Consider the following 57,671-nt stretch of genomic DNA (forward strand, 5'->3'; position numbering starts at 1 on the left):
ACCCACCCCATACAAATGATGGAGTGGAGTACCAAATAATTTGGCACTGACATTCATCGGCACACTGTTGAGTTCTCAAAGAACACGCACACACCATCACTTCCGAGATTATCTCTCGGTCGCTCCGGGGCAACTGTTCCAGCCTAACCCATCGCAGTGACCCGGTCAAAACCGGGAAACTCACAACCGGAAGGCGGTCGAAGCCAAGACAGTATCACTGTCTAAAACTTCTGGATTCGCCAGGCGCCTTCGTCCAACCTCGTTTGCTCTCACCCGGGGGGGCGGAGTCGGTGTCCGTGTCGCTCTGACTCGACAAAAGTTACGTGATCGACCGCGCTCCCGCAAATCGCCTGGTCACAGCGATGACGGCGCGGAAAGTGCGTGGTCGGCGGCGACGAGAGGGGCACCCTGGACGGGAATGGTGGTGCGCGTCACCATGAACGCGTGTCGCGGAGCCGGCCCGGCACGCCCCGCGGACAGGAGAACCATGACCGACTGGCATCGCGTCAGCCCCGTTGCGCACGGCATCTGGAGCATCACCGAGCCCGGCCACGTCACGATGTGGCTGATCGCCGGTTCGGAGCGGGCCCTACTGCTCGACACCGGAATGGGCTTCGTCCCCCTCCGACCGGTGATCGAACAGCTCACGCCGGCTCCGGTCGTCGTCGTCAACTCGCACCATCACTTCGACCATGTCGGCGGCAATCACGAGTTCGACGACGTCCGCATCCATTCCTCCGGCCTCCCCGCGCTGGCGACGCCTCCCGATCGAGCCGACCTCGATGCCTATCTGGACCACAACGACCGCGTCGTTCGTGCCGCCGCATCGGTGCGCGATGTCGACCACGACTACCTGCACCTGTTCGACGTGGACAGTGAGCCGGCCGCACTCCCCCGCGGATTGGACCGGTCGGCGTGGACGGTCCGGCCGCCCCGACCGTCGGGCACCGTCACCGACGACGAGACCATCGACCTGGGTGATCGCACGGTTCGGATCCTGCACACCCCCGGCCACACACCGGACAGCATCTGCCTGCACGACGACCGCACCGGAGTGCTGTTCGGAGGGGACACGGTCAACTCGGGACCGATCTACGCGCACGAGCCGGATTCGGACCTGGCCGACTTCGCCGCGAGCACCGCACGCCTCGCTGCGATGAAGGACGAGGTCTCACTGGTCGCGATGAATCACTTCGGGCGGGTGATCGCGCCGCCCTATGTCCTGCAATCCGTGGCCGACGCGTTCGCTCGACTCGCGCATGACCGCGCCGGGGCGCGGCAGACCCGGGACGTGCAGGACAACCCCGTGGACGAAATGGTCCACGACCACTTCTCGATCCTGCTGCCCGCTGCCGCTCCCGGACTCTAACCAGGTAAACCTTGTCGTCCCTCGAGACCGGGTAATAGGCTTCGAGAGCTGCGACAACCGTGCACGCCGACCGCATCACGACACGCGAACCGGCACGTGAAGCCACAGGCACGAGGAACCACGGTGGACCGCTCGCTCGGTTGACGAACCGGACCCGCTTCGGCAGGCCCTTCACCGAAGGGAGCGTCAGCCATGTCCGCACTCACCCGTTCCGCCGGCCGCCTTTGTGCGGTCGCGGCCGCGATCCTCCTCGGGCTCGGTGCGCCCTACTCCAGCGCCGCGGCGGCCGGCCTCCCCGCCCCGACGGCGGCTCCGAGCGGGGGCTACTGGTACTTCCACTACCTCGCCGAACGCTGCGAGGCCGGGTCGATGCAGGCGTGTGACAGCCTCACGACCCAGACCACGCTCAAGGCGTCCGAGACAATGTGGCAGACCTACAACCGGTACGGCCGGTCCTGCGGCGGGCGCACGGAGCCCAACCCGTACCAGGCTCCGCGGACCAGCTGTGTCCAGCAGTTCCCCGAGGGCGCCTGACCACGGCCGTTGACGAAGCGGGACTACTTCACGTCGTCGAGGGACTCGTCCTTGGTCTCGCGCATCACCAGCAGCGCCACGAAGGTCAGTGCGGCAACGACGAGCAGGTAGATGCCGACCCAGCCGACGCCGTAGGTGGTGGCCAGCCACGTGGCGATAAACGGCGCGACCGCCGCACCGAGGATGCTGGAGGTGTTGTAGGCGATGCCGGAGCCGGTGTACCGGACGTTGGTCGGGAACAGTTCCGGGAGCACCGCGCTCATCGGCCCGAAGGTGAAGCCCATCAACAACATTCCGATGATCAGGAACAGCAGCATCCGGCCTTCACCCATGCCCTCCGCGCCGAGCAGCACGGAGAACGACAGGCCGAAGACCATGATCACGGCGGTGACCACGAGCAGCACCACCCGACGGCCGAAGCGATCCGACAGCCAGCCGGTGATCGGCACGCCGGCGGCGAAGAAGAACACCGCGACCAGTTGCAGGACAAGGAAATCCGAGTACTTGAAACCGAGGCCGGTACCGCCCTCCGCGGCGGTCTTCCCGGTCCCGAAGCTGAGCACCCAGGTGGTCATGATGTAGAAGAGCGTGTACGTCGCGAGCATGACGAAGGTGCCGATGATCAGCTGACGCCAGCTGGTCTTGAACACGGTCGCAAGCGGGGTCTTGACCTTCTCCCCCCGTTCCACGGCCCGAGCGAAGACCGGTGTCTCCTCGAGCCGCAGCCGGACGTAGAGGCCCAGGATCACCATGACCGCGCTGAGCAGGAACGGGATCCGCCAGCCCCAGGACAGGAACGCGCCGGCCAGATCGGGGTCGCCGTTGTCGTGGTTCATGAACAGCGTGATGATCAGGAACAGCCCGTTGGCGAGGAAGAAGCCGATCGGCGCACCGAGCTGCGGCCACATCGCCGCCCACGCCCGTTTGCCGGGCTTCGCGGTCTCGGTCGCGAGCAGTGCGGCACCCGACCATTCGCCACCGAGGCCGAGGCCCTGGCAGAACCTCATCAACGCGAGCAGCGCAGGGGCCAGAATGCCTGCGGCGTGGTAGGTCGGCAGCAAGCCGATGACGAAGGTGGCGATGCCCATCGTCAGCAGCGAACCGACGAGAGTGGCCTTGCGACCGATCCGGTCGCCGTAGTGCCCGAAGAGGACCGAACCGAGCGGCCGCGCCACGAAGGCCAGACCGAACGTCGCGAGCGATGCGAGCAACGCGGTGGTGTCGTTGCCCTTCGGGAAGAACAGGTGCGGGAACACCGAGACGGCGGCGGTCGCGTACGCGTAGAAGTCGTAGAACTCGATCGACGTGCCGACCATGCTGGCCACCACGATGCGGCTGCGTGGAACGGCCTCCACCTTTTCCTCGGTGGTCGGGATCGCATCGTCTCGGGTCTGGGTCATCGGGCCGGCTCCTGCACGAACTCACTATCGATTCCAATATGTGGACACTTCGCGTCCATCTCCTAGGAATTTCACCACCGAAGTAGTTAGCAAAGCAAAATGATCTTGGTGGGGTCGTTGCACCGAGCACCGTCAAGGTCGCGATAAAATCCACTCGGAGCGCCGGGAAGTCTGGTCGGCACGTGCCCCTGCATGCCCGTACCAGGAGAGACCTTGATCCAGACACTGCGCTCCGAACTGTCCCGCTACCTGCGGACCGAAACCATCGGCGGTTCGATCCTGCTTGCGGCCGCCGCGATCGCGCTGATCTGGGCGAACTCCCCGTGGGCGGCCGCATACACGGGCCTGCGCGACTTCCAGATCGGCCCCGAGGCACTCCACCTGCACCTGACGGTCGGAGCCTGGGTTCAGGACGGTCTGCTCGCGATCTTCTTCTTCGTCGCCGGCCTCGAGCTCAAACGCGAACTGGTCGTGGGCGAACTCTCAGATCGCAAGAAGGCCCTGTTACCGATCGTCGCCGCGGTCGGCGGTGTCATCACCCCGGCACTGATAACCCTCGCCGTCGGGTGGGGCACGCCCGGGATCGAGCAGGCCTGGGCGATTCCCGTCGCGACCGACATCGCATTCGCCCTCGGCGTCCTCGCCCTGACTGGGTCACGAATCCCGGCGGGTGCACGAGTGTTCCTGCTCAGCCTCGCAGTCGTCGACGACCTGCTCGCCATCGCCATCATCGCCACCGTGTTCACCACGACGATCGCCTTCGCCTGGCTGCTCGGCGCCCTGGCATGCGCCGCCGGCTACTGGTTCGCCCAGCACCGCAGGCTGACCAGCCCGTGGCTGTACGTCCCACTCGCGCTGCTGACCTGGTACTGCGTGCACCAGGCGGGGATCCACGCCACGATCGCCGGCGTCCTGCTCGGCGTCCTGACCCGGGTGCGGCCCGACCCCGGTGAAGCCGACGCCCCGGCGGTGCGCCTCGAGCACCGCCTCCAGCCCTGGTCCGCCGGACTGTGCGTGCCACTGTTCGCGCTGTTCGCCTCGGGCGTGCCGATCAACAGCGACGTCCTCGGGACACTGCTGACCGACCGGCTGACGCTCGCGATCATCCTCGGAATGTTCCTCGGGAAGATCACCGGAATCTTCGGGGTGTCGTGGGTGGCGGTGCGTTTCGGCATCGCCGTCAAACCGACCGGACTCGGATTTCGAGACATGTTCGCGCTGTCGGTGCTCGGCGCGATCGGATTCACCGTTAGCCTTCTGGTGACCGAACTCGCACTCGAGGGCGCGGAACAGGACAAGGCCAAGGTCGCGGTCCTGCTCACCTCCTTGGCTGCGTCACTGATCGGGTCGGCGCTACTGTTGCGCCGGGGACGCGTCCACCAGGCGCGTGCCGCCATCGATCACCGGCCACGAGGCGACGACAACGGAGGGGCTACGACGTGAGCATCAGCGACCGCACCGGCAGGACCGGAAACGGGGTGCCGAACACCATCTCGTCGATCCCGCTGACCGATGTCGACGCACACGCCCCCGGCACCGCCAGCATCGGCAACCTGGTCAAAGACGCGACCGCGCAGGTCTCCACCCTGGTCCGGGCCGAGGTCGAGCTGGCCAAGGCGGAGGTGACCGGTGAGGTGAAGAAGGGCCTGCAGGGGTCGCTGTTCTTCATCCTTGCGCTCGCCGTGCTGGTGTTCAGCGCGTTCTTCTTTTTCTTCTTCCTCGCCGAACTGCTCGACCTCTGGGTCGCCCGCTGGCTGGCCTTCCTGATCGTGTTCCTTCTGATGCTGGTGGTCACCGGGGTGCTGGCACTGTTCGGGTACCTCCGGGTCCGCAAACTCCGGGCGCCGGAGAAGACCATCGACTCGCTGCGTCAGGCCGCGTCCGTGCTGCCGACCACGTCCGAGTCCACGACCGGCTCCGGCGGATACACCCCCGGCGAGTACGCCCGCCGCACCACACCCTGACGCGACGTCGCCGTGAATGCTCCCGACCCGTCGACCGTCCGCCTCGACGGACCATGGCGGCACCGTGACGTGCGCGCCAACGGCATCCGCTTCCACGCCGTCGAGGCCGGACCGACCGAACCCGACGCGCCGCTGGTGGTGCTGCTGCACGGGTTCGCGGACTTCTGGTGGACCTGGCGCCACCAGCTGACCGCGCTCGCCGACGCCGGATACCACACCGTGGCACTGGACCTGCGCGGCTACGGGGACACCGACAAGCCGCCCCGCGGCTACGACGGCTGGACCCTCGCCGGAGACGTGGCCGGGCTGATCCGGGCCCTGGGGCACACCGAGGCGACGCTGGTCGGCCACGCGGACGGCGGGCTCGTCTGCTGGGCGACCGCCGTCCTGCATCCGCGGGTGGTGCGGTCCATCGCGCTGATCGCCTCCCCGCATCCGATCGCTCTCAAGCGGGCGGTCATTCGGAAACGGGCGCAACGATCCGCGTTTCTGCCGTCGTTCCTCGCCTGTCAGCTGCCGTGGCGACCCGAGCGGCGCCTGACCCGCGACGACGGCGCGGAGGTCGAGCGCCTGCTCCGCCGTCGCAGCGGACCGGCAGGTCGGACGACCGGCGGTGAGTTCGACGAGATCCTGGCGCGATCCCGCTCGGCCATCCAGATCCCCGGCGCCGCGCACTGCGGCCTCGAGTATCAGCGCTGGGCGTTCCGCAGCCAGTGGCGACCCGACGGCCGACGGTTCATGACCGCGATGGACCAGCCGCTCCGCGTCCCGGTACTGCAGATTCACGGCGATGCCGACCCCTACGTGCTGCGGTCGACGTTGCGCTCGGACACCCGTTGGGCACCGCACCGACACCTGCACACCGTTCCCGGTGCGGGTCACTACCCGCACTGGGAACGCCCCGACAACGTGACCGCCGCACTGATCGAGGCGCTCCCCGCCCGTGAGTGATCCTCACCCCGCGAAGGGTGAGGATCACTCTGGGGCGGCGCGGCCGCGCTAGAGGATGCAGGCGCCGGTGTCGACGGAATCGGCGGCGTAGCCGGACTGCTCGAGCTGGCGGGACACCTCGGCTGCGGTCAGCGCGAACCCGGTGTCGCTGTTGTCGACGGCCGCGCCGAACACCAGGCCGAGGACGCGGCCCTGGTCGTCGACCAGCGGCCCGCCCGAGTTGCCCTGCCTGATCGACCCACGCACCGTGTAGACCTCGCGGGTGACGTCGGAGGCCCGGTAGATGTCGGGTCCGCTCAGGTCCAACGTCTCGCGGATCCGCGCGGCGCTGGCCGTGAACGGGCCGCCGCCCGGATACCCGAGCACCAGGGCGTCGGAGCCGGACTCGGCGGGCTCGGGCGCGAACTGCAGCGCCTCGGCGTCGAGACCCGGCACGTCGAGCACCGCGACATCCACCTTCGGGTCGAACAGGACGACGGTCGCGTCGAGCGGGCCGTCCGCGCCGTCGACGACCACCTGGCTCGTACCTGCCACGACGTGGGCGTTCGTCATCACTCGCTCGGGCGCAACGACGAACCCGGACCCCTCCAGCGCACGCTGGCAGCTCGGTGCCACCCCTCGCACCCGCAGCACGCTCGGCTGCAGCCGGGCCGCGAGCGGGCCCTGCGCGATCGCCGCGTTCGGGGGATCCACGACCGCGATCGGGGTGCGGCCGAACGGGCCGATCACGTCCGGCAACCCGGACGTGTCGAGCAGCGCCGAGAAATCGCTCGGCAGCCGGCGCATCCAGTCCGGCGCCACGTCGTCGACCTGGGTGAGCACCTTCGACCCACGAACCGCAGCGGCGACCTCGGGCTGCGACGACGCCGTCAGCGGGATCGCCAGCAGCCACGCCGCGACGAGCACCGCGGCGCCCTGCAGACCCGCCCCGACGACACTGTCGACGGACCGGGCGACCGGGCTGTGCATACTTCCGCGGGCGGCGCGGCCGAGCACCATGCCCGCCACCTCACCGACGATCACCAACCCGATGATCAGCAGGATCCCGACCAGCACGCGGGCCCGTCCCCCGTCGACGTGCACGAGCACGTGTGGGGCGATGAGGATGCCGGCGACCGCACCGAGGACCACACCGAGGAAGGCCAGGGCGGACGCCACCGCGCCGTGCCGCCACCCCGACGTCGCGGCGAGCACCGCGATGGCCAGGACGGCGATATCGATCCAGGTCGACCCCGTCACCGCTCGTGCACCTCCACCACACCGGCATCGAGCTCGGCGAGCGTCACGTCGAGATCCCGCACGTCACGGCGGTCCCACTCGATCTCCCACCCTGAGACCGCGATCAGCCCCGCGAGGACGCCTGCGGTGAAACCCCAGATGAGGAAACCGTCGATCTGGAACGCCGGCCCCCGGTAGCCGAGCCGGTGCTCGACGATGAACCGGTTCTCGGGGTCCAGCAGGGACCGGACCGGCACTCGCGCGACCCGGGCGGTTTCGGCATGGTCGACCGGACGCACCGGAGTGGGCCGGTCCCAGTAGGCCACCACGGGCGTGACGTCGAAACCGGACGGCGGCACGAAGATCCCGGGCAGAACCGCCAGCGATCGGACACCTGACGGGTCGAGACCGGTCTCCTCCTCCGCCTCACGCAAGGCCGTCGCGATGGGCCCGTCGTCCTCGGGGTCGGCGGCACCACCGGGGAAGGCGACCTGGCCGCTGTGCTGGCGCAGCGTCGCCGCGCGCTGGGTCAGGAGCACGTCCGCGTTCTCCGGCAGCCCGCCGAGGCTGACCGGATCGGCCTCCTCCGAACCGCCGAACAGAACCAGGACGGACGCGTCCCGCACCTTCGCCCCGCTGGGGGCGCGCCGGCGCAGGACGGGGTTGATCGCGTGGTCGTCGCCGGGCGGCAACGTGACGACACGCTGCAGCCATTCCGGGGCGGGATGCTCGGTTCGGGTCACGACACGACACCCAGGTGCTCGCGGACCGCGGCGGCGATCTGGTCGGCGTCGTCGAACGGTTGCGGCAGCACGGCCGCGACCGTGCCGTCAGCGCGGACGAGCGCGGTGACGGGCAGCACCTTCGGTGCCCCGACCGCGGCCGCGATCCGCCCCGCCCCGTCCTGGACGCCGGGCAGGTGGACGCCGTACTCGGTCAGCGCGGACAACGCATTTCCCTCCTTGGGGTCCTGATGGACCGTCAACACCGTCACCGCGTCGCCGGCCCGGCGCGCGTACTCGTCGAGCGCGGGCAGTTCCTTCGCACACGGACCGCACCAGTAGGCCCACAGGTTCACCAGTGCGGGCTTGCCGGCCAGGGCGGCGCCGACGTCGATCCGGCCGCCGTCGCCGATGCAACCGAGCTCGATGCCGGCAAGCGGCCCGGACGCGGTGGTACCGGGGACGGGCGTCGGGCAGGGAGCCAGCGCCGCCGCGGCCCGCGGACCGGCCAGCGCCTCGTCGGTGTCACCGGCGACCCGTTCGACCGCGGACGGCGTGGCACCGCCGCTCCGGTAGTCGGCGTAACTGCGGGTCGTGGGCTCGTCGCCTCCGCGTGGCCAGATCGCGACCGCCAGCGCGGCGACCACGACAAGGGCAGCCAGGCTCCACCGGCCCGTGTTCGAGATGTGCACGCCCCGGTTCACCGACCCGCCAGGTCGAGGAGGTGTTCGGTCTCGGGTCCCTTGACCAAAGCGGCGGCAACACTCGGATCGGTCGGTCCGGCGCCGTACGACGGGCAGTCCTTCGCCAGGACGCACACCCCGCAGGCCGGCTTCTTCGCGTGGCAGACCCGCCGCCCGTGGAAGATCACCCGGTGCGAGAGCAGGGTCCACTCCTTCCGAGGGATCAGTTCGCCGACCGCGCGCTCGACCTTGACGGGGTCCTCCTCGGCGGTCCAGCCCCACCGCCGCACCAGGCGCCCGAAATGGGTGTCGACGGTGATTCCCGGCACATCGAAGGCGTTCCCGAGGACGACGTTCGCGGTCTTGCGACCGAACCCGGGCAGGCTGACCAGATCGGTCATGTTCCCCGGAACCTCGCCGTCGAATCGTTCCACCAGAGCCCGCCCGAGCCCGATGATCGAGTTCGCCTTGTTGCGGTAGAAGCCGGTCGTTCGGATGTACTCCTCGAGCTCCGCCCGATCGGCTCCGGCGTAGTCGGCAGCCGTCCGATACCGGGCGAACAAGGCCGGCGTCACCTGGTTAACCCGCACGTCAGTGCACTGCGCGGACAGAATCGTCGCCACCGACAACTCGAGCGGGGTGCTGAAATCGAGCTCGCAGTAGACGTGCGGGAACGCCTCCGCGAGGCGCCGGTTCATCCGGCGTGCCCGGCGGACGAGACCGAGCCGGGTCTCGTCCCGCTTCGGGCCCCCGGCGGGCGACGCCGCGCGGCCCCTCGCCGGGGTCTGGGAAACAGTGGTCGACACCCGTCCAACTCTACGGACGGCCCCGACACCCGCCGTCGCATCGTTTCGCTTCTGAGACATTGGCGGTGTTTACTGCCCCGTATGCAAGGTCTCGCTGTGGTGCTCTTCCCAGTGCTGCTCATGCTGTTTGCGCTGGCGACGGAGCGGGTGGAATTCCGGCTGCGCCGGCTCACGGTGCGTGAGCAGGAGGTGGAGGAATTCCTCGACAAGGCGAGCCACGCGGAGGTGGCCACCCTCGCTCAAGAGGGACTGCCTCGGGCGCTGGCCCGCTTCCACCTCCGCCGCAGGCGGGGGGCCCTCGACGACCACGAAGACCTGACCGAACGACGCGCCAGCTGACCGCGAGCTCCGCTGCGACCGGGTACCCGGCATTCGCTCGACGCGCAGGGCGTGGCGCCGATCACTACTGTTCGAGTTCGGGACGATAGACTTCGATCGAAGTCAACGAACAGTCGGCACGTCCACACGTGCCGAGCCGGTGGACGTCCGCCCCACAGGGTGGCGCCCACCACACCGATTTTTCCGATGAAGGAGCGCACGTGGACGAGGTCCTGGCCAGAGCCGGTATCTTCCAGGGAGTCGAGCCCTCGGCGGTTGCCGCGCTGGTCAAGCAGCTACAGCCCGTCGATTTCCCCCGTGGGCACGTCATCTTCAACGAGGGTGAGCCGGGCGACCGCCTGTACATCATCGTGTCCGGCAAGATCAAGCTCGGACGCCGTTCCCCCGACGGCCGCGAGAACCTGCTGACGATCATGGGCCCCTCCGACATGTTCGGTGAGCTCTCGATCTTCGACCCGGGTCCGCGCACGTCGACGGCCACCACGGTCACCGACGTGCGGGCGGTGAGCATGGACCGCGACGCCCTCAAGTCGTGGATCGACCAGCGGCCCGAGATCGCCGAGCAGCTGCTTCGGGTTCTCGCCCGCCGCCTGCGCCGGACCAACAACAACCTGGCCGACCTGATCTTCACCGACGTTCCCGGCCGTGTGGCGAAGGCGCTGCTGCAGCTGGCCCAGCGGTTCGGCACCCAGGAGGGCGGCTCCCTGCGCGTCACCCACGACCTCACCCAGGAGGAGATCGCCCAGCTCGTCGGCGCCTCCCGCGAGACCGTGAACAAGGCGCTGGCGGACTTCGCCCACCGCGGCTGGATCCGGCTGGAGGGCAAGAGCGTCCTCATCTCCGACTCCGAGCGTCTCGCGCGGCGCGCCCGCTGACACAGCGCAGACGCAAGAGAGAGCCGCCCACCCCGCTGTCGGGGTGGGCGGCTCTTTTCGTCGGACCGCGGCCGACCGACCGCACATGCCGCCGGGTCCCGCTCGAGGCACCCTGGACAGGAGAAGGGCCCCGGTCCCGGGCTGGGACTGGGGCCCTTCTGCTGTTCGACGGCCGGATCGTGTGCTCGAACTACCGCCCCCCTCGGGGCACCCTCACGCACTCACCGCCGACGATGTGGGGACAGCACTCAGGCGGGGGTGCCGCCGTTGTCGGAGCTGCCGAGATCGAGCTGGAAGATGGTGCCGAACATGCCGATCAGCTGCACGATGCCGTTCTCGTCAGCGAGGTTTTCGAGGGATCCCACGTGTACTGCTCCTTGCGTTTGTGAGGGGGTTACGCACCGCAACGCAATGCGATGCCGGACAGATATGTACCGTCCCTCACGACCTCCCGCAGCCCGAGAAACCCGCACCACCCGGGCCCGCGGCGTCCTCCGTTCGAGCGACACCGCCCCCACCAGCGCACATTCGTCGACCAACAGCGTTTCTGTGATGTCCCACACATTTTCTGCGAATCTCGCTGTGCGGGATCGCGAAGTCAGCGTCGCAGGTAGTCGAGCTGCACGCGCACCGACTGCTCGGCCACCGGCCACAGCTTCGGGTCGACATCGGAGTACACGTGCTCGACCACCGTGCGGACGGCGGCGTCGTCGCCCAGAACCTCGAGCGCGGACCGAACCTGCTCGAGCCGCTCCTCTCGATGCGCCAGGTACTGCTCGGCGACCGCCTGCACGTCGGGCAGGTCCGGCCCGTGCCCGGGCAGCACCGTCCGACCGGAACCCAGGTCGATCAGCGACCGCAACGACGAGAGGTAGTCGCCGAGATCGCCGTCGGTCGAGTCCAGGACGGTGGTGCCGCGACCGAGGATGGTGTCGCCGGTGAGCACCGACCCCTCCCCCTCGATCACGAAGGACGTCGAGTCCTTGGTGTGCCCGGGGGTCCGCAGTACCCGGATCGCGAGCCCGACCTCCTCGATCAGCTCCCCGTCGGGCAGGCCGGCGTCGGTGTGTCTGCGCAGCGACGGGTCGACGGCGCGCACCGGACTGCCGGTCATCTCGACGAATCGGTCGATGCCGTCGGTGTGGTCGTGGTGCCGATGGGTGATCAAGGTCAGCGCGACCGGCCCGACCTCCGCGACCCGCCGCAGGTGCTCCTCGTCGGCCTCGCCGGGGTCGACGACCACGCACTCCTCCCGCCCCGGTGCTCGGAGGATCCAGGTGTTGGTGCCGTCGAGGGTCATCATCCCGGGGTTGTTCTCCAACATCACCGCCGCGATCGGGGTGACCTGTCGCAGTTGGGCGTAAGCCGGATGTCCGAGGGTCATGGGCACACTCTACGGACGCGGATTCCGGCCTCCTCGGCCCTCCGGTGCTGCGCGGTCCGGAGCGGAGACGACGTCGGCCCGCCCACCTGTGTGCAGTGGACGGGCCGACGAGAGTCGTTGCCGGTCAGCGGACCTCGACGATGAGCTCCACCTCGACCGGGGCGCCCAGCGGCAGCTCCGCGACCCCGACCGCGGAGCGCGCGTGCACGCCGGCATCCCCGAACACCTCGCCGAGGAACTCGGACGCGCCGTTGACGACGCCCGGCTGCCCGGTGAACCCCTCGGCGGACGCGACGAATCCGACCACCTTGACGACGCGGACCACCGAATCGAGCCCGACCAGGGCGTCGATCGCGGCCAGCGCGTTCAGCGCACAGGTGCGGGCGGCCTCCTTCGCGGTATCCGCGTCGACCGGCCCACCGACCTTGCCCGTGACCGGCAGCGAACCGTCGACGAACGGCAACTGACCGGACGTGTACACGAGATCACCGGTCCGCACCGCAGGCACATATGCCGCGACGGGTGCGGCCACCGCGGGCAGTGCGACACCGAGATCGGCCAGCCGCGCCTTCCAGTCCGCCATCGCGCTCAGCCCTTCGGACGCTTGAGGTAGGCCACGTGCTGCTCGCCCGTCGGGCCGGGCAGCACGGTGACGAGCTCCCAGCCGTCCCCGCCCCACTGATCGAGGATCTGCTTGGTCGCATGGGTCAGCAGCGGGACGGTCGCGTACTCCCACGTAGTCAATTCGCTCATGCCGGTGAGCCTAGTGCCCGCGCCCGCCGCCCTGCGCCGTCGTGTCAGGGGCCGGTCGCACAACGATTCACGGCCGCGACTTATAGGCTCGGGGAGTGGCAGCACCTGCGAACGCACCCGCCTACGAGTGGCCGGCCAAGGCCGACAAGGCCCGGCTGCATTTCGTCTCCGGCAAGGGCGGAACCGGAAAGTCGACCGTTGCGGCGGCGTTGGCGCTGGCCCTGGCCGCGGGCGGCCGGAGAGTGCTGCTCGTGGAGGTGGAGGGCAGGCAGGGCATCGCGCAGCTTTTCGACGTCCCACCGTTGCCGCCGACCGAGACCAAGATCGCCACCGCGGACGGCGGTGGCGAGGTGTTCGCGCTGGCCCTCGACATCGAGACCGCCTTCCTCGAATACCTGGACATGTTCTACAACCTGGGCTTCGCCGGCCGCGCGATGAAACGCATGGGCGCGATCGAGTTCGCGACCACCCTTGCGCCGGGCCTGCGCGACGTGCTGGTCACCGGCAAGATCAAGGAGTGCGTCGTCCGTTCCGACCGCAACGGGGTGCCCGTCTACGACGAGGTGGTGGTCGATTCCCCGCCGACGGGCCGGATCGGTAGCTTCCTGGACGTGACGAAGGCGATGTCCGATCTCGCGAAGGGCGGCCCGGTGCATTCGCAGTCGGAGGGCGTGGTGCGGCTGCTTCACTCGGACGAGACGATGGTGCACCTGGTGACGCTGCTCGAGGCGTTGCCCGTGCAGGAGACCGCGGACGCGGTCGAGGAACTCGAGGGCGCCGACCTGCGCCTGGGCACGGTGATCGTCAACCGCTCCAACACCGCGTATCTGCCGCCGGACACGATGGCGGCCGCCGCGGCGGGCACCGTCGACGCCGCCGCCGTCCGTGCCGGCCTCGACGCGGTCGGGATCACCCTCTCCGACGACGACTTCGCGGGACTGCTCACCGAGACGATCGAGCACGCGTCGACGCTGGCCGCCCAGGACGACAGCGCGGTCGAACTCGACAAGCTCGACGTGGCCCGGCTGCACCTGACCGCGTTGACCGACGGAGTCGACCTCGGCGGGCTCTACGAGCTGGCCGAGCAGCTCGCCGAGCAGGGCGTCCGATGACCGCGGCACTCGACGTCGACGCGATCCTCACCGATCCGGCCGCGCGGATCGTGGTCTGCTGCGGATCCGGTGGCGTCGGGAAGACGACGACGGCGGCGGCGATGGCGTTGCGCGCCGCCGAGGAGGGCAGGCGGGTGGTCGTGCTGACGATCGACCCGGCCCGTCGGCTGGCCCAGGCCCTGGGGGTGCAGGACCTGGACAACACGCCGCAGCCGGTGCAGCTCGGACCGGGCGCGACCGGCGAACTGCACGCGATGATGCTGAACATGCGCCGCACCTTCGACGACATGGTGCTCGAGCACTCCTCCCCGGAGAAGGCGCAGCAGATCCTGGCGAACCCCTTCTACCAGACCGTCGCCACCTCGTTCTCCGGGACGCAGGAGTACATGGCGATGGAGAAGCTCGGCCAACTCGCCGCCAGCGACGAGTGGGATCTGGTGGTCGTGGACACGCCGCCGTCGCGCAACGCGCTGGACTTCCTCGACGCGCCGCAACGACTCGGATCCTTCCTCGACGGACGGATGATCCGGCTGCTGTCGGCGCCGGGACGCGGGATCGGGCGCCTGGTCACCGGCGCGATGGGGCTGGCGCTGCGGGCGGTCTCGACGATCGTCGGCAGCCAGATGCTCTCGGATGCCTCGGCGTTCGTGCAGTCGTTCGAGTCGATGTTCGGCGGGTTCCGGGAACGGGCCGCGCACACATACGAACTGCTGCGCGCGCAGGGCACGCATTTCGTCGTCGTCGCCACCGCGGAGCCGGACGCCCTGCGGGAAGCCTCGTTCTTCGTCGAGCGGCTCTCCTCGGAGGGGATGCCCCTCGCGGGCCTGGTCCTCAACCGAACCCACCCGACGCTGAGCGCGCTACCGGCCGATCACGCGGTCGCGGCTGCCGATGTGCTCAAGAAGCGGGGCGAGCACCCGATGACCGTGGCCGTCCTGCGGATCCACGCGGAGCGCGCCCGGACCGCTCAGCGCGAGCTGCGCCTGCTGGGCCGGTTCACCGGGGCGCATCCGCGGGTTCCGGTGGTCGGGGTGCCGTCGCTTCCGTTCGAGGTGTCCGATCTGGAGGCGCTGCGGGCGGTTGCCGATCAGCTGACCGGTCGGGGCTGACGGGCTCGGGCACCGGGGCGGGTTCCGGCTCGGTCCGACGGTCGCGCCGGACCACGAGGGTGCCCAGTCCGGCGGCGACCAGACACGCGACCGCGCCCATCAGCAGGCCCACCCGTCCGCCGAAGTGCTCGGCGACCGCACCGGCGATCGGCCCGCCGACCGGGGTGGACCCGAGGAACGCCACCGACCACAACGCCATCACCCGCCCGCGCATGTGCGGCGCCGCCTCGAGTTGCAGGGTGCTGTTGCCGACCGACAGGAACCCGACGCTGGCGGCGCCCACGCAGACCAGGAGCACCAGCGCGAGCCACAACGTCGGGGCGAGTGCCGCCGCGCCGATGACGACGCCGAACAGGGCCGCCGACGCGATCAGTGCCGGGATTCCGGTCCGTCCGCGGGCCGCGACGAACAGGCCGCCGAGCACCGCACCGACCCCCATCGCGGCGGTCATGAACCCGTACACGCTGGCGTCGCCGCCGAACGTGTCCCGGGCGAGTACGGGAAGGACCACCTGGAACTCGTAGGCGAGGCAGCCGACCAGCGCCATCATCAGCAGCGGCACGAGCAGGCCCGGTGTGCGGGCGACGTAGCTCAGGCCCTCCCGCAGCTGCCCGGGTTCGCGGGGCGCCGGCGGGGACGGGCGCAGCGCGGCGACGTCGAGCCGAACCAGGGACGCCACCACGGCGACGAAGCTGAGTGCGTTGAGCAGGAAACAGATGCCGAGTCCGCCGGTGGCGATGACGAGGCCCGCGATCGCGGGACCGATCGCGCGCGCGGCGTTGACCAGCACCGAGTTGAGGCTGACGGCGTTGCGCAGATCCTCGGGCCCGACCATCTCGAGCACGAAGGACTGGCGGGCGGGGTTTTCGAAGCTGTTGTTCAGACCCAGCAGGAACGCGAGCACGTACACGTGCCACAGCTCGACGGTGTCGGTGACCGTGAGCACGCCCAGGATCAGGGCAAGCAGACCCATCATCGTCTGCAGGCCGATCATGAGCTTGCGCTTGTCGAGCCGGTCCGCGACGACGCCGCCGTAGGGACCGAACAGCAGCACCGGCAGGGTCTGCAGTGCCACCACCGATCCCAGCGCGGTGCCCGACCCGGTCAGCTGCAGCACCAGCCAGGACTGTGCGACGGACTGCATCCAGGTGCCGATCATCGACACCGCCTGACCGCCGAAGTAGATCCGGTAGTTGGGGACGGCCAGCGAGGAGAACGTGTCGCGGCGGAACTCGGCGAGGGTGGTCACGACGCGGTCGTCGCGATCTCCCGGGCCAGCGCCTCGATGGCGGGCAGCGCCGCGACCACCGCGTCGGCGTCCTCGTCGGGCAGGCGACCGAGGGCGTCGGCGAACAGTTGGGTGCGCTCACTGCGCAGCCGGCGGTGCAGTGCCTCCCCGTCCTCGGTGACCTGCACCCGGGCCGCGCGCCGGTCCGCGGGGTCGGCGCTGCGCCGGAGCAGGCCGTCCCCCTCGAGCTTGCCGACCACCCGCGAGAGCATGGTTGGGTTCAGTCCCTCGGTCTCGGCGAGCGCGCCGAGACCGAGCGGTCCGAGCCGGGCGGCGGTGCCGAGCACCGACAGCTGCGTGCGGGTGAGCCCACCTCCGGACACGCGACGATCGACGATCCGGGAGATGCGGGCCAGTGCGATCTTGAGCCGGGTGATCTCGTCCTCGGTGGGGAGATGGGTCACGGGTGTGCGCCTCCGAAGATAGTTGCCTATCGGCAAGCATACTCTTCGGAGGCGACGACTGCGCTGCACGAACCGGGTCGAGCTGCGAGGATCACCGGATGACCCAGCCACCCGCGTGGGCGGAGCACCTGAACCTGGTACCCCACCCCGAAGGCGGCTGGTACCGCGAGACCTGGCGCAGCGACACCACACTCCCCGCGTCGGCACTGCCCGACGGCTATCCCGGCGACCGGGCGGCAGGCACGGCGATCCTCTTCCTGCTCCTGCCCGGCCAGCGATCCGCCTGGCACACCGTGCGCGGTGCGGAACTGTGGTTCCACCACCGCGGGAGCCCACTACGACTCGACCTCGGCGGAGACGGCCCCGCACCCGGCCGGCCGGAGAGCCGGCTCCTCGGCCCCGACGTCGCCGCCGGACAGCACCCGCAACTGGTGGTGCCGCCCGGACACTGGCAGCGCGCCGAGCCGGTCGGCGACGAGGCGGCACTGGTCGGCTGCGTCGTGGTACCGGGGTTCGATTTCGCGGATTTCCGCATGCACGAGCCGTGATGTCGCCACCGCGACCGCCGCACACAGCACACCGGCCGGGACCTGAGTGTCAGATCCCGGCCGGCGGCCGAAGATTCATCCGTTCGGATGACAGGGATTCAGACGACAGACGCCTGGTTTCGCTGTGCCGAGAAGAAGTCGGCCCACGACTCCACCTCGGGGTGCTGCTTGAGGAGTGCGCGGCGCTGACGCTCGGTCATGCCGCCCCACACTCCGAATTCGACCCTGTTGTCCAGCGCGTCCGCTCCACACTGCATCAGCACCGGGCAGTGCCGACAGATGGTGGCCGCCTTGCGCTGCGCGGCTCCGCGAACGAACAACTGATCAGGATCGACCGTGCGGCATCGTGCCTGCGTAACCCACGCAATGCGCGCCTCAGCCTCTTCAACGTCCAACCGGCGACCCGGGGTGGTCACGGTCATCTTCTGCCCCTCCTGCAGTACAAGCGTCGCCCTCGCTGACGCTCCGGAAAGTGCCCGCATCCGCCCTAGCATGGGCGAGACGCACCACATTCCCGATCTAGTGTTATCTGAATCACACTGGGTCACAATTTAGGCAATGTATAACGGTCTGCGCAAGATGCCCGACCCACTTTTTTGGTACGGACGTGCATCCAGATCGAATCGGCTGGTTGCTCTGGGAGCGGGAGCACACAGGACACGTACCCTGTCGTAGTGCCCATCGCAAAAACAGTCGCGAAACTCGCTGGATGCACGGCCCTGGCCGGCGCCCTCCTTGCGGGTGTGATGTTCCCCCTGGCGGGCGGGTTCGGCATGGTCTCGAACCGCGCCGCCGACACAGTCGACAACGTCTCGGCCGAACTGGTCGAGGGTGACGTGCCCGCGGTGTCGACGATGGTCGACGTCGAGGGCAACCCCATCGCGTGGCTGTACGAGCAGCGCCGATTCGAGGTTCCGAGCGACAAGATCTCCAACGACATGAAGTTGGCGATCGTCTCTGTCGAGGACCGCCGCTTCGCGGACCACAAGGGGGTCGACTGGCAGGGCACGGTGCGGGCCTTCCTCACCAACACCACCAGCGGTCAGGTCCAGCAGGGCGCCTCGACCATCGACCAGCAGTACGTGAAGAACTACCAGCTGCTGGTTGTCGCGAAGACCGACGCCGAGCGCCGCGCCGCGATCGAGACGACGCCGGCACGCAAGATCCGTGAGATCCGGATGGCGCTGACGCTGGACAAGAAGCTCACCAAGGACGAGATCCTCACCCGGTACCTGAACCTGGTCCCGTTCGGCAACGCGTCCTTCGGCATCCAGGACGCCGCACAGACGTATTTCGGCATCGACGCCAAGGACCTGAACCTCACCCAGTCCGCGATGCTGGCAGGCATGGTCCAGTCCAGTTCGGCGCTGAACCCGTACACCAACCCGGAAGGCGTGCTCGAGCGCCGCAACACCGTGCTGGACACGATGATCGTCAACATCCCGGACCGGGCCGACGAGATCCGCGCGGCGAAGCAGGAGCCGCTCGGGGTGCTACCGGAACCGAAGTCGCTGCCACGCGGCTGCATCGCCGCCGGTGACCGCGGATTCTTCTGCGACTACGCCCTGCAGTACCTGGCGAACGCGGGCATCAGCCGCGAACAGGTCGAGAAGGGCGGCATGCTGATCAAGACCACCCTCGACCCCTCCGTGCAGGACTCCGCGCACGCCGCCCTGACCGCGACCGCCCGGCCGGACATCGACGGCGTCGCCCAGGTGATGAACGTCATCCACCCCGGCCAGGACCAGCACCGCGTGCTTGCGATGAGCAGCAGCCGCAACTACGGCCTCAACGGCGCGATCAACGAGACCGTGCAGCCGCAGCCCTACTCCCTGGTCGGCAACGGCGCGGGGTCGATCTTCAAGGTGTTCACCACCGCTGCGGCGATGGAGAAGGGTCTCGGCACCAGCGCGGTCCTGCAGGTGCCGTCACGGGTCGACGTGAAGGGAATGGGCAACGGCGGCGCGCGGGGCTGCCCCGCCGCCACCTACTGCGTCGAGAACGCAGGCAAGTACCCGGCGGCGCTGTCGGTCACCGATGCGCTCGCACAGTCGCCGAACACGGCGTTCGTCAAGCTGATCGAGTCGGTCGGGGTGACCCCGACGGTCGACATGGCCGTGCGGCTGGGCATGCGGTCGTACGCGCAGCCGGGCACGTCCGGCTACGGCGACGGCCAGTCGCTGGCCGACATGCAGAAACAGCAGAACCTCGGCTCGTTCACCCTCGGTCCCACGTGGATCAACCCGCTCGAGCTGTCGAACGTCGCCGCGACCCTGGCCTCGCACGGCAAGTGGTGCCCGCCGACACCGATCGACTCGATCTACGACCGGTACGGCAAGCCCGTCTCGATCACCCAGCAGGCGTGCGAACAGGTCGTCGAGCCGGGCCTGGCGGACACCCTCGCCAACGCGATGAGCAAGGACGACAAGCCGGGCGGCACGTCCGCGGCGGCTGCGGGCGCGAACGGGTGGACACTGCCGATGGCGGGCAAGACCGGCACCACCGAGTCGCACATGTCGTCGGCGTTCATGGGCTTCACGAACAACCTGGCGGCCGCCGTGTACGTGTACGCGGACTCCCCCACGCCGCGGGAGATCTGCACCTCGCCACTGCGACAGTGCGGCGACGGCAACGTCTACGGCGGCAACGAACCCGCTCAGGCCTGGTTCAAGGCGATGAAGCCGATCGCCGATCAGTTCGGTCCCACCGAACTGCCCCCGATCGATCCGAAGTACCAGCGCGGCTCGCAGAACGCGCAGGTTCCGGAGGTCGCGGGGATGAGCGAGTCGCAGGCGACCGCGGCCCTCAAGGCGGCCGGATTCGGCGTGAACGCGGTCTCGACCGCGGGGGACGGCTCGAAGGGCACGGTGCTCAGCTCGTCGCCCGCCGGGTCCGCGGTGCCCGGGTCGTCGGTCACGCTCTATGTCAGTGACGGCACGCTGCGGGCGGCTCCGGCGACGACGCCGGCTTCTCCCGCCCCGGGCCCGGGCCAGATTCAGATCCAGCTGCCCAACCTGCCCGCGCTACCGCTCCTGCCTCTGCCCCGGTAGCGGGGCCGCCTGTGTGTGAATTTCCCCCGCGGGAAAATTCGCACACAGGCGCGCAGCGCTCCTAGAGGCGGTCCTTGACGGCCTTCGAGATCCGGGAGCCGTCGGCCTTGCCTGCGGCGAGGGCGGTGGCGGCCTTCATGACCTGGCCCATCTGCTTCATGCCCGGGCGTTCGCCAAGCTCCTCGGCAATCTGGGCGATGGCGGTGTCGGCGACGTCGGCCAGTTCGGCGTCGGTGAGCGGTGTGGGCAGGTAGCCGTCGATGACCTGCGCTTCGGCACGCTCGTTCGCGGCAAGCTCCCCGCGTCCGTTCTCGGTGTAGATTTCGGCGGCCTCGCCGCGCTTCTTCGACTCCTTGGCGAGCACCTTGAGGACTTCGTCGTCGCTGAGTTCGCGGGCTTCCTTGCCTGCCACCTCCTCGGTCTGGATGGCGGCGAGGACCATCCGCAGCGTCTTCAGACGCAGGGTGTCCTTGGCCTTCATGGCGGTGGTCATGTCGGCGCGGAGGGTGGCTTTGAGGGTGCTGGTGGAGTCGGACATGGTTTCGAACGCTACGCGCCCGCACCGGCGACGCGCATGTCCATTGCCGGCGCTGCGTATCCTGAAATGGTGTTTGACAACCCTCGCACCGTCCTCCGTGGCACCGCTGCCGGGCTGGCGGGTGCCGCGGCCCTCGGTGTCGGCTACGCCTCCCTGATCGAGCGGAACGCCTTCACACTGCGTGAGGTGACGATGCCGGTGCTCGAACCGGGCTCGTCGACCCTGCGGGTGCTGCACCTGAGCGACCTGCACATGATGCCCGGACAGAAACTCAAGCAGAACTGGCTGCGAGAGCTGGACCGGCTCGAACCGGACCTCGTGGTCAACACCGGCGACAACCTGGCGCATCAGCGCGCAGTACCCGCCGTGGTCCAGTCGCTGGGCAGCCTGCTGGCACGGCCGGGCTTGTTCGTCTTCGGCAGCAACGACTACTTCGGGCCGAAGCCGAAGAACCCGTTCAAGTACTTCAACAAGGAACACAAGCGCACCTTCGGCGAGCCGCTGCCGTGGCAGGACCTGCGCGCCGCGTTCACCGAGCGCGGCTGGCTGGACGTGACGCACACCCGCCGCGAGCTCGAGGTGGCCGGGGTCCGGATCGCGACCGCCGGCGTCGACGACCCGCATCTGAAGCGCGACCGCTACGACACCATCGCGGGCGCTCCGAACCCGGTGGCGAACCTCAAGCTCGGGATCACGCACTCCCCCGAGCCTCGGGTGCTGGATCGGTTCGCCGACGACGGCTACGACCTGGTGCTGGCCGGGCACACGCACGGCGGTCAGCTGTGCCTGCCGTTCTACGGTGCGCTGGTGACGAACTGCCAGATCGACCGGTCCAGGGTGAAGGGCCCGTCGCGGTGGGGCGCGCACATGCAGCTGCACGTGTCGGCGGGGATCGGCACGTCGCCGTACGCGCCGGCCAGGTTCTGCTGCCGCCCGGAGGCGACCCTGCTGACGCTCGTTCCGACTGCCGAGAAGGGTCCGAAACAGGGGGTTCAACCAGGCGTTTCGCGTTCTTCGGCAGTCGTGCGCTAAGCTTTGCTGGCTGCCCGGGAACGGGCAGTCGGTAAGACCGGGGTGTGGCGCAGCTTGGTAGCGCGCTTCGTTCGGGACGAAGAGGTCGTGGGTTCAAATCCCGCCACCCCGACGGTCGTCGAAATCCTCCATCCGATGCATTTCGGATGGAGGATTTCGTCGTTTTCGGGTCGGTGGCGAATTGTCAGTGGACGCGAGCGGCGCCGGTGGCCGACCACCGGCCGTTGTTGCGGTCGATCCAGATCGGGTGTTCGAAGGCACGCGAGATCACGTCGGAGTCCACTGCTTCGTCCACCGGTCCCGCCGCGATAACCCGGCCACCGGCAAGGACGAGGGCGTGTGTCGTGGAGGCAGGCAGCTCCTCCAGGTGGTGAGTGACCAGGACCGAGGCCAGTTCCGGCCGGAGCACCCGCAGTTCGGCGAGGACGTCGAGCAGGATCTCTCGCGCCGCGAGATCGAGGCCGGTGGTGGGCTCGTCGAGCAGCAGCAGGTCCGGTTCGGTGACCAGCGCTCGGGCGATGAGCGCGCGACCCCGCTCCCCCTGGGACAGCACCGCCCACCGATCGGACGTGCGGGCGGACAGGCCCAGTGCGCCGATGAGCTCGTCGGCTCGTTCCGCTTCGCTCTCGGCGGGTGCCCACCGCTTGGGCAGGTCCGCGGCGGCGTGCAGCCCGGTCAGGACCACGTCGCGGACCGGCAGGTACGGCTCGATCCGTGAGCGAGGGTCGACGTGGCCGATGTGCGTGCGAAGCCACCTCATGTCGACGCGGCCGAGCCGGTGCCCGAGCACGTGCACGGTCCCGCGGGTCGGATGCAGCCGGGCACCGCACAATGCGAGCAGCGTCGACTTGCCGGCGCCGTTCGGCCCGAGCAGCGCCCACTGCTCCCCGGCGCGCACGTCGACGCTGACCGAGTCGATCAGCGCTCGCCCCTGCCGCAGCACGCTCACATCACGCACCGAGAGCACCCTGTCGTCACGTTCGCCGCTCACGCCCCACCTCCGATGTCCAAGTCCTCTGGTTGTCTGACAAGACGGTAGCCCGCAGGGCGACGGAGGCGGTTCGCGGAGTCCTCTTCCGGCTCAGTCCTGGTGAATCTGGACGAGGTTGCCGCAGGTGTCGTCGAAGACGGCGGAGACGCCGGACGGATCGCTGGTCGGTTCGCCGGTGAAGCGAACACCGAGCCCGATCAACCGCTCGTACTCGGCCCGGACGTCCGGCACCCCGAACACGATGGTCGGCATCCCGAGCCCGTACACGCCCTCCCGGTAGGCGGTGGCGATCGGGTTGTCACTCGGCTCGAGCAGCAACCCGACACCGTCCGGGTCCTCCGGGGACTTCACGATGAACAGGTTGTGGTCGGGCATCGCGAGCAGTTCCCGGAAACCGAGCGTCTTCGTGTAGAAGTCGAACGCCGCGGCGGGATCGATGACGTGGATTCCGCACATCTTGATTCGCATGGTGCCGAGGCTATCGGTGCCCGACGCGACCCGCACGGCGCCGCGGTTGCCGGACAGGGCACAGTGATGGGCGTCCGCCTCGATCCAGGAGAACCCGATCACCGCCCTGTCTTCCGCGCTGCGCCGCCGCGCCGCGCTCGTGCCGCTGACGGCGTGCGCCGTGCTGGCGTCCGCGGCGTGCGGTACGACCCTGGACGCGGCGCCTTCCGATCCGCAGGCACCGAGCATCGCCGTGGACCCGGCGCACGATGCCCCGTCCGACCCGCCGACGGCGGCACCGGATCCGGGGTCGGAGTATGCCCTCCGCCTGCTGTCGGCCCTGCCGGTCAAGGGCCACGCCCCGAAGTCGGGATACGACCGCGACCTGTTCGGACAATCCTGGACCGACGATGTGGACGTCGAGGGCGGACACAACGGCTGCGACACCCGCAACGACATCCTGCGACGCGACCTGACCGATGTCGCCACCCGGGACAACACCCGAGGATGCAAGGTCACCTCGGGCACACTGTTCGACGAATACACCGGCGAGACAAAAGCTTTCACCTCGGGGCCGAGCACATCACCCCTGGTGCAGATCGACCACCTGGTGTCACTGTCGAACGCGTGGCAGACGGGAGCACAGCAGCTCGACGAGGCGACCCGGACGGCCCTCGCGAATGACCCGCTCAATCTGCAGGCAGTGGCCGGGGCGGTCAATCAGAAGAAGGGCAACGGTGACGCCGCGACGTGGCTGCCGCCGCGCGGCGCGTATCGCTGCACCTACGTCGCGCGACAGGTCGAGGTGAAGGCACGGTACGGACTGTGGGTGACCCAGGCCGAACGGGAGGCCATCGCTCGAACCCTGTCCAACTGCGGCACAGCATGATCCGCGTCGGGCAGCCGACGCGACCGACCCGACCGGTCTGATCGTCCGCGGCACACCACCGGCCAAGCCCCCTGCCAGGCCCGACGCCTGCGGCGCCGGTTGGGCGCGTGAGTCCGATTTGGACTGAAACCAACTCTCGAAGTGCCGGACAACGGCCCGGCAAGATGGTAATGATGGACATTTTTATTCGCGGCATCGAACTCTAAAGCGCTGGTAGAGACCCCTATTTCAGGGGAACGTCATCCAAACGGATGAACCACGCCGTCCCGTTACCGAAAATTCTCAAAACTGCAACGAGTTCTCACGCTCGCTGGCATGGTGTTGTGAATTTCATCCAGCCGAGGCCCATCGGAACACCCCACCGAGGGGCGCAAGGAGAGTCGATGTCCAAACCAACAGTGCGACAGGTCGCCGTGCCGGTCACATCCGCCGCGGTCGTCGCGGGCATGATGTTGATCGGCGCGCCGGCCAACGCCGCGACCACCAACTTCACCAGCTCCTGCCAGGCGAAGTCGATCATCACCGTCGACAAGACGGTGGCTGCCTCGATGACAGTCGACGCCCCGGCGACGGTTGCACCGGGTGAGACCTTCACCTACCGCATCCAGCCGAATGCGTCCTCGTACCCGGACAAGGACTCGGGCGCGACCACGACCAACGTCTCGCGGATCAAGTACGACTACGCGATCCCGAGCAACGCCACCTACGTCAGTGCGTCGGTCGTGCCGGGCACTGCGGTCAACCTCGACAACGTCGCCCCGAACGTGCTCCGCGTCAACGACAGCGGCGCGGTGGACGCCAACGGCGGCATCGTTCGGCTCTCCGGCAACAACGAGGTCGTCGGCAACGGCACGTCGAACTCGACCAACTCCGAGGGCGGCATCCGGGCCCCGAAGCTCAAGAAGAACCTCGACGGCACCACCAACTCCGCCGGTGACAGCTGGTTCCGGCTGCCCGCCGTGGACGTGACCATGGTCGCCGGGGCGTCGGGCGTCATCGAGCCGAAGCTGCGCACCGCCGGGTCCGCCGCGAGCTACGGCAACGACCAGAACTTCAGCACGTCGCTGGCGAAGGCGAGCCTCCTCGGTACGCAGTGGGCACCGACCCGGTGCATCCCCAGCGACAACAAGAGCGCCCTGAACGCCGGCGCCGGCCCCCTGGCCACCATCACCATCAACGATCCGGGCCCGGTGGTCGTCGACTCCACCACGACGGTGAACGTCCCGGCGACCGCGAAGACCGGCACCGCCGTCGACCTCACCGCCACCGTCGCCCCCGCGGGCGCCACCGGTACCGTCCAGTTCAAGGACGGCGCCACCAACATCGGCGCCCCGGTCGCCGTCACGGGCGGCACCGCGACCCTGAACCACACCTTCACCACGAACGGATCCCACAGCATCACCGCCGTGTACTCCGGCGATGCGACGCACAACCCGTCGACCTCGGCCGCGGGCGCCGTGGAGGTCACCACCGATCCGGTGATCGTCGACACCACCACGACGCTGAACGTCCCGGCGACCGCCAAGACCGGCACCGCCGTCGACCTCACCGCCACCGTCGCCCCCGCGGGCGCCACCGGCACCGTCCAGTTCAAGGACGGCGCCACCAACATCGGCGCCCCGGTCGCCGTCACGGGCGGCACCGCGACCCTGAACCACACCTTCACCACGACGGGTGCGCACTCGATCACCGCGGTGTACTCGGGTGACGCGACGAACCATCCGTCGACCTCCGCAGCGTCCACCGTGGACGTCTCGGTCAACGTGGTGGACACCACGACCTCGCTGAACGTCCCGGCCACCGCCAAGACCGGCACCGCCGTCGACCTCACCGCCACCGTCGCTCCGACCGAGGCCACCGGCACCGTCGAGTTCAAGGACGGCGCAACGGTTCTCGGCAGCTCGCCGGTTTCGGGCGGCACCGCGACCCTGAACCACACCTTCACCACCGACGGCACCCACAGCATCACCGCCGTCTACAGCGGTGCCGAGGGCTTCGCCACCAGCACGTCCGCGGCAGGCACCGTCGAGGTCTCCACCGACCCGGTCGTGGTCGACTCCACCACCACCCTGAACGTCCCGGCGACCGCCAAGACCGGCACCGCCGTCGACCTCACCGCCACCGTCGCTCCGACCGAGGCCACCGGCACCGTCGAGTTCAAGGACGGCGCAACGGTTCTCGGCAGCTCGCCGGTTTCGGGCGGCACCGCGACCCTGAGCCACACCTTCACCACCGACGGCACCCACAGCATCACCGCCGTCTACTCCGGTGACGCCACCCACAACGCCTCGACCTCGGCCGCGGGCACCGTGGAGGTCTCCACCGACCCGGTCGTGGTCGACTCCACCACCACGGTGAACGTCCCGGCCACCGCCAAGACCGGCACCGAGGTGAGCCTCGCCGCCACCGTGGATCCGAGCACCGCCACCGGCACCGTCGAGTTCAAGGACGGCGCAACCGTTCTCGGCAGCTCGCCCGTCGTCAACGGTGTGGCGACCCTGAACCACACCTTCACCACCGACGGCACCCACTCCATCACCGCCGTCTACTCCGGTGACGCCACCCACAACGCCTCGACCTCGGCCGCGGACACCGTGGAGGTCTCCACCGACATCGTGGTCGTCGACTCCGCCACCACGCTGAGCGTCCCGGCGACCGCCAACACCGGCACCGCCGTCGACCTCAAGGCCACCGTGAGCCCGACCGACGCCACCGGCACCGTCGAGTTCAAGGACGGCAACACGGTCATCGGCACCGCGACCGTCGTCAACGGTGTGGCGACCCTGAACCACATCTTCACCACCGACGGCACCCACAGCATCACCGCCGTCTACTCCGGTGACGCCACCCACAACCCGTCGACCTCGCCGGCTGCCACCGTCGACGTCTCCACCGACGGGGGCAACCCGAGCGGCGGCGGATCGCTGGAGAACATCTTCGGTTCCTGATCCCGGTGCGAGCCCGGACCCCACGGTCCGCTGACAAGTAACCCGACGGACGCCCCTCACACCACTGTGAGGGGCGTTCGTCGTCAGCACCGGCGACGGCCACTCCTGCGCTCATCACTCCGGTGACCACGACATCCGTTCCAAAGGAGTCCAGCCATGTTCCACCCTGTTCACCGCGCCGTCGTGATGGCGACCGGATGCTCCGCAATCGTCACGGGGACGGTCCTGCTCGGCATTCCCGCCGGCGCCACCACCACCGTCACGAACTTCATCCAGTCGTGTCAGGCCAAGTCGATCATCACGGTCGACAAGACGGTGACATCGTCGCTGACGCTCACGGCTCCGGACACCGTCGAAGCGGGAAGCACCTTCACCTACCGTATTCAACCGGGCGCGTCCTCTTTTCCGGACAAGGACTCCGGCGCGGTGACTTCCAACCTCTCTCGCATCAAGTTCGACTTTGCACTGCCGGACAACGCCACCTTCACGAGCGCCAGAGTCGTACCGGACACCGCCGTGGGCCTCGACGCCGTGACTCCGAACGTACTGCGCATCAACGACATCGGTGAGGTGGACGACAACGGACCAATTCTCCGTCTGTCGGGGAACAACGAGGTGATCGGCAACGGTGCGGACAATTCCACCACCGGCGAGGGTGGCATTCGTGTCCCGAAGACCAAGCGGAATCTCGACGGGAGCACCAACGTCAACGGTGAAACGTGGTACCAGCTCCCGGCGGTTGAGGTCACGATGGTCGCGGGCGTCGGGGGCGTCATCGAGCCGAAGGTACGCACCGGCGGAACCGCCTCCACGTACGCGAGTGACACCAACTTCCACACGTACCTCGCCAAACAAACACCCTTCAGCACCTTGTGGCTGGCGACCAGGTGCATCCCGAGCGACGACAGGAGCACTCCCAACACCGGAGCGGCGCCACTGGCCACCATCACGATCACCGATCCCGTGATCATGGACACCACCACCGCTCTGAGTGTCCCGGCTGCCGCGACCACCGGCGAAGCCGTTGACCTCCGGGCACTGGTCAGAACATCCGACGACACCGACGCGGTCGGCGGCACAGTCCAGTTCCAGGACAACGGGTCCGACATCGGCGGGCCGGTGGCCCTCGTCGACGGCGCGGCGAAGATGGTGCACGCCTTCACCACTGCGGGCAGCCACTCGATCATCGCGGCGTACAGCGGAGGGGCCGGATTCAAGGAGTCCACCTCCTCGGCCTCGACCGTGACCGTGTCCGACGCGACCACCCCCGGCAACCCCGGCGGCGGCTTCGGCTCAATGGAAGGCCTGTTCGGCTCGTAGGCCCGCCGAAAACTACTGTCATTCGTTCGATCGAATTCAGTCGAATCACTGTATGGCCCAATAGAAAATCATTGCCCTACCGTCGTCGGCACCGGTAGTTTCCGAGCCCGAAACATTACGCTCAGCGCGCATGCGGGCGGGGGCCCCGGCGCTTCCACACAGGAGGTTGCAGTGACCATGTCCCTGTCCCGTCGCCTCGCGACACCACTGATCGCGGCATCGGCCGTGGCCGGGCTGGTGTTCGGAGTGACCAGCGGCGTCGCCGCGGCCGATCCACCGCAGTCGTCGCGGTCGCTCCAAGACGCCCAGCTGCTCCTGTCCAAGGAAGTGGTCGGCAGCAACGTCGTCCTGCCCGGAGCGTCCGTCACCTACCGGACCACGATCGCTTACACCACCGCCAACGGTGTCGGGAACGCGCCGCTGAACCAGCTCTCGATCGCGTACGTGCGCGAGGTTCCGCCGGCCGGCTGGACCCGCACCGCACAGTCCCTGAGCTACGCCGGCGGTGGCGGAACCTTCTCGACGCAGGACGGCGGCGCGAAGGTCACCTGCAGCAGCGGTTGCACCTTCCTCGTCGGTGGTTACGTGATCAAGTCCGGCCAGTCGGCCGTCCTCACCACCACCTACACGGTGCCCGCCGGCACCGCCCCCGGCGTCTACGACAGCGGCGCCTTCTCAGCCCAGCCGAACACCTGGAGTGGTGGCGAGCGCGGCAGCAACAACTTCGGCGTCTTCGTTCAGGTCGCCGACCCGAACGTCGCGACGACCACCACACTGAACGCCCCGGGCACCGCGACGGTCGGCCAGTCCGTGGCACTGACGGCGAACGTCGGCCCGGCCAACTCCGTCGGCACCGTGCAGTTCAAGGACGGCGGCGTCGACATCGGAGGACCGGTCACGGTCTCGGGCGGCAACGCCACCCTGAACCACACCTTCACCACGGCCGGGAACCACGACATCACCGCGGCGTTCACCGCAGGCGCCGGCTTCTACAACTCGGCATCGGGCGTGCAGACGGTCGCGGTGTCGCTCGCCGAGTCGACCACCACTCTGAACGTCCCGGCGACCGCGCACACCGACGAGGCGATCGACCTCACGGCCAACGTCGCTCCGGTAGATGCCACCGGCACCGTGCAGTTCAAGGACGGCGCCACCGACATCGGTGCGCCCGTCCCGGTGAACGCGGGCACGGCGACGCTGAACCACACCTTCACCAACGTCGGCAACCACGACATCACCGCCGTCTACTCCGGTGACGCGACGCACGCCGGATCGACCTCCTCGGTGTCCGCGGTGGACGTCTCGGTCAAGGTCGTCGACTCCACCACCACCCTGACCGCCCCCGCGACCGCGACAATCGGTGCGGCTGTGGACCTGTCCGCGAGCGTCGCCCCGGCCGACGCCACCGGCACCGTGCAGTTCAAGGACGGCGCCACCGACATCGGGGTGCCCGTCCCGGTGAACGCGGGCACCGCGACGCTGAACCACACCTTCACCACCACCGGCAATCACGACATCACCGCCGTCTACTCCGGTGACGCCACCCACAACCCGTCGACCTCGGCCGCGGCCGCCGTCGACGTGACCGTCGTCGAGTCGGCTGTCACGTTGACTGCACCGGCCACCAGCGACACCACCACCCCTGTGGAGCTGACCGCCACCGTCAGCCCGGCCGACGCCACCGGCTCCATCGAGTTCAGGGACGGCGCCACCGTTCTCGGCAGCTCGCCCGTCACCGCGGGCGCCGCCACCCTGAGCCACACCTTCACCGCAGGCACGCACAGCATCACGGCCGTGTACTCCGGTGACAGCACGCACGCCGGGTCCACTTCGGCCGCGGCCGCTGTCGAGGTGTCGGAGGCCGTCGTCGACACCACCACCGCGCTGACCGTCCCGGCCACCGCCAAGAACGGCACCGCAGTGGACCTGACCGCGACGGTCGACCCGGCCGCCGCCACCGGCACCGTCGAGTTCAAGGACGGCGCAACCGTTCTCGGCAGCTCGCCCGTCGTCAACGGTGTGGCGACGCTGAACCACACCTTCACCACCGACGGCACCCACTCCATCACCGCCGTCTACTCCGGTGACGCCACCCACAACGCCTCGACCTCGGCCGCGGACACCGTGGACGTCTCCACCGACATCGTCATCGTCGACACCACCACCGCACTGAGCGTCCCGGCGAGCGCCGAGACCGGCACCGCCGTGGAGCTCAAGGCCACCGTGAGCCCGACCGACGCCACCGGCACCGTCGAGTTCAAGGACGGCACCGAGGTCATCGGCACCGCGCCCGTCGTCAACGGTGTGGCGACCCTGAGCCACACCTTCACCACCGACGGCACCCACAGCATCACCGCGGTCTACTCCGGGGACGCGACGCACAACACGTCGACCTCGACGGCCGGCAGCATCGAGGTCTCGACCGACCCGGGCACCGGGGGCGGCGGCAGCAGCTTCGGCTCGCTGGAGAATCTCTTCGGTTCCTGAACTCCGGTACAGAGGTGAACGTTCCGGGGCCCTGACGGATCCCGGTGCACATCGGTGGCGAATGCCCTCCGCATCCCGCGGGGGGCATTCGCGTGTCGGTTTCCGTCCGGATGCGCGCAACCCCTCCGCAACCTGGACCGATGTCCTATGTTGACCGAATGACCATCGCTCCTCCACACCTGAGCAGGTCGACCGTCGCCGGCTACTCCCTCGGCTCGGTCGGCACCGGCGGGTTCGCCACGCTTCCGGGGCTGGTGCTCGCCTACTACCTCACCGACACCCTCGCGGTTCCCGCCGCTGTCGCGAGCGTGGTGGTCTTCGCCCCCAAGGCACTCGATCTCCTGGTCAATCCGCTGGTCGGGTCGCGCAGTGACGCGGAGGCCGCTCGGACCGGCACCCGTCGCAGGTTCCTGCTGCTCGGCGCGCTCGCCTTGCCGGTGTTCTTCGCACTGACCTTCGCGGTACCGGCCGGGCTGTCCACCGCGGCGAGCAGCCTGTGGGTTGCGGTCGCGTTCATCCTCGCGGCGATCGCGTTCGCCCTGTTCCAGGTGCCGTACATCGCGCTGCCCGCCGAGTTGACCGAGGACTATCACGAACGCTCCCGGTTAATGTCGTGGCGAGTCGCGCTGCTCGGGGTCGCGATCCTGCTGTTCGGTGCGGGTGGTCCTGCCCTGCGCGAGGTCGGCGGCGGTGGGAGGCCCGGCTATCTGGCGATGGGTGTGGTCGCCGGCCTGCTGCTCGGGGCGGGGATGCTGGCCGCGTGGGCGATCGCCCCCCGCGGCCCGTCGCGCGAGAGTCCCGATTCCGTTTCCGCGCACAGGTTCTCCGATGCCCTTGCCGCGGTACGGTCGAGCGCACCGTTCCGGGTACTGCTGCTGACCTTCGCGTTGCAGGCGCTGGCGACCGGCACCATGCTCGGCGGCGCCCAGTACGTCGCGACCTATCTGCTCGACTCCGAGGGCGCGGTGTCGATCCTGTTCGCGGCGCTGGTCGCTCCCGCGGTCGCGGTGATGCCGCTGTGGATCCGGCTGGTCCACGCCTGGGGCAAGCAGCGCGCCTTCCTGCTGGCGTCGACACTGTTCCTCGCCGCCACGATCGCCCTGCTCGGCCTGCTGGCCGGCGCCGGCCCGTGGATCTACCCGGTGGTCGCGGTCGCCGGGATCGGTTATGCCGGAATGCAGATGCTGCCGATGTCGATGCTGCCGGACGTGATCACCGACCACGAGCAGCGGGCAGGCGGCACCGTCCGGGCGGGCGCGTTCAGCGGGGTGTGGACGGCCGCCGAGACGGTCGCGATGGCGTTGGGTCCGGCGCTCGTGCTGGTGATCCTTGCCGCCACCGGGTTCGTCTCGTCGAGTGGCGACGACGTCGTCGCCCAGTCCGAGACCGCGCTGACCGGTATCGCGTTGGCGTTCACCGCCGCCCCGGCCGTCCTGGTCGCGGTGAGCATGCTCGTTCTCCGCCTGTACCGGCTGGCGGCAGAGGACAGGAACAGGAGTCACCAGTGAACTTCGAACAGTCGCCGCAGGAGATCCTCGCCCGGCTCGACGAACTCCGGACCGCCGATGCCCCCACGTCGGGCGGGCGGCTACTGTCGTACGTGTACGACCCGGGCGTCACCGAACTCGACGACCTCGCCGGGGCGGCGGCGCGAAAGGCCCAGCCGCTCAACGGCCTCGACCCGACCACGTTTCCGTCCGTCGCCGCCCTCGAACGGGATCTCGTCGGGCTGGCCCGCTCCGTGCTCGCCGACGGCGTGGACGGCGTCGTCGGCTCCGTCACGAGCGGCGGCACCGAGAGCTGCATGCTGGCCGTCAAATCCGCCCGCGACAGCTGGCGCGCGGCGACCGGCCGGGACGATCGGCCCACCCTGGTGATCGGATCGACGGCACATGCCGCGTTCATCAAGGCCGCGCACTACCTGGACCTGCGACTGCGGGTGCTGCCGGTCGACCCGGACACCTGCCGGCTGCGGCCCGCCGATGTCGCTACGGCGCTGGACGAGTCGGTGGCGCTGGTGGTCGCGTCGACACCGTCGTACCCGCACGGCGCGCTCGACCCGGTCGCGGAGATCGCGGAAGTGTGTGCCGCGCAGGGTGTCCCGGTGCACGTGGACGGCTGCATCGGCGCCTGGGTGCTGCCGTGGTGGCCGGGCGCGGACGACCGTCCGGCGTGCGACCTGCGGGTGCCCGGTGTCGCCAGCCTGTCGGTGGACCTGCACAAGTACGGCTACGCCCCGAAGGGCGTGTCGGTGCTGCTGTACCGCGACCGGGACCGGCACCGCAGGCAGTGGTTCGCGACCAGTGCCTGGCCGGGCTACGCGGTGGTGAATCCGACGATGCTCGGTTCGAGGACGGTGATGCCGATCGCGGCCGGCTGGGCGGTGTCGCGGGCGTTGGGCCGCAGCGGTTTCGCCGAGCTGACCGGGCGTATCGCCCGGTCGGCGGAGCAGCTGCGGAAGGTTGTCGACGGACTCGACGGCCTGCGGGTGGTCGGCGACCCGGTCGGCCCGCTGCTCGCCGTCGCGACCGACCCCGAGGTGCCGGAATCACGGCGGGTGGACCCGCACCGCTGGGCGGACGCCGCGAAGGAGCTGGGCTGGGTCCTGCAACCGCAACCGGGCCGCACCCAGGCCGACGGCACCGTCCTGCCCCGCACCACACACCTGACGCTGACTCCGGTCACCGAGTCGGTGGTCGGTGAGCTCGCCGATGCGCTCACCGTCGCCGCGGATCGCGTCCGCGGGGTGCCGGGCGCGCAGGCCCCCGCCGACTTCGTGGCGGCCGCCGGTCAGATCCGGATCGAGGACCTGACGAGCGAGAACTGCGCCGCCGTGCTGGCGATGGTCGGCCTCGACCCGTCGGGCGGCCTGGACGGCCCGATGGCCGAGCTCCTGGCCCTGATCGAGGCCCTGCCCGAGCCGGTCGCCGAACGACTCCTGATCGAGTTCCTGGCCCGCTTCATGGAATAGGCCGGGGCCGGTTCAGGGCGCGGCGGCCCGGTCGGTCAGGGCGATCACGTCGGTCCGCATGGCCTTCGGATCGGCGCCATGGACGGCGGGCATGAACTGTGTGCGAGAACGGGCGGCCGTCGGCCGACAACGGCAGGGGCGCCACACCGGCCGGTGTGGCGCCCCTGTCGTGACGAACACTGGGGTCAGGCTGCCATCGCCTGCCACATCCAGTGCAACTGTTCGAGTTTCGCGGTGATGCCGATCAGCAGGTCCTGAGTGACGGGGTCGGCCTTCTCCGTCGTCTCGATGCGCTCGCGCAGTCGCTCGATCACCGCGGCGAGGTTCGCCACGATGGCGTCGACGACATCGCTGTCGCTGGTCCAGCCGGCACCGAAACCGGTGGTGCCGGCATCAGCGGCCACCGTCGCGGCACGGCCGTCCGGGCTGACACCGATCGCGGTGGCACGCTCGGCGGCGGCATCGGTGAAATCGCGAGCCGCGGTGACCAGTTCGTCCAGCGACGGATGCACGGACAGGAAGTTGCGGCCGACGACGTTCCAGTGTGCCTGCTTGGCGACGAGGCTGAGGTCGATCAGGTCGACCACCGTGCCCTGCAGGGCCTCCCCGGCGATCCGCTGCTGGCCCGCGTCGAGTGTGCTGGCAATAGGACCGTTGGTCATTGTCGTCTCCTCTACTGTCGGTCCGGTTTACACTGCGAACCCCTCAGCGGGGTTCATTCTTCTTACAGTTCAACGCCTTTCCCGGCGAATTGGTTCCCGGTGTGGCCGAGACCACGGCCCGTGAAACGAATCGGCGGCGCGGACGGTCAGCGGTCCTGCGACTGTCGGCAGTCCGGGCAGAGTCCCCAGAACACGACCTCGGCCTCGTCGATGACGAAGCCGTGGTCGTCGGAGGGCTGGAGGCAGGGCGCGTGGCCGACGACGCAGTCGACGTCGACAACGGCGCCGCACTCGCGGCACACCAGGTGGTGGTGGTTGTCCCCGGTCCGGGTCTCGAACAGCGCAGGTGAGCCTGCGGGCTCGATGCGCCGTAGCAGTCCGGCGTTCACACATGCCTTGAGCACGTCGTAGACGGCCTGGGTGGACACCGAACCGAGTTCCGCGCGGACCTCGGCGGCAACCCCGTCGGCATCGGTGTGCGGTTTCGCGGTGACCGCGTTGAGCACCGCGACTCGAGGCGCGGTCACCCGCAGACCCGCGGCACGCAGGAGCCCACGGGGGTCCGCGTCGGAGCCGGCGTCTCGCATGGCCCCAGTATCCGCCCGATTTCTGGAATAAGTCAAGAAAACCACCTCCTCGCGGGACGAGGAGGGCACCAACCGGACGGACCGGCAGACGACCCCTCGCCCCGCGCGACGCGGCGTCAGGCGTCGAGCGCAGCGAGCGCCTTGGCGACGCCCTCCCCGTACGCGGGATCGCACTTGGTGCAGTTGTCGATGTGCCGCTTGATGATCTGCGGGTCGACACCGTGGATGTTGCGTGCGGTGTTGTCGAACAGCGCCTGCTTCCGGTCTGCATCCATCAGGTTGAACAGCGCCCGCGGCTGCGAGTAGTAGTCGTCGTCGTCGTCGCGGTAGTCGAAGTGGTCGGCGACGGCGCCGACCGCCTGTGCCGGATCACGGTACTGCGGCTGCTCCTGCCACTTGCCGTAGGAGTTCGGCTCGTAGTGCAGCGAGCTGCCCATGTTGCCGTCCACCCGCATCGCGCCGTCCCGGTGGAAGTTCGCCACCGGACAGCGAGGAGCGTTGACCGGGATCTGGAAGTTGTTGACGCCCAGTCGGTACCGCTGCGCGTCGCCGTAGGAGAACAGTCGTCCCTGCAGCATTCGGTCCGGCGAGAAGCTGATGCCGGGCACGACGTGCGCGGGGTTGAACGCGGCCTGCTCGACCTCGGCGAAGTAGTTGTCGGGGTTGCGGTTGAGCTCCCACTCGCCGACCTCGATCAGCGGGTAGTCGCCCTTCGGCCACACCTTGGTCAGGTCGAAGGGGTGGTACGGCACCTTCTGCGCGTCGGCCTCCGGCATGATCTGCACCATCAGCTTCCACTTCGGGAACTCGCCGCGCTCGATCGCCTCGTACAGGTCGCGCTGGTGACTCTCCCGGTCCTGACCGACCAGCTCGGCGGCCTCGGCATCGGTGAGATTCTTGATCTCCTGCTGGCAGCGGTGGTGGAACTTCACCCAGAATCGCTCACCGGCCGCGTTGATGAAACTGAAGGTGTGCGAACCGAATCCGTGCATGTTGCGGTAGGACGCAGGCAGCCCGCGGTCGCTCATCACGATCGTCACCTGGTGCAGCGCCTCGGGCAGGCTGGACCAGAAGTCCCAGTTGTTGTTCGCGCTGCGCATGTTGGTGCGCGGGTCGCGCTTGACCGCATGATTCAGGTCGGGGAACTTGAGCGGGTCGCGGAAGAAGAACACCGGGGTGTTGTTGCCGACGAGGTCCCAGTTGCCCTCCTCGGTGTAGAACTTCACCGCGAATCCCCGGATGTCGCGCTCGGCGTCGGCGGCGCCGCGCTCGCCGGCGACGGTGGAGAACCGCACGAACAGGTCGGTCTTCTTGCCGACCTCGGAGAAGATCTTCGCCGACGTGTACTTCGTGATGTCGTTCGTGACGGTGAAGGTGCCGTACGCGCCGGATCCCTTGGCGTGCATCCGCCGTTCGGGGATGACCTCGCGGTCGAAGTGGGCGAGCTTCTCGAGGAACCAGACGTCCTGCAGCAGCTGCGGACCGCGCGGGCCGGCGGTCTGGACGTTCTGGTTGTCCGGCACCGGTGCGCCGACCGCGGTGGTCAGGGTGGTGTCGGTGGTCTTCGGGTCATTGCTCATGGGTGATCCCTTCGCTTTCTCCGCGCCGAGGGCGCGGTGCTCGTTCGGACCTCGGTTGAACCCGGGCGGCGGCCGGCCGTGGGGCTGTTCACGGCGGGGGCTGAACTCGGCCACCGGAACCACCACAACACCTTTTCTGGAACTAGTCAAGATTAGCGGGGCGTGTCGCCGTTCCCCCCGCCGAACCGCCCCGAGGAGCGGTGGTCCCCGGACGACACGGCGACGCGCCCCACGAAACCGCACTCGGCCAGGCGAAATAGAGTTCACTTGAAGCGTGATGTCCACCAAGCTGTCGGTCGCGCTGGCCAGGGAAGCACTCGAGGTACGGAGACAGACCGCACACGGCTGGCTGCGCGGCACGATCGCGGGCCGGACCGTCGCCCGGATCCTCCGAGGTCTGGCCGACATCGAGCTCGCCGACCGTTCGATGACCCTCGCCGCCCAGGAGTTCACCTCGGTGCTGCCGCTGATCATCGCGGTCGGCACGATCGGGAACCTCGGTGGCGTCTCGGAGGCGTTCTCCGACCAGCTCGGCATCGATCCCGGCGCACTGACCACCATCACCACGACGACCGCGGACACGATCGAGGCGAGCCCGCCGACCTTCGCCGCGTTCGGGGTCGTCGGCATCCTGATGGTGCTGCTCGGCGGCACCTCGTTCGCACGTGCCCTCGGCCGGGTCTACGGGCGGATATGGAAGGTGCCGACGCTGACGCTGCGCGGATGGTGGCGGTGGCTGGCGGTCCTGATCGCGGTGGCGACCTCGGTCGGCCTGCTCGGCTGGGTCCGCAAGCTGACGTCGCTGGACTGGGTGGGACCGCCCCTGGCGATGTGCGGCGAGGCCGTGATTTGGTTCGCCCTCTGGGCGGCGGTCCCCTACCTGCTCACCGAGGGCAGGCTCACCGGCCGCGTGCTGTGGGCGACCGCGGCGGTCACCTCGGCCGGGCTGACCACCGTGGGGCTGGCCGGTGTCCTCTACCTTCCGCTTGCCACGTCGTCGGCGTCGGACAAGTTCGGCGAGCTCGGGCTCATCTTCACCGCCATCACCTGGATGTTCATCCAGTCCGGTGTCGTGGTCGCGGCCGCGGTGATCGTCAAGGCGCTGGCCGTCGACGAAGGCGTCGTCGGCAGGCTGCTGCGCGGTCCCGTCCCCGAGGTCGTCGCTCCCGTCCCCGAGGTCGTGACGCCCGTCACCGGAACCGGGACCCTTCCCGAGGCCGACCGCGCGGGCTAGCGTTTGGGTCATGACCGACGTTCGTCCGCGGTTCGCTCCCGGTGCCGCGGTCACCGAGGCGCAGAGACTGCTCGATCACGGCGCACCCGAGGAGGCCGCGGTCCTGCTGGCGGGAATGACCGCGTCGGTCCCCGAGGACGAACTCGAGCTGTGGCAGGGCCTGACGCTTCTCGTCGAGGGGCTCACCCAGGTGACCCGGCACGACCCGGCCGCCGCCTCGTCCCTGCGTCGCGGCGCGGACCTGCTCGGCGCCCACGAATCCGCCGCGCCACACGCCCTGGACGTCACCGGCCTGGTCGGGTGGGCGGAGCACCTGCGCGCCGAACTCGGCGAGCGGTCCGCCCCCACCTATCCGGCACAGCCCCCGATCCCCCGGCTCCGCCTCCCCTGACCCCCAAGACACGAGTTCCCCAATGTCACATTGGCTCACCTGAAGTGAGCCAATGTGACATTGGGGAACGTCGGCAGCGGGTGACCGGCGGTCAGCCGACGAGCAGCTCCGCGATCTGGATGGTGTTGAGCGCGGCGCCCTTGCGCAGGTTGTCGCCGCACACGAACAGCGCAAGGCCGCGGCCGCCGGGGACACCCGGGTCCTGGCGGATGCGACCGACGAGCGAGGGGTCGTTGCCTGCGGCGGCCAGCGGGGTCGGGACCTCGACCAGCTCGACGCCGGGGGCGTCGGCGAGCAGTTCCTTCGCACGCTCGACCGAGAGCGGATTGCCGAACTCGGCGTTGATGGACAACGAGTGCCCGGTGAACACCGGCACGCGCACGCAGGTGCCGCTGACCAGCAGGTCCGGGATGCCCAGGATCTTGCGGGACTCGTTGCGCAGCTTCTGATCCTCGTCGGTCTCGCCGCTGCCGTCCTCGACCAGCGCGCCGGCCAGCGGGATGACGTCGAACGCGATCGGCGCGACGTACTTGTTCGGCGCCGGGAACTCCACCGCAGCGCCGTCGTGGACGAGCTGCTCGGCGTCGTCGACGACCGCGCGCACCTGGGAGGCGAGCTCCTCGACACCGGCGAGGCCGCTACCGGAGACCGCCTGGTAGCTGGAGACGATCAGCCGCTGCAGACCGGCCTCGTCGTGCAGCACCTTGAGCACCGGCATCGCGGCCATCGTGGTGCAGTTCGGGTTGGCGATGATGCCCTTCGGCGGGTTCTTCGCCTCCTCCGGGTTCACCTCGCTGACCACGAGGGGAACCTCGGGGTCCTTGCGCCATGCGGACGAGTTGTCGATGACGGTGGCGCCTGCGGCGGCGAACCGCGGGGCCTGCGCACGCGAGAGGGTGGCACCGGCCGAGAACAGCGCGATGTCGATGCCCTTGAGGTCCTCGTCCGACACGGCGGCGGCGTCCTCGACGACGATGTCCTCGCCACGGAACGGCAGGGTGGTTCCGGCCGAACGGGCGGATGCGAAGAACCGCACCTTGTCGGCGGGGAAGTTGCGCTCCTCGAGCAGGGTGCGCATGACGGCGCCGACCTGTCCGGTGGCGCCGACGACTGCGATGGTCAGACCCATGGGGTTACCGTCCCGTTCCCGCGTGGACGACGGCCTCTTCGTCGCCGCCCAGATCGAATGCCTTGTGGATCGCGCGCACCGCGTTGTCGAGATCGGCGTCGTCGACGAGCACCGAGATCCGGATCTCCGAGGTGGAGATCAGGTCGATGTTGATGCCGGCCTCGGCCAGTGCCTCGCAGAAGGTGGCGGTGACGCCCGGGTGGCTCTTCATGCCCGCGCCGACGAGGGACACCTTGCCGATGCTCTCGTTGGAGAGGACCTCGGAGAACCCGATCTCGCCCTGGAGAGCGGTCAGCTTCTCCACCGCGGCGGGCAGATCGGTCTGCGGCAGCGTGAAGGTGATGTCGGTCTTGCCCGTCTCCACCTTCGAGATGTTCTGCAGGACCATGTCGATGTTGATCTCGGCATCGGCGACGGCGCGGAAGACCTTGGCCGCGTATCCGGGCACGTCGGGCAGGCCGACGACGGTGACCTTGGCCTCGGAGCGGTCGTGCGCGACGCCGGTGAGGATGGCTTCTTCCACGGGAATGTCCTCCATCGATCCGGACACCATGGTGCCGGGCTTGGTGGTGTACGAGGAACGGACGTGCACGGGCACGTTGTAGCGGCGGGCGTACTCGACGCAGCGCAGCATCAGGACCTTCGCCCCGCACGCCGCCATCTCGAGCATCTCCTCGAAGGAGACGGTGTCGAGGCGCTGGGCGTCGGACACGATCCGCGGGTCGGCGGTGTAGATGCCGTCGACGTCGGTGTAGATCTCGCAGACGTCGGCCTTCAGGGCCGCGGCCAGCGCGACAGCGGTGGTGTCGGACCCGCCGCGACCGAGGGTGGTGACGTCCTTGCTGTCCTGGCTCACGCCCTGGAAACCGGCGACCAGCACGATCGAGCCGCGGTCGAGGGCATCCCGGACCCGGCCGGGGGTGACGTCGATGATCTTGGCGTTCCCGTGCGCGCCGGTGGTGATGACGCCGGCCTGCGAGCCGGTGAACGACCGTGCTTCCTCGCCGAGGCCGTGGATGGCCATCGCGACGAGGGAGTTGGAAATCCGCTCACCGGAGGTCAGCAGCATGTCCATTTCACGGGCCGGTGGCGTGTCACACACTTGCTGCGCGAGGTCCAGCAGCTCGTCGGTGGTGTCACCCATCGCCGAGACCACGACGACGACGTCGTTGCCCGCGCGTTTGGTCTCCACGATCCGTTCGGCGACACGTCGGATGCGCTCGGCGGATGCCACCGAGGATCCGCCGTACTTCTGCACGACGAGCGCCACGCCAATCAACCTCCGGGGTCTGGGGTCTGTCTGGTTACAAGTCCGATCGTCAAGCTTACCGACGGCGACCGCGCCACTCTCATCCAGCCGGGCTGTCCGGGCCCGCGAGGCTGCGGTGGCCGTTCACCGCTGCCACCATGAGCGAATGAGCATTCCCCGACGGCTGCGCGTGCAGCAGGTCCAGGAGCGGGCCTCGGTCTCCCCGCTCGAGTTGTTCTTCGACCTCGTCTTCGTGTTCGCGCTGACCCGGGTCACCGACCTGATGGCCGACGACCCGACCGGCACCAACCTGCTGCGCGGGATGCTGGTCATCGCGGTCATGTGGTGGTGCTGGGTGGGGTACTCCTGGTTGTGGAATCTGGTCCGCGCAGACGAGGGCGTGGCCCGGGTGGTGCTGTTCGCCGCGATGGGCGCGATGTTCATCGTGGCCCTCACCATCCCCGAGGCGTTCCACGATCTGCCCGGCGGGCTCAGCGGTCCGGTGGTGTTCGCGCTCGGGTACTTCGTGGTGCGGCTCCTGCACCTGCTGATGTTCTTCGTCATCAGCAGGGACGACCCCCAGCTGCGCAGGCAGGTCCTGCGTTTCGTGCCCAGCATGGCGATCGGGACCGCCTGTCTGCTGATCGCGTCCCAGCTGACCGGTCCCGCCCAGACGGCGATGTGGTTCCTCGCCCTCGCCGGCGACTACCTCGGCACGCTGGTCGGCGGGGCGGGGTGGCGGCTGCGGTCGGTGAGCCACTTCGCCGAACGCCACGGGCTGATCGTCATCATCGCGCTGGGCGAATCGATCACCTCGATCGGCATCGGGGTGGCGGCGCTGCCGATCTCGTGGGCGATCATCGTCGCGACGCTGCTCGGTCTCGCGGTGGCGGCCCTGATGTGGTGGACGTATTTCGACGTCACGTCGCTCGCGGTCGAGCACGCCTTCGAGTCCGCGGCGGGCACCCGGCTGATCAAGATCGCCCAGCACTGTTACACCTACGCGCACATGCCGATGGTGGCCGGGATCGTGCTGATGTCGCTCGGGCTGAAGAAGGTGCTCTCGTACGTCGCGGACGGCAACCACCACCGCCTCACCGACCCGCTGTACGGCTGGCCGCTGGTGGCGCTGCTCGGCGGCGCCGCCCTGTACCTGCTGGCGCTGGTCTACTTCAAGGCGTACCCGACCGGCTCCATCACCTACCCCCGGGTGGTGACGGCCGCCGTGCTGGTCGCGCTGATCCCGGTGCTCTGGCACACCCCGGCGCTCGTGACGCTGTCGGTGCTCACCGCGGCACTGGCGACGATGATCGGATTCGAGATGTGGCGCTACGCCGAGCCACGCGACGAGGTCCGGCACCGGCACTGAACCGTGTCGGTCCCGTCCGACACACTGGGCGGGTGAGAGTGGTGCTGGCGCCGGGCCCGGAGCGAGTGGTCACGGTCCGCACCGACGAGGGCGGCGCCGTGATCGGCTCCCCCACGTCATTCCCGGACGCGGCCGCCGCGGTGCGGGCACTCGAACCCGAATGCCCGCGGTGGGTCTGGCCCGACACCGGCGCGGTGTACCCGGCGGTGCTGCGGGCCGGGCTGCGGGTGGAACGCTGCCACGACATCGCCCTCACCGACGCGCTGCTTCGCACCCGGGCCGGCCATCCACCTGCGGCCACGGCGCCGCCGGCGGACGAGCGTCCGGGACTGTTCGACACCACCCCCGCGGCGGATCCGGCCGCGCTCGTCGCCGAGCACGCCGAACAGGTGCGGGAGATCGGACCGGATCCCCGCCTGCGTCTGCTCGTCGCCGCCGAGTCGGCAGGCGCCCTCGCCGCGGCGGAGATGGGGCACACCGGGATGCCCTTCTCGGCGGCCGCACACCACCGCATGCTCGAATCCACCCTCGGCCCCCGGGTGTCGGCGGACGTTCTGCCGCAACGACTTCGGGATCTGGCCGGTGAGGTGAGCGCCGCCTTCGGCCGACCGGTGAATCCCGCATCGCAGCCGGAGGTGGTGGCCGCGTTCGCCCGGGACGGGATCGAACTGACCTCGACGCGGGCGTGGCTGCTGCGCGACGTGGACCATCCCGCCGTCGATCCCCTGCTCCGCTACCGCGATCTCGCCAAGCTGCATTCCGCGAACGGGTGGACCTGGCTCGACACCTGGGTGCGCGGCGACCGGTTCCGGCCCGTCTACGTGCCCGGCGGCGTGGTGTCCGGCCGCTGGGCCAGCCGCGGCGGTGGCGCACTCCAGATCCCGAAACCGGTGCGCGCCGGCGTGATCGCCGATCCCGGCCACACCTTCGTCATCGCGGACGCCGGCCAGCTCGAACCCCGCATCCTGGCCGCGATGTCGCGCGATCCGCTGATGGTCGCGGCTGCCGGCGCCGACGACCTGTACGCCCCGGTCGCCGCCGAGGTGTTCGGCGGCGACCGTGCAAAGGCGAAGGTGGCGATCCTCGGCGTGCTCTACGGCGCCACCGCCGGCGAGGCGCGGTACCTGCTCACGTTGCTGCGCAAACGTTTTCCCGTCGCCGTACGGTACGTCGAGGACGCCGCGCGGGCCGGCGAACGGGGCGAGGTCGTACGCTCCTGGCTGGGGCGGGCCTGCCCGCCACCGGACGACCGCTGGTGGTCGCACGGGGACGCGCACGCGCGCGGGCGGTTCACCCGCAACTTCGTCGTCCAGGCCACCGCCGCCGAGTGGGCACTGTGCCTGCTCGCCGAACTGCGCCGCCGCCTCGCCGACAATGACACCGGCCGCCTCGCCGACGGTGGCGGCGAACTCGTGTTTTTCCAGCACGACGAGGTGGTCGTGCACTGCCGCGACCCACACGCGGCCACCCGGCACGTCCTCGACGCGACCGCGGCCGCGACCCGACTGCTGTTCGGCGACACCGAGGTTCGCTTCCCGATGGATCTCGCCGTCCGCGACTGCTACGCGGACCCGGACGCCTCCGGACACGAGTCGGACGCCCCACCCGCCGAACACCGAAAGTGATGTTCGGCTGGGTGATTCACTACTCGGCGCCCTCCGGGGCCGACTCGCGGGACGTCTCGAGGACGGTGGAGACGGGCGTCTCGTTCCGCGTGAGATCGAGGACCGGGCAGTGCGCGTCCACCGCTTCCTGCAGCTCCCGGTAGCGTTCGTCGGTCTCCGGCCCGGTCACCGTGACGACGACGCGGATCTCACCGAATCCGGCGCGGACCGCGTCGTCGAAGCCGAAGAAGCCGCGCACGTCGAGGTCACCCTCGGCCCGTGCGGAGATGTCGTCGACCCGGATGCCGAGCTTCTCCGCCCAGAACCGGTAGGTGACGATCTGGCACGACAACAGCGACGCCAGGTGGTATTCGACCGGATTCGGCGCCGCGCCGGCGCCGCCGAGGGCCGGGGGCTCGTCGACCTCGATCGAGTACTTGCCGAGACCGATGGTGCTGGCCACGGCGTCGTGGGCCTGCGCCGACGCACGGAAGACCGCGTGGGCCTTGCCGGTGTCGCGGGCGACCGCATCCGCGGTGGCGGTGATGATCGAAGACAGGTGTGAGACAGATGTAGCGGTCATGTGCCGGAAGCTCTTTCGTTTCGAGGCGTACGGGCATTGTCGAGATCCCGGCGGGGAAACCCTCGCCGGGGCAGGCCGATCAGGACTGCGGACACCCGGACGTGCACACGAGCGCGAAATCGACATGACGACGCCGCGTGAGCGGCGAGTCGATCCCGGCGAAAGAGGTCACGTCGCAGACTTTAGCCCGACGACTCACCCGCCGCGACCCGGCCCCCGGAGCCGGGCGAGGCCGACCCGGGACGAAGTCACCTCGCGGCGGCCCCGCGCCGGATCGCCCGGGGCGTCGAGCCCGTGATGTCGCGGACTGCGCGACCGAACTGGGTCGGCCCGACGAATCCACTGCGGACGGCGACCTGGCCGATGGTCAGGTGCGCGTGCGCGGGGTCGGTCAGCAGATGCAGCCCCCGGCCGACGCGGCGCAGGCGGATCAGCTCGTACACCGAGTGCTGCTCCGACTCGAACAACCGGTGCAGGTAGCGGGGACTCACGTTCATCTCCGCCGCCACCTTCGCGATGGTCAGGGTCGGGTCCGCGTAGTTGTTCTCGACGAACTCCACTGCGCGAGCACGATTTCGGGAGACCGCCGACTCGGCGTCGGGGCAGCGCCCCTGTGCCCGTCGGATCACCGCCAGGCACAGGTCCACCACGGCGTGCTCGACGAGCGCCACGTCCGCGGAATCGTCTGTGCACAGGTCGATCTCGCTGAACTGCTCGAGCACCGCGCCGAGCAGCACGGTGAGCGGCTCCGCCGGCATCACCACCCCGGCGAGCGAGCGCACGTCGACGGACCGCGCCGCCAGTGTCGCGTGGGGAAGGTAGGCGGACACGTAGTCACCGCGCCCGGAGAACATGACCTCGAACGGTGCGGCGAAGTCGACGAAAGCCGCCTCCCCCGTGCGCAGCCGGCAGCGGGTCCGCCGCTGCTCGACCGTCGCTCCGCCGGAGCGGGCGACCAACACGGACAGGTAGTCACCGTGCGCGTCGCCCAGCCGGCCCTGCGACCGGACCACCGAAACCGCGGAGGTCCGTAGCCGATTCACCCGCACCGATCCGACATCCACGGCGCGCATCGTCGCCCGGAACCGGTGGGGACGCTCCGCAGCGACGTCCACACCCACCGACAGCGAGTCGATTCCGTCCGGTCCGCTCAACCGCACCCCACCGCGCCACCGCTGCGTCAACGACACCGATGGCGGCAACGACCTGCCGTGCATGCTCACCCCAGCCACCCGACGCCTCGAACAACCGTGACGGCCAGCACCCTACGCGGGAAAGGTCGGGCGCGAAACGCTTTCGGTCATCACGCGGAAGCCGCGAAACCGGCCCCGCCCGTGACCAGTCCACGCAGCGCGGTCGACAGTCCCCGCACGTCGGTGAACCGGTCCGCGCTCGGAAGCGTGCCCGGAAACGCCAGGTACAGCTCGCCGCGGGCCCCGATCCGCAGCCGCCCGGGCGGTTCCAGGTCGAGCACCCCGCCCGACCGGTGCGCCACCCGCATGGTCTCGGTCAACGGCCGGGCCGCCCTCGCCGCGTCGGACCGCGACGGCAGCACCGAGGCGGCGGTGGCGAGCGAACAACTCTGCTGCCAGTCTGCGACCACGACACCGCCGAACGCGGTGTCGACCATGTCGACGATCCGGGCCAGCGCGGGCGAGTTCACCCCACACATCCACACGGTGCGCGCGAACACCTCGTCGATGTCGAGCTCGTCACGCGACGTGCAGGTCACGACCGTCAGGCCGACGTCCCGATCGGTCACCACATCCCGGCCGTGCCAGAACTCCATGGTCGAGGAGCCGCCGCAGCAGTGCAGCAACCGGTAGCGGCCCGCGCCGAAGGTGCTGCCGGGGACGTGGCCCGCAGCGGATCGGCTCGCGGGCGGGTGGGTGGCAGCAGGCGGGCGAGCCACCACAGCGGATAGCCATTCGGTGTCAGCGTGCATGCACCGACGTCCAGCCGCTCGACCGTGTGTCAACGCAGAGCATCCGTGAATCCTCACACAGCGTCACCACGACGCAACCCCTACGCGGACGGGCCCGGGGCGGGCGTTCGGGCGGCGCCGTGACTCGACGTGGGACTCCGGCGCAGGTGACACCCACCGACATCGCCGACGGGGCGAGCGAGTACCTCGGGCATCGGCACGAATCATCGGATCTCCGTGCGCGAATTGTCCGGTGTCGCATTTCGGCGGCGGGATCACCCGGCCAGCGCATCGTCCACCGTCCGGAACACGGCCAGGTCCCCGCCGTCCTGCTCGACGCCACGCAGGACGTCGCGCACCTGTCCGATGTCGTGTGCGATGCGCAGGTCGATCCCCTTGTGCTGCAGTGCCGTCTGCAGCTGCCCGAGCATCTCCGACGCGGTGACGTCGATGTAGGGCATCGTCTCGGCGTCCAGCACCACCACCCGCGTTCGCTCCGTGCACAGCGCCTCGACCCGCTCCTTGACGTGGTCGGCGTTGGCGAACGACAGCCCGCCCTCGACCCGCACCACAACGGCGTCGTCCCGCACGTCGGCATCCGGGTGCCGGTCGGTGTCCACCCACAGGGTCTTCGCCTGTCCCAGGATCGCGACGTTGGGACGCGCCGACCGGTACAGGAGCAGCAACATCGACACCGAGATGCCGATGACCAGGCCGGGCAGGGTGTCGAACAGCAGCACGCCGAGCATGGCGGCGATCGCGGCGGCGAAGTCGGGTCGCGCGGCGAAGCCGTAGATGCTGCCGAGCCGGTGCGTCCAGACCCGGTACAGCCTGCGCAGCGACGCGAAGTCGACCAGGTCGATCACTGCGGCGATGACAACGGCGGCCAGCGTCGCCTCCGGCAACTGCTCGAACAGGCCGGTCAGGAACAGCAGGGTGATCACCGTCATCGCGGCCACGACCAGACCGCTCACCTGGGACTTCGCGCCCGCTCCCCCGTTGACCGCGGTCTTGGACAGGCTGCCGTTCACCACCATGCCCGACGCCAGCCCCGCACCGAGATTCGCGGCGCCGAGGCCGTACAACTCGCGGTTCGCGTCCACCTCGTACCCCGCCTTGGCCGCATAGGTTTTCGCCGCGCCGAGCCCCTCCGCGAAGCCGATCAACAGCACCCCGACCGCGGGGCCGGCGAGGCCGAGGTAGTCGTCGAAGCCGAGCCCGTTCGGCAGGCCCACCGACGGGAGCCCGGACTCGATGGTCCCGACGATGTCGACACCCTTGTCGTCGAGACCGAACAGCTGCACGGCGGCGATTCCGAGCAGCACCGCCACCAGCGAGCCCGGCACCAGGGGCAGCCACCGACGCAGCACGAGCACCACGGCCAGGCCGAGCAGGCCGACGATCAGGGTCCGCCACTGGGTGTCGCCAAGGTGGGTGACCACCCCCCACGCCTGCTCGAAGAAGTTGCCGTCCGCCTTCTCCACGCCGAACAGCTTGGGCACCTGGCCGATGATGATCGTCAGCGCCAGACCGACGATGAATCCCTTGAGCACGGGTTCCGAGATGAACGAGGCGATGAAGCCGAGCCGCATCAACCCGGCGAGCAGCCCGGCCAGGCCGGTCATGATCGCCAGGCAGGTGGTGAGCGCCAGGTACCTGCCGTCGTCGCCCCCGGCGATCGGTGCCACCATCGCCGCCGACAGCGCGGCGGTCGCGGACATCGGGCCGACGATCAGGTGCCGGGAGCTGCCGGCTGCCGCGTACAGCACCAGCGACGGGATCGCCGCGTACAGGCCGACAACCGGCGTCACGCCCGCGATGGTCGCGTAGGCCAGGCCCTCCGGGACGAGGACCGCCCACACCGTCAGACCGGCGATGACGTCCGGCCGCAACCATCGCCGGTCGTAGCCCTGCAGAGATGCGAACAGCCACCACCGCCGGTCCAGTGTCGTCGTCACCGCAGGATCCACCTCGCGCCGCATCGCATCACCCGTTCACGAAGAGTGCCGCCGATGCCCATGCTGGCCGGTGGCGGACCGGGCGGCTTCACCTGCGAAGGGTGAGGCGCCGGCGGATCACCCTGCTCGCTGCGCGGCGAGCAGGTCCTCGAACGGAATCGGGTCGTCGTAGGGGTCCGCCTTCCGGATGCGAGCGCGCCCCGTCACCGCGCCGGCCAGTTCGCCTGCGGCGCGGTCGATCCGGTCGGCCAGCCCCCGATCCACACCCTCGCCACCGGACCGGTCCACGCCGGCGGTGCCGGCCCAGTCCTCCGACGCGGCGAACACCGCGCTCGGTACCACCGCCGCCCGCAGGTACGCGAACATCGGCCGCACCGCGTGCTCGAGCGCCAGTGAGTGCCGGGCCGTGCCGCCGGTCGCTGCGATCAGCGTCGGCATCCCGTCCAGGGAACCCACCTCGAGGACGTCGAAGAACGACTTGAACAGTCCGCTGTAGGAGGCGTTGAAGATCGGCGTCACCACGATCAGGGCGTCGGCCCCGGTGACGGTGTCGATCACCTCGCGCAGCGCGGCCGACGGGAACCCGGTGAGCATGTTGTTCATCAGGTCGTGGGCGTGGTCGCGCAGCTCCACGGTCCGAATCTCGGTGTCCGGCCCCAGGTCCAGCGCGGTGGCCGCGGCGAGACGGTCGGCGAGCATCCGGGTGGACGACGGCTGGCCCAGGCCCGCGGAGACCACCGCGACGGTGCGGGCGGTCATCGCGTCACCTGCGGCACGTCGCCGGAGACCGCCGCCCGGACCAGCGACTCGTGGGTCGGTGCGTCCGGCACGTGCGCGGGCCGCTTGGCGTCGAGCTCGCGGCGCAGCACGGGCACGACCTCCTCGCCGAGCAGGTCCAGTTGCTCGAGCACGGTCTTGAGCGGCAGGCCGGCATGGTCCATGAGGAACAGCTGGCGCTGGTAGTCGCCGAACGACTCCCGGAACGTGAGCGTTCGGTCGATGACCTCCTGCGGGCTGCCGACGGTGAGCGGGGTCTGCTCGGTGAACTCCTCGAGCGACGGGCCGTGCCCGTAGACCGGGGCGTTGTCGAAGTACGGGCGGAACTCACGGACCGCGTCCTGAGAGTTCTTGCGCATGAACACCTGCCCGCCGAGCCCGACGATCGCCTGGTCCGCGGACCCGTGCCCGTAGTGCTCGTAGCGACGGCGGTACAGGTCGATCAGGCGCTGGAAGTGGTCGGTGGGCCAGAAGATGTGATTCGCGAAGAAGCCGTCACCGTAGTACGCGGCCTGCTCGGCGATCTCGGGGCTGCGGATCGACCCGTGCCACACGAACGGCGGGGTGCCGTCGAGCGGACGCGGGGTGGAGGTGAAGCCCTGCAGCGGGGTGCGGAACTTGCCCTGCCAGTTCACCACGTCCTCGCGCCAGAGCTTGTGCAGCAGCGCGTAGTTCTCGATGGCGAGGGGGATGCCCTGCCGGATGTCCTGCCCGAACCACGGGTACACCGGGCCGGTGTTGCCGCGGCCGAGCATCAGGTCGACGCGGCCGTCGGCGAGGTGCTGCAGCATCGCGAAGTCCTCCGCGATCTTCACCGGGTCGTTGGTGGTGATCAGCGTCGTCGACGTGGACAGCACGATCTTCTCGGTGCGTGCCGCGATGTAGCCGAGCATGGTCGTCGGCGACGAGGGTACGAACGGCGGGTTGTGGTGCTCGCCGGTTGCGAAGACGTCGAGGCCCACCTCCTCGGCCTTCTGCGCGATCGCGACCATCGCCTTGATCCGTTCGCCCTCGGTCGGGGTGCGACCGGTGGTCGGGTCGGCCGTGACGTCGCCGACCGTGAAGATGCCGAACTGCATTCCCGCCTCCTCGTGCGCCTCCGGCACCTGTGCGCCCTTCGGTGGTCGGAGCCACCAGAAGGGCGCACAGGCACGAAGTGCCTAGTGGTTCAACTTTCAATCAGATGAACCACGGCTCACCGCGAGGCATTCCCGGCGCGCGAACTCAGCGGGTGAAGGCACCCTCGAGCCGGTTACGTGACCCGGGGTGCACCAGCCGGGCGGTACTGACCAGCCCGTGCTCGGACCAGGTGCGCCGCCGGATCAGCAGGCACGGTTCACCGCGCTCGATCTGCAGCATCCGGCACTCCTCCGGGCTCGCGAGCACCGCCTCGACGACGTGCTCGCCCCGCACCAGCGGCGCCACCCGGGTCAGGTAGTCGTTCGGAGTCGTCACGGTGAAATCCTGCGCGAGGTAGTCGGGCGCCTCGGCGGGGTTCACGAAGCGGTCCTCGACCTGGATCGGGGTGTCGTCCTCGTAGTGCACGAGGACGGAGTGGAACACCTTGCGGCCGACCGACTCGCGCAGGAAGGCGGAGGCGTGATCGGTCTCCTCCTCCCGCATCAGCACCACCTCGGTCCGGTGCCGGTGGCCACGCTGCTGGATCTCGTCCGCGATGTTCTTCACCTCGAACAGCGGCGAGGCCGTCTTGGTGCTCGCCACGAACGTCCCGACGCCCATCATCCGGACGATCAGCCCGTCCCCGGTGAGCTCGCGCAGCGCCCGGTTGATGGTCATCCGGGACAACCCGAGGGCGTGGACGAACTGGTTCTCGGACGGCAGCTGGTCGCCCTCGGCCCAACGCCCGGACCGGATCTGCGCGGTCACCAGATTCTTGACCCGCTCGTAGGCGGGCACCGACTCCCCGCCGGCCTCCCGGAACAGCGCAGCGAGTTCGGTGTCCGCATCGACCATCGCCATCGGCTGTATCCGCTCCTCGAAAAGACCACCACCGGCCCGTCCGTGGCTCATGAAGTCTACCGACCGGCTCACCCCACGACCGCACGCAACTGACCGGCGGCGACGGACAGCGCCGCCAGGTCCCACTCGCCCGAATCCTCGATCTCCGCCAACCCGATCCGGGCCCGGCGGATCCGGGCGGCGTTGCGATGCTCCCAGTCGTCGAGCATCGCGTCGGGGGTGTCGCCCGGCGCGGCCTGCCCGAGTATGCCGAGGGTCATCGCCCGTACCGTGCCGTACAGCTCGTCCCGCAGCGACAACCGCGCCAGCGCGTTCCACCGCCCCTCCCGCGGCAACGCGGAGACCCGGTTCAACAGCGGCACCAGACCGACCCGTTCCTCCACCCGGAAGTAGAGCTCGCCCGCGACGGCGAGGTCGGTGGCGGCCAGTTCGGCGATCTCGACGACGTCGAGCAGCCCGAACCGGTCGAGCAGGAACTCGACCGCGCGGACCAGGTCGTCGGGGGCACCGCGCTCGGCGACCGCCCGCGTCCGATCCCGGAGGTTGTCGCGATCGGCGCCGACCAGCCAGTCGTCGAGCATGTCGGAGGCACGCGAGATCCGATCCCGGAATCGGGCGATCTCGGCGCCGACGGCAAGCGGTTGCGGACGCCGGGTCAGCAGCCACCGCGACGCCCGCTCGAGCAGCCGCCGGGTCACCAGGATCAACTCGTCGGCGACCTGCGTCGACACCGGCGCCGCGGCGATCCGCGCCCACAGTTCGGGTAGGCCGAAGACCTCGGCGACGACCGTGAACGCCCGCACCACGTCCTCCGGACCGGCGCCGACCTCCTCGCCCAACCGGAACACGTGCGTCAGGCCGCCGCGGTCGACGACGGTGTTCGTCAACGCGGTGGCGACGATCTCCCGCCGCAGCGGGTGCCGGGCGATGTCGTCCGCGTGCGCCTCCCGCAGCCGCTGGGGGAAGTAGGCCCGCAACGTCGGCAGGAACACGTCCTGGTCGACGAGGTCGCCGCCGAGCAATGTCGCCTTCAGGTCCAGCTTCACGTGCGCCATCAGCGTCGCCAGTTCCGGCGAGTACAGTCCTCGGCCGGCCCGGGCACGGGCCGCGATCTCCGCCCCGTCGGGCAGCACCTCGAGTTCCCGGTCGAGCGCGCCGGACGCCTCGAGCGCGGCGATCTGACGCGCATGCACCCCGAGCATCTCGGCCGCGTCGGCACGCGCGGTCCCGACGAGCTCGTTCTGGGAGACGTTGTCCGCCAGCACGAGGGCCGCGACGTCGTCGGTCATCTCCACGAGCAAGCGATTGCGTGCGGCCGCGTCCAGCCGTCCCGACCCGACAAGTCCGTCGAGCAACACCTTGATGTTGACCTCGCGGTCGGAGCAGTCCACACCGGCTGAGTTGTCGAGGGCGTCGGTACCGATCCGGCCGCCGCCCCGCGCGACCTCGATGCGTCCGGCCTGGGTCAGCCCGAGGTTGCCGCCCTCCCCGACCACCCGGGCCCGCAACTCGAACCCGTCCACCCGCACCGCGTCGTTCGACTTGTCTCCGACGTCGAGATGGGATTCGTCTGCGCCCTTGACGTAGGTCCCGATCCCGCCGTTCCACAGCAGATCGACCGGGGCGCGCAGGATCGCGCGGATCAGCTCCGGTGGGGTCAACGCGGTGACACCGGCGTCGAGGCCGAGGGCCCGCGCCGCGGGCGCGGAGATCGGCACCGACTTCGCGGACCGTTCCCACACGCCGCCGCCGGCGCTGATCAGTGTGCGGTCGTAGTCCGCCCACGACGACCGCGGCAACCCGAACAGCCGCTCCCGTTCCGCGAACGACCGGGCGGCATCGGGATCGGGGTCCAGGAAGACGTGCCGGTGGTCGAACGCCGCCACCAGCCGCAGATGCCGGCTGAGCAGCATGCCGTTGCCGAACACGTCGCCGCTCATGTCCCCGATCCCGACCGCGGCGATCTCCTCGGTCGCCACGTCGACGCCGAGTTCGCGGAAGTGCCGCGTCACGGACTCCCATGCGCCGCGGGCGGTGATGCCCATCGCCTTGTGGTCGTAGCCCACCGAGCCGCCCGAGGCGAATGCGTCCCCGAGCCAGAAGTCGTACTCGGCGGCAACGGAATTCGCGATGTCCGAGAATGTCGCGGTGCCCTTGTCGGCCGCGACCACCAGATAGGTGTCGTCGCCGTCCCGGCGCACCACCTCGGGCGCGGGACGCACCTCACCGGTGGTCCGGTCGACGTTGTCGGTCAGGTCGAGAAGTCCGCGAATGAAGGTGCGGTACCCGTTGATTCCGGCCGCCCGCAGCGCGTCCCGGTCCTTCTCCGCATCCCCGGTGGGGACGGGTGGGCGGCGCAGCACGAAGCCGCCCTTCGCCCCGACCGGCACGATCACCGCGTTCTTGACGGCCTGCGCCTTGACCAGTCCGAGAACCTCGGTGCGGAAGTCCTCCCGCCGGTCCGACCAGCGCAGCCCGCCGCGGGCCACCGCGCCGAACCGCAGATGCACTCCGGCGACGGCCGGGGAGTACACGAAGATCTCGTGTCGGGGCCGGGGCTCGGGCAGTTCGTCGATCGCCCGCGAGTCGAACTTCAGCGCCAGGCAGTCACGCCGGATGGCAGTGAAGTGGTTGGTGCGCACCGTGTTCCGGATCAGACCGAGCAGGGCGCGCAGCACCCGGTCGGCGTCGAGACCGAGAACCGCCTCGATCAGTTCCGCGGCCGACTCCGCGGCGGCGGCCCCGCCGTCCGACGCGGCGGCGTGCGGATCGAATCGTGCGGTGAAGCAGTCGATCAGCGCCCGGGCGATGTGGGGGTGGGCGCACAGCACGTCGGCGACGTGTGCGCTCCCGTAGGCGAAGCCGGCCTGCCGGAGGAACTCGACGTAGGCCCGCAGCACCCCGACGGCGCGCCAGTCCAGTCCGGCACGGGCCACCAACTCTCCCAGCCGGTCCGGCTCCGAATCGCCCCGCCACAGTGCGGTGAACGCGTCGGCGAACAGTCCCTCGAACCCGTCGTCCTCCGGGGCGATCGGGTACCGCACGGTGAACTCGTAGATCCAGCAGGGCGATCCGGACGGAGCGCGCAGCGGGTACGGGCGCTCGTCGAGCACCTCCACCCCGAGGCTCTGCAGCAGCGGCATCAGATCACCGAGCGAGGCGGGCCGTCCCGCCACGTAGAGCGAGAGCCGGTGTGTGCCCGACCCTTCGGGTACCCGCACCAGCCGCACGGCGACGTCCCCGGCGGCCAGCTCATCGACGATCGCCAGGTCACGTCGCGCCCGGTCCGCGTCGAAGTCCTGCTTGTAGTTCTCCGGCAGACCGGACGCGAACGCCGCGAGCGCCGGACGCCGGTCGGCCTCGACGTCGGCGAGCAGTCGTTCGTCCCAGCCCTGGCAGGCGGCGGTGATCCGATCGCCGAGACGGCGGGCCACGTCCTCGGACACGGTGACCGTGTCGGGCACCGTCATCGTCACGTGGACGGTGGCGAGCGGCGCCGACGAGATCCGGCTGGTGGACTCGAGATTCGTCGCCTCCAGCCCGTCGACCAGGATCTGGGCCGCGGCCCTCCGCACCGCGGTGCCGAACCGGTCGCGGGGGACGAACAGCAGCGCGGACAGGTTCCGGCGGCCGGGGGTGCGGCGCAGGAACAGGTGCATCCGCTCGTTCGCGTCGAAGGCGGTGAGGTCGGCGAGCGCGGCGGCCAGCGGCGCCGGGTCGGCGGCCAGCAGTTCCGTCAGCGGCAGCGTCTGAGCCAGGGCAAGCACGGCCTGTCCGGTGAAGGAACCGACGTGGTGCCCGGACGCCGCGAGCAGCTCCCGCACCCGGTCCCCGACCAGAGGGATGTGCCGCACGTCCGGGTGCACGGCGGCGAACGTCCCGACGAGCAGATGCAGGTGGCCGTCGAGGTGGGCACGGATCGCGACCATCCCGTCGTCGCCCCCGAGCCCCGCCGGTGCCGGCACCGGCGCGATCGCGAACACCGAGGCATCGAGTTCGCGTAGTTCGGCCGCGAGCCCCCGGTCGCGGAGCAGGCCGAGCGCAGCCTCGCCCGCTCCCCCGTCCGTGACACGGTCCGCGCCGAGCAGCCGGAACACTCCGGGTCGGCACCAGGCAAGAAAGTCCGCGGCGCGGTGCTCGCCGGCCGCCCGCAGTCGCCCGACCAACTCGACCCTGACCCGTTCCAGCTCGCCGGAATCGGCACGGACCAGGCGAACCCGGGCCAGCGCCCGCTCGATCCGGGCGCCGAGCTCGGAGGCATCGATCGTCCCAGGTGGGAGCGCGACGTGAATCCACGATTCGGTCGCGGCGCCGTCGACCCGCTCGTCGGACGGCGGCACCGGCACCGGTCCGGATGCGGCGTCCTGGCCGTAATGCAGGCGCAGCACCGGGTGCAGCACGAACTCGGGTGTCACCGCGGCGTCGTCGAGCACACCGAGCACCGCCTCGAGGAGATACGGCATGTCGGTGCCGACGATCTGCACGGCGGGACCGGGGCCGGTCTCGCCCGCGGAGATGGTGCGCACCAGGCTGTCACGGTCGCCGCGGTCGCGGGCCAGGGCCAGATGGCGGCCCAGGATCCGGTCGCGGCGGCCCGGGTCGACGAGGGCACGGGCGTCGGAGAAGTAGGCGGCGGCGAGGACGTCGGTGGCCTCGCCGATGGGGGTCGGGACTTTCTGGGACGAAAGGGTGGTCATCGCGGAACCTTCCGGCGGGAGCCACGCTGCTCCCGGCCTGTGGGGGGCGGTCCATTCCGGCGGGTCGAGGGTGTGGGGTCGGGCGGCGCTGCCGGGACGCCTCTTGACAGGAGGTTGTATAGACAGGAATATACAAGCCATAGTTGCAGAGCGTGAGCCAGCGCACAACCACCCTGCGGCACGGATTCTCCAGCGACAACGGCGTCGCCCCGAACCGAACCACCAGGGCTCGCGAGCTCACCCTTGACGTCAAGGAGTACCGATGGACATCACCTCCCCCGGCCACGAGGCCCGCCCGGTCAGCGCTCCGCGCGGCTCCGAGCTGAACACCCTCGGGTGGCAGCAGGAGGGCGCGCTGCGCATGCTCATGAACAACCTCGACCCCGAGGTCGCCGAGCACCCCGACAACCTGGTCGTCTACGGCGGCACCGGTCGCGCCGCCCGCAGCTGGGCCGCGTTCGACGCCATGGTCGCCACCCTCAAGACGCTCAAGAACGACGAGACCATGCTGGTGCAGTCCGGCAAGCCGGTCGGCGTCTTCCGCACGAACGAGTGGGCGCCGCGCGTACTGCTCGCGAACTCCAACCTCGTCGGCGACTGGGCCAACTGGGAGCAGTTCCGCAAGCTCGAGGCCGAGGGCCTGATGATGTACGGCCAGATGACCGCCGGGTCCTGGATCTACATCGGCACCCAGGGCATCCTCCAGGGCACCTACGAGACCTTCGGCGCCATCGCCCGCAAGCGTTTCGACGGCACCCTGGCCGGCACCATCACCCTGACCGCGGGCATGGGCGGCATGGGCGGCGCGCAGCCGCTGGCCGTCACCATGAACGAGGGCGTCGCGATCTGCGTCGACTGCGACGTCACCCGCATCGACCGCCGCATCGCCCACAAGTACCTCGACACCAAGGCCGACAGCATCGAGCACGCGCTGCAGCTGGCGACCGAGGCCCGCGACGCCCGCAAGCCGCTGTCCATCGGCCTGGTCGGCAACGCCGCCGAGATCTTCCCGGCCCTGCTTGCGATGGATGCCCCGATCGACATCGTCACCGACCAGACGTCGGCGCACGATCCGCTGTCCTACCTGCCGATCGGCGTCGACATCGCCGACATGAAGGATCTGGCCGCGAAGGATCCGGAGAAGTTCACCGAGGACTCGCGCAAGGCGATGGCCGCGCACGTCGAGGCGATGGTCGGCTTCATGGACAAGGGCGCCGAGGTCTTCGACTACGGCAACTCCATCCGCGACGAGGCGCGCAAGGCCGGCTACGACCGCGCGTTCGAGTTCCCCGGCTTCGTCCCGGCCTACATCCGCCCGCTGTTCGAGGAGGGCCTGGGCCCGTTCCGCTGGGCCGCACTGTCGGGCGACCCCAAGGACATCGCCGCGACCGACAAGGCGATCCTCGAGCTGTTCCCGGAGAACGAGCACCTCAAGCGCTGGATCGAGATGGCAGGCGAGAAGGTCGTCTTCGAGGGCCTGCCCGCCCGCATCTGCTGGCTCGGCTACGGCGAGCGCCACAAGGCCGGCCTGAAGTTCAACGAGATGGTCGCCAGCGGCGAGCTGTCCGCGCCGATCGCCATCGGCCGTGACCACCTCGACTCGGGCTCCGTTGCCTCCCCGTACCGCGAGACCGAGTCCATGAAGGACGGCTCCGACGCGATCGCCGACTGGCCGCTGCTCAACGCCCTCGTCAACACCGCGTCCGGCGCCTCCTGGGTGTCGATCCACCACGGTGGCGGCGTCGGCATGGGCCGCTCGATCCACGCCGGTCAGGTGTGCATCGCCGACGGCACCGAGCTGGCCGCGAAGAAGAT

General features: G+C 69.6%; 50 protein-coding genes and 1 tRNA gene (1 of these 51 running past the window's edge). 24 read left to right on the top strand and 27 right to left on the bottom strand.

From position 1 onward, the window contains the following. The first annotated feature begins 487 nt into the window (after nt 1–487). On the top strand, nt 488–1,369 hold the full coding sequence (locus ACWEPG_RS24775) for an MBL fold metallo-hydrolase (RefSeq protein ID WP_452595559.1): 882 nt from the start codon (nt 488–490) through the stop codon (nt 1,367–1,369). Between the two features lie 192 nt (nt 1,370–1,561). Continuing rightward, a complete protein-coding gene (locus ACWEPG_RS24780; protein ID WP_450134164.1) occupies nt 1,562–1,903 on the top strand; it encodes a hypothetical protein in 342 nt (113 codons plus the stop codon). Nucleotides 1,904–1,926: 23 nt separating this feature from the next. On the opposite strand, the gene ACWEPG_RS24785 is transcribed toward ACWEPG_RS24780, so the two are convergent. After that, nucleotides 1,927–3,303, bottom strand: a complete 1,377-nt coding sequence (locus tag ACWEPG_RS24785) for an MFS transporter (protein WP_452595560.1) — start codon at nt 3,301–3,303, stop codon at nt 1,927–1,929. A 213-nt stretch (nt 3,304–3,516) separates the two neighbouring features. Here ACWEPG_RS24785 and nhaA point away from each other — a divergent pair, with 213 nt between their 5' ends. Genes nhaA through ACWEPG_RS24800 form a run of 3 tightly spaced genes read left to right on the top strand, consistent with a single transcriptional unit; the run spans nt 3,517 to nt 6,218 of the window. Then, nucleotides 3,517–4,746, top strand: coding sequence for a Na+/H+ antiporter NhaA (gene nhaA, locus ACWEPG_RS24790; protein ID WP_452595561.1), 1,230 nt, complete (start codon nt 3,517–3,519; stop codon nt 4,744–4,746). Continuing rightward, on the top strand, nt 4,743–5,267 hold the full coding sequence (locus ACWEPG_RS24795) for a phage holin family protein (protein ID WP_450134161.1): 525 nt from the start codon (nt 4,743–4,745) through the stop codon (nt 5,265–5,267). Before nhaA ends, ACWEPG_RS24795 begins: the two co-directional genes overlap by 4 nt. A gap of 12 nt (nt 5,268–5,279) precedes the next feature. Next, nucleotides 5,280–6,218, top strand: a complete 939-nt coding sequence (locus tag ACWEPG_RS24800) for an alpha/beta fold hydrolase (RefSeq protein ID WP_452595562.1) — start codon at nt 5,280–5,282, stop codon at nt 6,216–6,218. 48 nt (nt 6,219–6,266) lie between these two features. Here the strand turns inward: ACWEPG_RS24800 and marP are convergent, their stop codons facing one another. Genes marP through nth form a run of 4 tightly spaced genes read right to left on the bottom strand, consistent with a single transcriptional unit; the run spans nt 6,267 to nt 9,539 of the window. Beyond that, on the bottom strand, nt 6,267–7,457 hold the full coding sequence (gene marP / locus ACWEPG_RS24805; protein ID WP_452595563.1) for an acid resistance serine protease MarP: 1,191 nt from the start codon (nt 7,455–7,457) through the stop codon (nt 6,267–6,269). Further along, the gene (locus ACWEPG_RS24810) at nt 7,454–8,179 is read right to left on the bottom strand and encodes an NUDIX hydrolase (protein ID WP_450134158.1); all 726 of its coding nucleotides are present in this window, start codon (nt 8,177–8,179) and stop codon (nt 7,454–7,456) included. Before ACWEPG_RS24810 ends, marP begins: the two co-directional genes overlap by 4 nt. Next, nucleotides 8,176–8,850 (bottom strand): TlpA family protein disulfide reductase, encoded by a 675-nt coding sequence (locus tag ACWEPG_RS24815; protein ID WP_450134157.1) that lies wholly within the window; start codon nt 8,848–8,850, stop codon nt 8,176–8,178. The genes ACWEPG_RS24810 and ACWEPG_RS24815 overlap by 4 nt, the downstream gene beginning before the upstream one ends. A gap of 8 nt (nt 8,851–8,858) precedes the next feature. Next, nucleotides 8,859–9,539, bottom strand: a complete 681-nt coding sequence (gene nth / locus ACWEPG_RS24820; RefSeq protein WP_450114910.1) for an endonuclease III — start codon at nt 9,537–9,539, stop codon at nt 8,859–8,861. A 189-nt stretch (nt 9,540–9,728) separates the two neighbouring features. On the opposite strand from nth, the gene ACWEPG_RS24825 reads away from it, so the two are divergent. After that, on the top strand, nt 9,729–9,986 hold the full coding sequence (locus ACWEPG_RS24825) for a hypothetical protein (protein WP_452595564.1): 258 nt from the start codon (nt 9,729–9,731) through the stop codon (nt 9,984–9,986). A 200-nt stretch (nt 9,987–10,186) separates the two neighbouring features. Beyond that, entirely contained in the window at nt 10,187–10,861 is a 675-nt protein-coding gene (locus ACWEPG_RS24830) for a Crp/Fnr family transcriptional regulator (RefSeq protein WP_007536532.1), read from the top strand. 598 nt (nt 10,862–11,459) lie between these two features. On the opposite strand, the gene ACWEPG_RS24835 is transcribed toward ACWEPG_RS24830, so the two are convergent. The 3 genes from ACWEPG_RS24835 to ACWEPG_RS24845 form a co-directional block, all read right to left on the bottom strand. After that, nucleotides 11,460–12,245, bottom strand: coding sequence for an MBL fold metallo-hydrolase (locus ACWEPG_RS24835; RefSeq protein WP_450114890.1), 786 nt, complete (start codon nt 12,243–12,245; stop codon nt 11,460–11,462). A 124-nt stretch (nt 12,246–12,369) separates the two neighbouring features. Further along, entirely contained in the window at nt 12,370–12,828 is a 459-nt protein-coding gene (locus ACWEPG_RS24840; RefSeq protein ID WP_450134156.1) for a RidA family protein, read from the bottom strand. 5 nt (nt 12,829–12,833) lie between these two features. Next, nucleotides 12,834–12,998 carry a DUF4177 domain-containing protein gene (locus ACWEPG_RS24845; protein WP_085999530.1) on the bottom strand — a complete coding sequence of 55 codons (165 nt, stop codon included), beginning with the start codon at nt 12,996–12,998 and terminating at the stop codon, nt 12,834–12,836. A gap of 95 nt (nt 12,999–13,093) precedes the next feature. Here ACWEPG_RS24845 and ACWEPG_RS24850 point away from each other — a divergent pair, with 95 nt between their 5' ends. Together ACWEPG_RS24850 and ACWEPG_RS24855 are read left to right on the top strand one after the other, a co-directional pair. Beyond that, complete coding sequence (locus ACWEPG_RS24850) at nt 13,094–14,110, top strand: ArsA family ATPase (RefSeq protein ID WP_450114888.1); 1,017 nt, start codon at nt 13,094–13,096, stop codon at nt 14,108–14,110. After that, nucleotides 14,107–15,219 (top strand): ArsA family ATPase, encoded by a 1,113-nt coding sequence (locus tag ACWEPG_RS24855; RefSeq protein ID WP_452595565.1) that lies wholly within the window; start codon nt 14,107–14,109, stop codon nt 15,217–15,219. Before ACWEPG_RS24850 ends, ACWEPG_RS24855 begins: the two co-directional genes overlap by 4 nt. On the opposite strand, the gene ACWEPG_RS24860 is transcribed toward ACWEPG_RS24855, so the two are convergent. After that, complete coding sequence (locus tag ACWEPG_RS24860) at nt 15,107–16,468, bottom strand: MFS transporter (protein WP_452595566.1); 1,362 nt, start codon at nt 16,466–16,468, stop codon at nt 15,107–15,109. The two genes, ACWEPG_RS24855 and ACWEPG_RS24860, sit on opposite strands and share 113 nt — an antisense overlap. After that, a complete protein-coding gene (locus tag ACWEPG_RS24865) occupies nt 16,465–16,911 on the bottom strand; it encodes a MarR family winged helix-turn-helix transcriptional regulator (RefSeq protein WP_450114885.1) in 447 nt (148 codons plus the stop codon). The genes ACWEPG_RS24860 and ACWEPG_RS24865 overlap by 4 nt, the downstream gene beginning before the upstream one ends. Nucleotides 16,912–17,009: 98 nt before the next feature. Here ACWEPG_RS24865 and ACWEPG_RS24870 point away from each other — a divergent pair, with 98 nt between their 5' ends. Next, nucleotides 17,010–17,459: a cupin domain-containing protein gene (locus ACWEPG_RS24870; RefSeq protein WP_452595567.1), complete on the top strand. Its 450-nt coding sequence runs from the start codon at nt 17,010–17,012 to the stop codon at nt 17,457–17,459. Between the two features lie 98 nt (nt 17,460–17,557). On the opposite strand, the gene ACWEPG_RS24875 is transcribed toward ACWEPG_RS24870, so the two are convergent. After that, complete coding sequence (locus ACWEPG_RS24875) at nt 17,558–17,881, bottom strand: WhiB family transcriptional regulator (protein WP_450114883.1); 324 nt, start codon at nt 17,879–17,881, stop codon at nt 17,558–17,560. Nucleotides 17,882–18,133: 252 nt separating this feature from the next. Here ACWEPG_RS24875 and ACWEPG_RS24880 point away from each other — a divergent pair, with 252 nt between their 5' ends. Further along, nucleotides 18,134–20,509: a penicillin-binding protein gene (locus ACWEPG_RS24880; protein WP_452595568.1), complete on the top strand. Its 2,376-nt coding sequence runs from the start codon at nt 18,134–18,136 to the stop codon at nt 20,507–20,509. Between the two features lie 61 nt (nt 20,510–20,570). Here the strand turns inward: ACWEPG_RS24880 and ACWEPG_RS24885 are convergent, their stop codons facing one another. After that, the gene (locus ACWEPG_RS24885) at nt 20,571–21,047 is read right to left on the bottom strand and encodes a GatB/YqeY domain-containing protein (protein ID WP_450114882.1); all 477 of its coding nucleotides are present in this window, start codon (nt 21,045–21,047) and stop codon (nt 20,571–20,573) included. Nucleotides 21,048–21,113: 66 nt separating this feature from the next. On the opposite strand from ACWEPG_RS24885, the gene ACWEPG_RS24890 reads away from it, so the two are divergent. Continuing rightward, nucleotides 21,114–22,079, top strand: coding sequence for a metallophosphoesterase (locus ACWEPG_RS24890; RefSeq protein WP_452595569.1), 966 nt, complete (start codon nt 21,114–21,116; stop codon nt 22,077–22,079). Nucleotides 22,080–22,117: 38 nt separating this feature from the next. Then, nucleotides 22,118–22,191, top strand: a tRNA-Pro gene (locus ACWEPG_RS24895). Nucleotides 22,192–22,263: 72 nt separating this feature from the next. Here ACWEPG_RS24895 and ACWEPG_RS24900 read toward each other — a convergent pair. Together ACWEPG_RS24900 and ACWEPG_RS24905 are read right to left on the bottom strand one after the other, a co-directional pair. Then, entirely contained in the window at nt 22,264–23,070 is an 807-nt protein-coding gene (locus tag ACWEPG_RS24900; RefSeq protein ID WP_452595570.1) for an ABC transporter ATP-binding protein, read from the bottom strand. Nucleotides 23,071–23,160: 90 nt separating this feature from the next. Further along, nucleotides 23,161–23,538 (bottom strand): VOC family protein, encoded by a 378-nt coding sequence (locus ACWEPG_RS24905; protein ID WP_450114879.1) that lies wholly within the window; start codon nt 23,536–23,538, stop codon nt 23,161–23,163. Nucleotides 23,539–23,698: 160 nt separating this feature from the next. Between ACWEPG_RS24905 and ACWEPG_RS24910 the strand changes: the two genes are divergently transcribed. The 6 genes from ACWEPG_RS24910 to ACWEPG_RS24935 all read left to right on the top strand — a co-directional run bounded on the left by ACWEPG_RS24910 (nt 23,699) and on the right by ACWEPG_RS24935 (nt 34,132). After that, nucleotides 23,699–24,406, top strand: coding sequence for an HNH endonuclease family protein (locus ACWEPG_RS24910; RefSeq protein WP_452595571.1), 708 nt, complete (start codon nt 23,699–23,701; stop codon nt 24,404–24,406). 383 nt (nt 24,407–24,789) lie between these two features. Beyond that, complete coding sequence (locus ACWEPG_RS24915; protein ID WP_452595572.1) at nt 24,790–27,354, top strand: beta strand repeat-containing protein; 2,565 nt, start codon at nt 24,790–24,792, stop codon at nt 27,352–27,354. A 156-nt stretch (nt 27,355–27,510) separates the two neighbouring features. Then, nucleotides 27,511–28,674 carry an Ig-like domain-containing protein gene (locus tag ACWEPG_RS24920; protein WP_452595573.1) on the top strand — a complete coding sequence of 388 codons (1,164 nt, stop codon included), beginning with the start codon at nt 27,511–27,513 and terminating at the stop codon, nt 28,672–28,674. Nucleotides 28,675–28,851: 177 nt separating this feature from the next. Further along, a complete protein-coding gene (locus ACWEPG_RS24925) occupies nt 28,852–31,161 on the top strand; it encodes a beta strand repeat-containing protein (protein ID WP_452595601.1) in 2,310 nt (769 codons plus the stop codon). A 158-nt stretch (nt 31,162–31,319) separates the two neighbouring features. Next, a complete protein-coding gene (locus ACWEPG_RS24930; protein ID WP_452595574.1) occupies nt 31,320–32,669 on the top strand; it encodes an MFS transporter in 1,350 nt (449 codons plus the stop codon). Then, entirely contained in the window at nt 32,666–34,132 is a 1,467-nt protein-coding gene (locus tag ACWEPG_RS24935) for a pyridoxal phosphate-dependent decarboxylase family protein (RefSeq protein ID WP_452595575.1), read from the top strand. Before ACWEPG_RS24930 ends, ACWEPG_RS24935 begins: the two co-directional genes overlap by 4 nt. 185 nt (nt 34,133–34,317) lie before the next feature. Here ACWEPG_RS24935 and ACWEPG_RS24940 read toward each other — a convergent pair whose 3' ends face one another. From ACWEPG_RS24940 to ACWEPG_RS24950, 3 genes are all read right to left on the bottom strand, one after another. After that, nucleotides 34,318–34,794: a Dps family protein gene (locus tag ACWEPG_RS24940; RefSeq protein ID WP_452595576.1), complete on the bottom strand. Its 477-nt coding sequence runs from the start codon at nt 34,792–34,794 to the stop codon at nt 34,318–34,320. 146 nt (nt 34,795–34,940) lie between these two features. Then, nucleotides 34,941–35,381 carry a Fur family transcriptional regulator gene (locus ACWEPG_RS24945; protein WP_450114872.1) on the bottom strand — a complete coding sequence of 147 codons (441 nt, stop codon included), beginning with the start codon at nt 35,379–35,381 and terminating at the stop codon, nt 34,941–34,943. 116 nt (nt 35,382–35,497) lie between these two features. Beyond that, entirely contained in the window at nt 35,498–36,961 is a 1,464-nt protein-coding gene (locus ACWEPG_RS24950; RefSeq protein ID WP_452595577.1) for a catalase, read from the bottom strand. Nucleotides 36,962–37,238: 277 nt separating this feature from the next. Between ACWEPG_RS24950 and ACWEPG_RS24955 the strand changes: the two genes are divergently transcribed. After that, nucleotides 37,239–38,195, top strand: a complete 957-nt coding sequence (locus ACWEPG_RS24955; RefSeq protein ID WP_452595602.1) for a hypothetical protein — start codon at nt 37,239–37,241, stop codon at nt 38,193–38,195. 10 nt (nt 38,196–38,205) lie between these two features. Further along, nucleotides 38,206–38,586: a DUF309 domain-containing protein gene (locus tag ACWEPG_RS24960; RefSeq protein ID WP_452595578.1), complete on the top strand. Its 381-nt coding sequence runs from the start codon at nt 38,206–38,208 to the stop codon at nt 38,584–38,586. Between the two features lie 91 nt (nt 38,587–38,677). Here ACWEPG_RS24960 and ACWEPG_RS24965 read toward each other — a convergent pair whose 3' ends face one another. Together ACWEPG_RS24965 and ACWEPG_RS24970 are read right to left on the bottom strand one after the other, a co-directional pair. Beyond that, a complete protein-coding gene (locus ACWEPG_RS24965; RefSeq protein ID WP_450114869.1) occupies nt 38,678–39,715 on the bottom strand; it encodes an aspartate-semialdehyde dehydrogenase in 1,038 nt (345 codons plus the stop codon). A gap of 4 nt (nt 39,716–39,719) precedes the next feature. After that, nucleotides 39,720–40,985, bottom strand: coding sequence for an aspartate kinase (locus tag ACWEPG_RS24970; protein ID WP_450114868.1), 1,266 nt, complete (start codon nt 40,983–40,985; stop codon nt 39,720–39,722). 145 nt (nt 40,986–41,130) lie between these two features. Between ACWEPG_RS24970 and ACWEPG_RS24975 the strand changes: the two genes are divergently transcribed. Together ACWEPG_RS24975 and ACWEPG_RS24980 are read left to right on the top strand one after the other, a co-directional pair. After that, on the top strand, nt 41,131–42,333 hold the full coding sequence (locus tag ACWEPG_RS24975) for a low temperature requirement protein A (RefSeq protein ID WP_452595579.1): 1,203 nt from the start codon (nt 41,131–41,133) through the stop codon (nt 42,331–42,333). A 32-nt stretch (nt 42,334–42,365) separates the two neighbouring features. After that, the gene (locus tag ACWEPG_RS24980) at nt 42,366–43,958 is read left to right on the top strand and encodes a bifunctional 3'-5' exonuclease/DNA polymerase (RefSeq protein WP_452595580.1); all 1,593 of its coding nucleotides are present in this window, start codon (nt 42,366–42,368) and stop codon (nt 43,956–43,958) included. A gap of 19 nt (nt 43,959–43,977) precedes the next feature. Here ACWEPG_RS24980 and ACWEPG_RS24985 read toward each other — a convergent pair whose 3' ends face one another. The 8 genes from ACWEPG_RS24985 to ACWEPG_RS25020 all read right to left on the bottom strand — a co-directional run bounded on the left by ACWEPG_RS24985 (nt 43,978) and on the right by ACWEPG_RS25020 (nt 55,856). Beyond that, the gene (locus ACWEPG_RS24985) at nt 43,978–44,520 is read right to left on the bottom strand and encodes an OsmC family protein (protein WP_452595581.1); all 543 of its coding nucleotides are present in this window, start codon (nt 44,518–44,520) and stop codon (nt 43,978–43,980) included. Between the two features lie 248 nt (nt 44,521–44,768). Next, nucleotides 44,769–45,737 carry a helix-turn-helix domain-containing protein gene (locus tag ACWEPG_RS24990; RefSeq protein WP_452595603.1) on the bottom strand — a complete coding sequence of 323 codons (969 nt, stop codon included), beginning with the start codon at nt 45,735–45,737 and terminating at the stop codon, nt 44,769–44,771. 86 nt (nt 45,738–45,823) lie between these two features. After that, a complete protein-coding gene (locus ACWEPG_RS24995) occupies nt 45,824–46,465 on the bottom strand; it encodes a hypothetical protein (protein WP_452595582.1) in 642 nt (213 codons plus the stop codon). A gap of 254 nt (nt 46,466–46,719) precedes the next feature. Continuing rightward, on the bottom strand, nt 46,720–48,426 hold the full coding sequence (locus tag ACWEPG_RS25000; protein ID WP_452595583.1) for a SulP family inorganic anion transporter: 1,707 nt from the start codon (nt 48,424–48,426) through the stop codon (nt 46,720–46,722). A gap of 93 nt (nt 48,427–48,519) precedes the next feature. Then, nucleotides 48,520–49,161: an FMN reductase gene (locus tag ACWEPG_RS25005; protein ID WP_452595584.1), complete on the bottom strand. Its 642-nt coding sequence runs from the start codon at nt 49,159–49,161 to the stop codon at nt 48,520–48,522. Next, a complete protein-coding gene (locus tag ACWEPG_RS25010; protein ID WP_452595585.1) occupies nt 49,158–50,258 on the bottom strand; it encodes an LLM class flavin-dependent oxidoreductase in 1,101 nt (366 codons plus the stop codon). Before ACWEPG_RS25010 ends, ACWEPG_RS25005 begins: the two co-directional genes overlap by 4 nt. Nucleotides 50,259–50,403: 145 nt before the next feature. Beyond that, a complete protein-coding gene (gene hutC, locus ACWEPG_RS25015) occupies nt 50,404–51,159 on the bottom strand; it encodes a histidine utilization repressor (RefSeq protein ID WP_450114905.1) in 756 nt (251 codons plus the stop codon). 68 nt (nt 51,160–51,227) lie between these two features. Next, on the bottom strand, nt 51,228–55,856 hold the full coding sequence (locus ACWEPG_RS25020) for an NAD-glutamate dehydrogenase (RefSeq protein WP_452595586.1): 4,629 nt from the start codon (nt 55,854–55,856) through the stop codon (nt 51,228–51,230). 262 nt (nt 55,857–56,118) lie between these two features. Between ACWEPG_RS25020 and hutU the strand changes: the two genes are divergently transcribed. Further along, a protein-coding gene (hutU, locus tag ACWEPG_RS25025) for a urocanate hydratase (RefSeq protein WP_452595587.1) crosses the window boundary here: on the top strand, nt 56,119–57,671 show its 5' portion. 124 nt of this gene lie beyond the right edge of the window; 1,553 of the gene's 1,677 nt are visible here — the first part of the coding sequence; the start codon lies at nt 56,119–56,121; the stop codon falls past the right edge of the window.

The sequence above is a fragment of the Rhodococcus sp. NPDC004095 genome (assembly GCF_053604015.1).

Bases quoted from the DNA above. Each gene is read 5' to 3' on its own strand.
- ACWEPG_RS24775 (WP_452595559.1), top strand. From the start codon at position 488: ATGACCGACTGGCATCGCGTCAGCCCCGTTGCGCACGGCATCTGGAGC.
- ACWEPG_RS24780 (WP_450134164.1), top strand. From the start codon at position 1,562: ATGTCCGCACTCACCCGTTCCGCCGGCCGCCTTTGTGCGGTCGCGGCC.
- ACWEPG_RS24785 (WP_452595560.1), bottom strand. From the start codon at position 3,303: ATGACCCAGACCCGAGACGATGCGATCCCGACCACCGAGGAAAAGGTG.
- nth (WP_450114910.1), bottom strand. From the start codon at position 9,539: ATGAACCGGCGCCTCGCGGAGGCGTTCCCGCACGTCTACTGCGAGCTC.
- ACWEPG_RS24825 (WP_452595564.1), top strand. From the start codon at position 9,729: ATGCAAGGTCTCGCTGTGGTGCTCTTCCCAGTGCTGCTCATGCTGTTT.
- ACWEPG_RS24835 (WP_450114890.1), bottom strand. From the start codon at position 12,245: ATGACCCTCGGACATCCGGCTTACGCCCAACTGCGACAGGTCACCCCG.
- ACWEPG_RS24840 (WP_450134156.1), bottom strand. From the start codon at position 12,828: ATGGCGGACTGGAAGGCGCGGCTGGCCGATCTCGGTGTCGCACTGCCC.
- ACWEPG_RS24845 (WP_085999530.1), bottom strand. From the start codon at position 12,998: ATGAGCGAATTGACTACGTGGGAGTACGCGACCGTCCCGCTGCTGACC.
- ACWEPG_RS24855 (WP_452595565.1), top strand. From the start codon at position 14,107: ATGACCGCGGCACTCGACGTCGACGCGATCCTCACCGATCCGGCCGCG.
- ACWEPG_RS24870 (WP_452595567.1), top strand. From the start codon at position 17,010: ATGACCCAGCCACCCGCGTGGGCGGAGCACCTGAACCTGGTACCCCAC.
- ACWEPG_RS24875 (WP_450114883.1), bottom strand. From the start codon at position 17,881: ATGACCGTGACCACCCCGGGTCGCCGGTTGGACGTTGAAGAGGCTGAG.
- ACWEPG_RS24885 (WP_450114882.1), bottom strand. From the start codon at position 21,047: ATGTCCGACTCCACCAGCACCCTCAAAGCCACCCTCCGCGCCGACATG.
- ACWEPG_RS24890 (WP_452595569.1), top strand. From the start codon at position 21,114: ATGGTGTTTGACAACCCTCGCACCGTCCTCCGTGGCACCGCTGCCGGG.
- ACWEPG_RS24905 (WP_450114879.1), bottom strand. From the start codon at position 23,538: ATGCGAATCAAGATGTGCGGAATCCACGTCATCGATCCCGCCGCGGCG.
- ACWEPG_RS24915 (WP_452595572.1), top strand. From the start codon at position 24,790: ATGTCCAAACCAACAGTGCGACAGGTCGCCGTGCCGGTCACATCCGCC.
- ACWEPG_RS24920 (WP_452595573.1), top strand. From the start codon at position 27,511: ATGTTCCACCCTGTTCACCGCGCCGTCGTGATGGCGACCGGATGCTCC.
- ACWEPG_RS24925 (WP_452595601.1), top strand. From the start codon at position 28,852: ATGTCCCTGTCCCGTCGCCTCGCGACACCACTGATCGCGGCATCGGCC.
- ACWEPG_RS24930 (WP_452595574.1), top strand. From the start codon at position 31,320: ATGACCATCGCTCCTCCACACCTGAGCAGGTCGACCGTCGCCGGCTAC.
- ACWEPG_RS24940 (WP_452595576.1), bottom strand. From the start codon at position 34,794: ATGACCAACGGTCCTATTGCCAGCACACTCGACGCGGGCCAGCAGCGG.
- ACWEPG_RS24945 (WP_450114872.1), bottom strand. From the start codon at position 35,381: ATGCGAGACGCCGGCTCCGACGCGGACCCCCGTGGGCTCCTGCGTGCC.
- ACWEPG_RS24950 (WP_452595577.1), bottom strand. From the start codon at position 36,961: ATGAGCAATGACCCGAAGACCACCGACACCACCCTGACCACCGCGGTC.
- ACWEPG_RS24955 (WP_452595602.1), top strand. From the start codon at position 37,239: ATGTCCACCAAGCTGTCGGTCGCGCTGGCCAGGGAAGCACTCGAGGTA.
- ACWEPG_RS24960 (WP_452595578.1), top strand. From the start codon at position 38,206: ATGACCGACGTTCGTCCGCGGTTCGCTCCCGGTGCCGCGGTCACCGAG.
- ACWEPG_RS24965 (WP_450114869.1), bottom strand. From the start codon at position 39,715: ATGGGTCTGACCATCGCAGTCGTCGGCGCCACCGGACAGGTCGGCGCC.
- ACWEPG_RS24975 (WP_452595579.1), top strand. From the start codon at position 41,131: ATGAGCATTCCCCGACGGCTGCGCGTGCAGCAGGTCCAGGAGCGGGCC.
- ACWEPG_RS24985 (WP_452595581.1), bottom strand. From the start codon at position 44,520: ATGACCGCTACATCTGTCTCACACCTGTCTTCGATCATCACCGCCACC.
- ACWEPG_RS24990 (WP_452595603.1), bottom strand. From the start codon at position 45,737: ATGCACGGCAGGTCGTTGCCGCCATCGGTGTCGTTGACGCAGCGGTGG.
- ACWEPG_RS24995 (WP_452595582.1), bottom strand. From the start codon at position 46,465: ATGCACGCTGACACCGAATGGCTATCCGCTGTGGTGGCTCGCCCGCCT.
- ACWEPG_RS25000 (WP_452595583.1), bottom strand. From the start codon at position 48,426: ATGCGGCGCGAGGTGGATCCTGCGGTGACGACGACACTGGACCGGCGG.
- ACWEPG_RS25005 (WP_452595584.1), bottom strand. From the start codon at position 49,161: ATGACCGCCCGCACCGTCGCGGTGGTCTCCGCGGGCCTGGGCCAGCCG.
- ACWEPG_RS25010 (WP_452595585.1), bottom strand. From the start codon at position 50,258: ATGCAGTTCGGCATCTTCACGGTCGGCGACGTCACGGCCGACCCGACC.
- hutC (WP_450114905.1), bottom strand. From the start codon at position 51,159: ATGGCGATGGTCGATGCGGACACCGAACTCGCTGCGCTGTTCCGGGAG.
- ACWEPG_RS25020 (WP_452595586.1), bottom strand. From the start codon at position 55,856: ATGACCACCCTTTCGTCCCAGAAAGTCCCGACCCCCATCGGCGAGGCC.